We start from the raw sequence: 57,671 nt of genomic DNA, 5'->3' as shown, positions 1-57,671 counted from the left end.
TTAAATACAAAAAGTGAGAAACTTAATCAAATATGGAAATAACAGAAAAAATTATCCTTTTGTGCCTTATAGGATTTTTTGGTGCGATAACGCCCGGACCCGATATACTTCTTACCTTGAAAACAACTTTGCGATTTGGTATGGCTCAAGGATTAAAAGTGCTCCTTGGCATTGCAAGCGGCTGGTGTTTGTATTTAGGGCTTATATACGCAGGTTTGAGCCATTGGTTAAACACTCCTATCTTACAACTTACTCTTAGTTTAATAGGTGGATTCTATCTTCTTTATTTGGGTTATTTAATATTGAGTGCGCCCTCTTTGACATATGATTTAAACATAGAAAAAAATAATATGCCTCAAGATGGATTTATGCAGGGATTACTCCTCAATCTCTCTAACCCCAAGGCAATCTTATTTTTCATATTTTTGGTAACACCTTTTATTGATGAGGGTATGGGAATAGGTTTAATTGCACTATGGTGTTCACTTTTTAGCGCTTTTATACTTGTGATTATTTGCGCAAGTGTAGCTAAACAATATATGAATACAAAAATTTTTAACATCATTGATATCATTTGTGGTGTGCTTTTTGTATGTTTTGGGTGGCTTTTATGTTTTGAATTTGGTGATCTAGTTGCAACTCTATTTATAAAAAAATAAAAAGAATCTTAACTATTTTGTATCATTTTGTATCATTTGAAAATATTTTCCTCATTAATAAAGTAAAATAGTAACACTTATATCCATATCTTATACTATTAAGTCCATTTTCAAGGCAAAATTTATTTTATTATCTGTTAGAATGCTCATTATTTTACTCAATAAGGAATCTCAATGGACATTTTACACAATATAATTGATAGCACAAATGGGTTTTTATATACTTATTGGCTCGTTTTTGCTTTGATTGCTTGTGGTTTATATCTTAGTATTCGCACACGTTTTATTCAACTTCGTTTTCTCAAAGATGCTTTTATGGTGCTTAATGAACGCAGTCATCAAAAACATATTTCACCTTTTGGCGCACTGATGATTTCCACTGCTTCACGCGTAGGCATTGGCAATATTGTAGGAGTGTCAATCGCTATTGTAAGCGGTGGTGTTGGTGCGTTGTTTTGGATGTGGGTAACTGCACTTGTAGGAGGGGCAAGCGCATTTATAGAATCTACTCTTGCTCAAGTGTATAAACGCAAAGATGGGGAGCATCGCTACAAAGGTGGTCCTGCTTATTACATTGAAACAGCTTTGCATTCTCGCGCACTTGGCATTATTTTTGCCATATCACTTATCTTGTGTTTTACTTATGGATTCAATGGTTTGCAATCCTACACGCTTACATCAGCCTTTGAGATTTTTGTAGGCAATGAAGTTTTTAACGAGGGGGGGGGCTTTACTGCTTTTGTTGGTCTTATCCTGGCTGCTCTTGTATCATTCTTTTTCTTTGGTGGTGGCAAAAGTTCTGCAACCATTTCATCAGTGCTTGTCCCTATTATGGCTTTTGGTTATCTTGTAGTGGCACTTATCGTTATTGGTATGAATCTAGAAAAAATACCTATGATTTTTAACAATATTTTGAAAGAAGCCTTTAATTTTCAAGCCATTTTTAGCGGTTTTGCAGGAAGTGCAATTGTTATTGGGATAAAACGTGGATTGTTCTCTAATGAAGCAGGTATGGGTTCTGCACCCAATGCCGCTGCAGCTGCTCACACAAGCCACCCGGCTAAACAAGGTATGGTACAAACACTCTCTGTTTTTATTGACACACTCATTATTTGTTCGGCAAGTGCCTTTATGGTATTATGCTCCGATTTAAGCAATACAAGCGAATTAAAAGGTATGATATTAATGCAAAATGTTATGCAAGGCTACTTTGGCACTTTTGGCTTATTCTTTGTGAGTATTGCTATTGTGCTGTTTGCCTTTACTTCGCTCATTGGAAATTACTTTTATGCAGAGGCAAATTTTAAATTTATCACAAACAATAAACTTGCCTTGCAAATTTTTAGATGTTCTGCAGTAGTAATGGTCTTTATTGGTGCACAGCTTAATCTGCAGCTTGCGTGGGATTTGGCTGATATTTTTATGGGCTTTATGGCAAGTGTTAATATCATTGCCATTTTACTTTTAAGTAATATCGCTATTAGAGTGCTCAAAGATTATGAAAAACAACGCAAAGAAGGAAAAAATCCAACATTTAAAGCTGCTGATGTAGGTATTTACAATACTGAATTTTGGAAGTAGATTCTATAAATTTAGAATCTATGCCTTAAATCCACGCTTTGAGATATGCTTTTAAATTTTGTGCTACATCGCTCCAATCGTTCATTTTGCTTTGTGTCATACATACCACATCTTCATACCACGGAGTAAAGATGCCATTGCCCCAACGCCAATCATAACGTTTATTTAAAAGCACTATGGTGTGTTTGCCCACACTTGCGCTCAAATGTGCTACGGCTGTATCAATACTAATCACCATATCCATATCTTTAATAATATGAAATGTATCAACAAAATCCTCCATAGGCAACTGATTAATACCATATTTGCCTAATCCATCTGTATCGTGTTGTGCTTTATTGAGTGAATAAATCTCTATATTATGATTTTTTTTATATCCTTCTAAAGCACTCATAAGCACCTCAAGTGGTATATTTTTATTTGCTGCTTCAGGAAACTCTGAATCTGTGCTAAAGCAAATTCCAATTTTTCTTACCTTTTTATTCTCACTTTCTAACTGATGTCTATCTTGACTTTGCATCATAAAAGGTGTAAAGTGCAAATCTTGTATGTTACTTACTCCAAGTGCAAGTGGCAAAGATAAAAGTGAAATCGCCACATCAAAATCCATCCCCTCATCTCTATGGGATACACTAGGAATCTCTAACATTTGAAAAAACTTTAAAAGTGGCTGCTGAACGATGACGCTTACATTTTGGGCATATTTTTGAAGCAAGGGTAAAAATCGTGCAAACATTATAGAATCTCCAAGTCCCTGCTCGTGATATACAAGCACCTTTTTACCCTCAAACTGCTGTGCCCCTTTGGATTCTAAGTTATATTGCCATATATTATTTATTCCTTGTGGTAACATCTGCGGTAACTTTTTACGCTCTTCATAGATTCTAAAACCTTGCTCAAAGTGCAAATGACGTAACAAAAAATGCGCATAATTAATGCAATATTCCACCTTTGCAGGATTAAGTGCTATGGCTTGCTGATAAAGCGTTTGGGTAAGCTGCATATCTGCGTTGGCATAATTAAGAGCATTAGCATAATTAAATAAAAAATCCGCATCATTTTTATAATATTGATAAATCGCCGCATAAACCTCAAGGGCTTTACTAAAAAGCCCAATTTGCACATAAGTATGTGCAAGATTCACACCTGCATCTAAGTAGCCTCTATTCAACGCACTCAAATACAATTCTATCGCTTCACCAAATTGTTTGATACTTACTTGTGCATTTGCAAGATTAAACATAGCACCCAAATCATTAGGGTCAAGTTTAATGGCAATCGCATAATGTTTTATTGAATTTTGAGAATCTTCTAAATCCGAATAAGCTTTGGCAAGATTAAAATGAAAAGTTGAATTATGCTCTAAAGTGCTCTCTTGCAACAAACTTGCTTCTAGCTCTTCAATACAATGTTTAGGATTCCCACTGCGGCGATAAGCTTCAGCAAGATTAAGCTTGTGATTAACCTGTTTAGGCTCGTATTTACTAGCTTGAGTAAAATATTCTATTGCTCTCTCATATATTTTGAGTTCAAGTGCAACAATACCTGCGAGATTCCATATATCTGCCCTTGTGCAGTCTATACTTAGAATCTGAATGCATATATCCGCACATTGATGATAAGACTTTGATTCATAAAGCTGATACGCCATTTGTATAGCAGAATCAATATTAAAATGCTGTTGAGACATATATTACCTTTGAAGATTTCCTCCAAATTTAAGCAAAAAAATGCCACCCTCTAGGATTTATTTAAGATTTCCCTAAAAGGTGGCACATTATAGAGTAGAAAAAATTAAAATACTACACCAAAAATTAAAGAAATACGTTGGTAGTCTTCTTTAAAATCTTTTGGCCTTACTGCATTTGCATTGATACTAGCACCGGGTGTGCGTGAAGAGCTTGTCATTTGTCCCATTACATAGCGCAACCCTACACTAAAGACATTTGATACCTTAACTCCCGCTCCAATACCATAGGTAAGCCCGTGATAAGTATGTTCTAAAGAAGTATCATTTTGCACATCACTCACAAAATAAGGCTCTTTTAAACTATGATAAGCATAACCTACCATACCTTGAATATAAAAATAACGCGCTTGCACACCTACAATTACAGGTACTTGCACACCCCAGCCATTAAAGCCTATATCTTGCATTACTTTTGAACCACCGGGCAAACCATTAGCAACACCATCTACAAATGCGTTTGAGTTTCCTGTGAATTTTAAATATATAGGTGCAGTAATCTCTGTCCCAATATAAGGACGCAAACCGCTTGCAGACTTAATAGCAGTAATATATACTGAATAACCAATATCTGCAGAATGTAAATTTAAATCACCAATGCTTGAATATGAATATCCCAAATGTCCTTCGTTGAATAGATACCAACGCGCTACATTTCCCGCTTTATTAGAACCACTGAGAATAGAGCCACTTGCAAAATTCCCTAAAAGTTGTTTTTTCGCATCACCAAGCGATTTTTGATTATTTGATGGTGCACCTAACACCACACTTCCAGCCAATACAAACATTAAAAACATTTTTTTTACCATTGTATAACTCCTTTTATGGTTTAAACTGCCTATGATACCATAATAAACTAATATCGGCTTAAAATCGGTTTTTTATATTTTCTCTTAAGTGATTTTCTACGGCATTCACCTAGAAGAAACAAAAGGTGTAATTATAGCAGCGGGAGAAAGGTTTGTTGCGTGGAAAATTACACTGCCATAGAGCCGAGCATAATACTTCATCAAATTTTTTTGTAATATAGGCTCAATGCTTGGCACAAACCACGCATTATTGCTTGTTACAATCACATATTGTGGATAATCCGCATAGAATCCACGATTACTTCCCTCATAACAAATAGCATTTTTAAATTTTATTTCTGCAATATCAAAATATCCAAAATCTTTCCCAGCACTAAATCCGCCAATGCCTTGAAAAAATGTATTTACAAGTGGCAGTAAAAAAGAGGGGAGAGTCTCACCAAAAGGCACAAGATGGACTTTATCGTAGAAAGAAACTTTGCCTTTATCAAATTTATAGGTGCTATTGAAATAAGACGCTCTTCCATCTGTGTGTATCTCTTCACGTAATGCCCCCACAATAATAACAATTTTATGGCTCATCTCTAAAAGCGAGTCAAAATATGGAAAATATTGAGAATCTAAAGGCACATAAAATGCACTCTCGGGTAGAATTATCACATCATATTCTTCATTAATTGCCTTTTGTATATCACTTATATGTTCGCTAAATATGCTTTTTGCTTCTCTCATACGATAATCAAAATCCTGACTCACAGCACTTTGAGCAAGTTTAATTTTAAGTGGGGGTAGATTCTGTATTTTTGAATCCTTAAGTCCAAAATCAAGTGCAAAAACAAGGCAAATCACTCCTCCTAACTTCCACCAAGTTTTATACTTAAATAAAATCCATAGAGCAAGAATTGAGAGTGCAAAGCTTAATTTATCCACACCAATATAGCTATATGCAAATACACTCTCTGGCACAATCCAATCAAAGCCAAAAGGTGTAAGATAACTTAAAAGTAATAAAAACGCAAATCGCACAATCAAACATTCACACCATAGACCAATATAAAATACAAAACCCATAAAAATGCCACAAGCTATTACAACTAAAGGAATAAGAAAGCTCATATCAAAATATCTAAGTCCTAAACTTATCCAATAAAACCATAGCATTCCAATAAAGAATCCAACGCCAAAGCGACGATTTTTAGGAACAAAAAGCACACTTGCAATACTGAATAAACCAAGTAATGAAACAAGTAATGGTGATATTGCTTTATCATAACTTTCCAAAACCCACTGCGCATAAAAAGGTAACACATATAAAAATGCAAATATAAAAGATATAAAATGCCATAGAATTGTTGGTTTGTAAGTCTGTGGTTTATAAAAAGAAAAATGCGTATAAGGTATAGAAATAAATCTGAGGCGTATTTGCCTCATTAATCGCATAAAATAAAGCTGTATTGAATGTAAATAAGACATTATTTAAATGTTGTGCCACCATCAATAACGATTGTCTGTCCTGTAAGCCACGCACTTTGCGTTTCATCACAAAGAAAAAATGCTGCTCCTGCTAAATCTTCAGGTGTTCCCATACGATTAAGAGGAGATTCTTCCTCCACCTTAGCCTTTACTTGTGCATAATCAGGAAATGCTTTGAGCGCATCGGTATCAATAGGTCCTCCACTCACTGCATTTACACGTATGCCCCACTCTCCAAGCTCTGTCGCTGCATATTTTACCATAGTTTCTACCGCATTTTTAGAATTTCCGTGTCCTGCATAATTTGGCATATACACAAGATTCCCTGTTGAACTTAAAGAAACAATAGCTCCACCACCAACTTCTTTCATACGTTTAGCTGCTTCTTGCGCACCTACAACAAAAGCGAGCACGGTTGCTGTATAAATGTTATTAAGCCCACGCGGTTTAAGTCGCATAAATGGTGCAAATCCACCCGCTACACTTTTGCCATAAATAATCGCATTAGATACAAAAAAATCTACGCGTGAAAAATCTTCATCAATTTTTTTAAATAATTCTATATATTGTTCTGGTTCAAGCACATTGAGTGGATAAAATCTCGCTTTAATGCCATATTTAGTTTCAACATCTTGAGCGATCTTTTGGGCTTCCTCTTCGTTTTTATTATAAGTAAAAGCGACATTTACACCATTTTGAGCAAATTTATATAAAATTGCCTTGCCAATACCTCGTGTCGCACCGCTAATAACAAGTGTTTTGCCTTTCATAAAATGTGTTGTAGAATCTTGAGCATTTTTCATTCTTTCACCTCGTATTTTTCTAAGATTTGTTGTATTTTAGCCATATTTTCCTTAGAAGGTGGCACTAATGGCAAACGATATTCCAAGTTTTTTAATAATCCTGCTAAAAACATTGCCGCTTTAATGGGCACAGGATTACTTTCACAAAAAAGTATCCTATTCATCTCATAAAGCCTTGTATTAATTTCATAGCTTTTTTCCATATTACCTTGTAAAGCATAATGCGTTAAATCAGCAATCTCTTGTGGGAAAAGATTACCGGTTACAGATATAACGCCTTTGCCATTATTTGCAAGTATGGGGTAATTGATTACATCTTCTCCACTTAAAAGTGCAAGATTAGGCACTTCTGCACCAAAAGCCACTACTCTTTCCATAAGTCCAGCTGCCTCCTTAATTGCATAAATATTTTTACAAGCATCACGCAGACGTTTAGCAGTTTCTATCTCTATACTTACTCCTGTGCGTGATGGAACATTATAAAGCATTACAGGAATCTCCACCGCATTAGCCACAGCCTTATAATGCTCAAACAAACCCTCTTGTGTAGGTTTATTATAATAAGGTGTAACACATAATAGCGCATCTGCACCGCATTTTTGGGCAAAAAGTGCAAGTTCTTTTGCCTCGCTTGTAGAATTACTCCCTGCACCTGCAAGCACTTTTACTTTACTACCCCTACATACCGCTACGGCAACTTCAATACATTCCATATGTTCTTTATGCGAAAGTGTAGCCGATTCTCCTGTCGTGCCTACTGGCACACAAGCGTCCATACCATAGGTAATTTGCCGCTTAATGAGTGTTTCATATGTTTCAAAATCAACCTTATGATTTATAAATGGTGTGATTAATGCACTCATTGCCCCAAAAACCATAATCACCTCCCCTTGTCCTTTAAAATCACCACACTTAGTGTATCTTCTACAAAATATTTATTTGCTACCTGCTGAATCTTATCTAAGTTAAGAGTATTTATATCTCTTTCATAAGAAAGTAATGGTTTAATATCTCCTCGCACAAGATAACTCCCAAAAAGCCCTGCAACCTCTGAAGAATTTTCAAGACTATAAATAAAATTTGCACGCGTATTGACCTTAACCTTATCAAGCTCTTCTTGGGAAATATGACCTTTTTTAATATTTTCTAATATCTTAATCACTTCTTCTTCAATTTTTTCAGCTCTGACACCCTGTTTTGCTGCAACAATGAGTAAAAATACACTCTCATCTTTCATATCCATATTATATGCGTATGCGCTAGTGGCAATTTGCTGTTTATCAATAAGTTCTCTCTGAAAAATACTTGATTTACCAGCGCTTAGAATCTCGCCTATTGCGCTTAATGCCACTTGGTCTTCGCTTAAATAATTAGGAATCTTATATCCCATAGCAAGAAACTCCACTTGAGAATCTTTTTTTACTATATTGCGCCTCATACCATCTTGTTTTGGCTCTTTTGCTCTAACTTGCGGAATATCCGAAGAAGTATTTTTAAGTTTTCCAAAATATTGAGTTGCACTTTGAAAAACAACATTTGGTTCAATATCGCCACTTACTAATACAATAGCATTCTGTGGTTGGTAATAAGTGCGATAAAATGAGCGAATATCATCAATATTCCAGCTTTGAATATCTTGCATAAAACCAATAGGTGTCCAATGATAAGGGTGATAGACAAAAGCAGTATTAAAGAAACGAAAATATAAATATCCCATAGGTGAATTATCTGTCCGCCACAATCGCTCCTCTGCTACTACATTGCGTTCGGGTTCAAACTCATCTTCTTTTAACAAAAGATTACTCATAAGTTCAGAAAAAAGCTCTAAAGATTTATCAAGATTCTCAACGCTTGATTTAATAAAATAACGTGTATAATCAAAGCTTGTTGAAGCATTATTCACACCTCCAAAGCCTTTTACAATCTCATCAAATTCTCCTGCTTTGAGCTTATCCGTGGATTTAAAGCTTAAATGCTCAAGCATATGTGCAATGCCACTTTTGCCCATTACTTCATTACGACTTCCAACCTTATAAAAAATATTTGTCTCAATTACACCACTCTTATTATTCAATGGCACGACCACAATTTGTAGTCCATTATCAAGATGTTTTGTATAATGTTTTGGCAAGGAACTTGGGACCAATGATGGGATGCTCACCATATTAGAAATACTCATTAATACTCCTAAAATCAAAAACTTCACAGCTTACTCTTTGGGAATCTCTGCCGTATTTTCCCTCACTTTAGATAATGAGGGCTGTGAGTTAGATAAGTTTTTCTTGGCAGAGTTTACATTCTTATGTGTCGTTGGCTTTGGAGATTCTGTAGAATCTAACTTTTGTTGTGCTTTTGCATTTTCCTTTGAGGCGGTTTTTTTTGTTGCAGATGCTCTATTTGCATTTGTGTTTCTTGTAGTAGCTGGTTTCTTTTGAGATTCTACTTTTTGAGCAGATTTTTTGGGCTTGCTTGTGAGAAGGCTTGTGGAAATCTCTGTATTTACCTCCATAGAATCCAATGCCTGTGCCGCTTTTGATTTTCTTCCACGTTTTGGCTTATGGGCTATATCCTGCCCTACTGCCTCATACAAATGTGTAAAACCATCTTCTTTTAAATATTGAAGTAGCCCCTCATTGATTTGTTGACACAATCTTGGACCTTCAAAAATTAATCCACTTAATACTTGCACAAGTGATGCACCAAGCTTGATACGCTCATAAGCTTCAAGTGCGCTATCAACGCCTCCCACAGAAATAAGGGCAGTTTTGCCAAAAAATGCTTCACTTAAGATTCTAAGCACTTCTTTTGACTTCTTTTTTAATGCCTCACCACTAATGCCTCCTGTCTCCCTTGCATTTGTAAGCACAGCATAATCAATAGTGGTATTTGTTGCAATCACACCATTTGCACCATATTTGATACTCATTTCAACTATTTTGAGCATTTCATCTTTATCCATATCGGGAGATATTTTTATAAAAAGCGGTTTTTGAGTATATGAGCGTGCCATAGTAAAAAGCTCTTGCACAAAATGCACATTCTGCAAATCACGTAAATTCGGTGTATTTGGAGAGGAGAGATTAAAAACAAAATAATCTCCCACAGACAAACAATCAAGTAAAACATTTTCATAATTTTTAAGCGAATCACTTTGTGCAATAATTTTATTTTTACCTACATTAATCCCAAGCGGAATACTATAAGGATAAATATTTTTAAGGCGTTGCACTATTTCAAGCGAACCTTGATTGTTAAACCCCATTTCATTTTGCAAACTTCTTTCCTCTACATAACGAAAAAGGCGAGGTTTTGGATTTCCCTCTTGGGGAGATTGGGTAATTGTACCAATCTCTAAAAAGCCAAATCCCAATGCCGAAAGTCCTCGCACCATCGTTGCATTTTTATCAAATCCTGCAGCCAAACCTACTGGATTGTAGAATCTCAGACCAGCAACTTCCATATTTAAGTGCTCATCAACAACACAATATTTTCCAGCTACATAATCTTGCACTAAAGGCAAAGGCACTATATGCTTAAGTGCCAATTCTGCCATACAATGAGCCTTTTCAGCATCAAGCTTAAAAAGATAAGGGGAAAGCATTTTATACAATGACATAAGACACCTCAATGAAGTTATGAGTTAAAGAAATAAACTTAAGGTGCTATTGTAGCAAAAAAAATAAACTCACGCATAACAATATTTTAAGCATTAAAATAGATTGAAGAAACTTGCATAGAAAACAATGGTGGAGTGTAGGGGGTTCGAACCCCTGACCTCAACGCTGCCAGCGTTGCGCTCTCCCAACTGAGCTAACACCCCAAAATCTTAAGGCTAGGATTCTGCCTTGTTATTACTTAAAGGCTTCTGATTGAGCTCATAATAATGTTTCAAATACACATCGTGCATATTCTTTTGGAGTTTTTCGTACCATTGCTCATCATCAAAATCTGGTATAAAAGCCTCCATAAGAACCACTCGCGCTTTATCTGACTCTATTGACATAGATGAACTATTATATAGCTTACGCATATTAATAAGAACTGCGGGCTGGATTCTAAGTTTAAGCTTTGATGCGAGAATCTTTGCTCCCGATTTAAAAGGTAAAAATTCTTCCCCTCCATCGCTCCTTGTGCCTTCAGGAAAAATGGCAATAAGACGATTTTGAGCAAGCTGCCTTTTTGCTTCTTTAAGCAAAAAGACGATACTTTTTTTATCTTCCCTATCAATGAGTATCATATCTGGAGCTTTGAGTGCGTGCCCATATAAAGGTATTTCCCCAAGCTGTTTTTTAGCCACCCAACACAAATTTGCAGGGTGAAATCCCTCAAAATAAATAATATCTGTTACGCTCTGATGATTGACAACAAAAAGTTGTGCATCTTTATCATATTCACCTATACGCTCTACATTCAATCTATTAAATCCAAAAAACCAACGACATTGCTTTCTTGCCCATCTACCATTACGCCAACTACGCGTAAGATAGATTTGGGCAATAATGACGGGAAGATAAATGGCGATGGAGAGAGTGGCAAGAAATGCTCTAATTTTTGCTAACATATTCTTTCCTTATCCAACCTACACGATTTTCTATCATTACTTTATAATAATCTCCATATTCGCCAATAATTGCTACTTCTATGGGTGTTTTGACTACTTCCGTAATTGTAGAATTATGCGTAGGAATAATACTAATATTTGCTCCAGCTTGTGCTATACCTGAAACTGCACTAAAAAATATATTATATAGTAATACGAGCACAAGTAAAACAAGAATACTTAGTGTTATTTTGCGTCCTTTTTTAAATACAACCCAAATAATTCCAACAAAAATAATCAATCCACCCACTAAGAGATTCTTAAATATCAAAAACGTATTGCGTGGCTTAATATCTCCGCTCTCATCAATAATATTGCGTGTAAGATTAATCGGCAATGTGATATTTACAAACTGTTTTTGTGTAAGATTAAAATAATCAAATGAAAGACTGCGAATAGATTTATCAAGCACTACATAATAAATGCCATAAGTTACACCATCAACAACCTTACTACTCTCCAAGCCTTGTTTTTGATATTGAGTAAATCTCATCGTATTTAGATTTGCCCCTTTGCTTTCAATCTGGAATATAATAATGTTGTTAGCTTCATCATATTCTTTTACACGATAATCAACTACTTCCATTGCATCAGCAATGACATTTACATAAGAAGCATTATGAGAAAGCTCAATAGCTTGTAATTTTGCTCCATTAGCAATGATTTCCTCTTCATAGCTCTTATCATTTGAAATCGCCTTAATACGCAAAGGTGGGAGTGTAACATCTTTACCCATAATTTTATATATGTATGTATTAACTAATACACCATCTATGCCTTGCTGCCAACTTGCACCTTTATTTCTCAACTCTACATTATTCTTTGCAGAAAGGTCTATAAACTCAGCAGAAGCAAGCTTTGCACCAGAAAGTAAAGTAAGGCTATATTTTACTTCTATATCTTGCCCAACATACAAGCCTGTATCTGCACTTGGAAAACTCACATTTATATAAGCAATCTTGGGTTTAGTCGTATCTGCTAGCGCATTCAAACATAAACCCATCAATAAAATATAACAAATAATTTTCCACATTTTCATTATTCTCACCTCTTATTTCATCTCTGCAATATGCAAAAGATTATCAAGCATTGCTTTGCCATCACAGCTGCCAAGCATATCTTCAATAGCTCTTTCGGGGTGGGGCATTAAGCCAAAAACATTTTTTTTCTCATTACATATTCCAGCAATAGAATCTACCGAACCATTAGGATTGTCCGTATATTCAAGTAAAATTTGCTCATTTGCCCTAAGCTCTAATAACTCTCTCTCATCAATAAAATAATTTCCATCAGCGTGGGCAATAGGCAATCTTATTTCTTGATTTGGAGCGTAGGAGCGTAAAAAAGCATTATTTTTGCTTACGATTCTAAGTGATTGCATCTGTGAAATAAAATGTAAATTAATATTGCGCTTTAAAGCACCGGGCAATAATCCTGCCTCGCATAGAATCTGAAAACCATTACAAATACCAAGCACATAGCCACCTTGTAAAGCAAAATCCTTAATCACTCTCATAATAGGTGAAAACTGCGCAATAGCTCCACAACGTAAATAATCCCCATAGCTAAAGCCTCCTGGAATCACAACAAGATGGCAATCTGTTGGCAAACTCTTATCTTGATGCCACACAATATAAGTAACTCCCCCGAATAAAGAAAAGGCATATTGCGTGTCAAACTCACAATTTGTGCCCGGAAATCTAACAATAGCTACACTCATTTAAGAATCTCAATAGAATAATCTTCAATTACTACATTGGCAAGCAAATTCTCACACATACTTTGTGCTAAATTATATGCTTTATCTGCATTATTCTCTTGTATATCTAAAATAATTTCTTTAGAAAGCTTCACACTTTGCAAACTTTCAAATCCGTGAGCACACAATGCGTGAGCAATAGCCTTTGCTTGAGGGTCAAGCACCCCCTCTTTAAGTGAAACAAGAACTTTTACCTTCATTTTTATCCTCTATACTAAAATCCGCCGTAATACTTCTTCATAGGCAACTTTTACGCTGCCTAGATTCTCCCTAAATCTATCTTTATCAAGTTTTTGATTTGTTTGTTTATCCCATAAACGGCAACTATCAGGACTAATTTCATCAGCAAGTATAATATTTCCAGCGCTATCTTGTCCAAATTCAAGCTTAAAATCAACGAGTCGCAAACCTTTTTCATCAAAAAATGCTTTCAAAATTTCATTTATTTGACGCGCTTGGCTCTTAAGTATCTCTAACTGACTTTGCTCCTTTATAATGCCCAAAATCTTACAATGCTCATCATTAATTAATGGGTCGCCAAGTGCATCATCTTTATAATAAAATTCAACAAGCGTCTGGGAAAGAATACTTCCATCACTTATGCCTAAACGCTTTGTCAGCGAACCTGTAGCAATATTACGCACAACCACTTCAATAGGAATAATAGTTACTTTTTTACACAACATATCACTCATATTAAGACGCTTGATATAATGTGTAGCTATATTATGCCGTGCTAAAAGCTCAAAAAGAACTGAACTAATTTGACAATTTAGCTCACCTTTGCCCGATTCCTTACCTTTTTTTTCTGCGTTAAAAGCCGTTAAATCATCTTTAAACTCTGCAATTACAATATGTTCATCATCCGTGGCAAAAAGCTTTTTACCCTTCCCTTCATATAGCATTTCTCGTTTTTCCATTGATTTAACTCCTTATTACTTGTTTGGATTTAAAGCACCAATCACACCCCACGCTTTAAGCACATCAATAGCACTTTTAAGTTGAATATCTTGATATATCATTGCTTGGGTAATATTTTTTTTATCATCACTCGCTGTTTCTGTCTTTGTATTTTGTTCATTAACCTTCTCAAGCTCGCCTTGAAGATGTCTTTTTAAATCAGATTCCTTAATGCTAAAACTATTCTCATTCTCTGGTGCTACACCGGGATACACGATAATATCAGGTGTTACACCCACTGCTTGAATCGTCCTTCCACTTGGTAAATAATATTTAGCAGTAGTGAGTTTTAAGCCTTCATTTTGGTCAAGTTGCATAAATGTCTGCACACTTCCTTTACCAAATGTTTGTTCCCCAATAAGAACAGCACGTTTATGGTCTTGTAATGCACCTGCGACAATCTCACTTGCACTTGCACTTCCACCATTAACAAGCACAACAATAGGCACAGAAGCATAAGGAGCATTTGTTGCTCTATATTCAACGTTGTCATTTTTATTGCGTCCTTTTTGGGTAACAATCACACCATTTTTGATGAATAATCTACTCAAATCAACTGCTTGGTCAAGTGCTCCACCCGGATTATTGCGTAAATCAAGCACAATACCTTTTACTTTACCCATTTGTTTGAGTGAGCTTAATACATTCCGCGTTACATTTTTATCAAACGATGCTACACGCACATATGCAAAATCAGTATCTTGAATCTTGCGCACCTTTACAAAATCCATCTTGATAATATCTCTTACAATACTAAAATTTAGAGGTTTTGCTTCACCCTTACGCACAATAGTAAGCTCCACCTTTGTGCGAGGTGTGCCACGCATAAGATTTACTGCATCATCAATACTCATATCAATCGTGCTTTTGTCATTTACCTTCACAATAACATCGCCACTTTTTAACCCTGCCTTGTCTCCAGGTGTGCCATCAACAGGTGCAATAATTGTCAAAGCACCATCTTTTAAGCCCACCGTGATACCAATGCCACCAAACTCACCATCAATATTGGCACGCAAATCATCAAATTTCTTTTTGTTAAGATAATTTGAATGCGCATCAAGATTGCTTAATAATCCATCTATTGCCTTATTGACAATCTCATCAAGACTTAATTCATCAACATAAGACTCTTCTACTATCGCCATAATGCGACGAAGCTTTTTGAAAGATTCTAGCTTATTGACTTCCTGCACTTTTGGTTTAGCTTTGTGGGATTCATCAGCTGATAACCCCACAAATAAAGCCGAACTCGCAAGCAAAGAAACAATAATACCTGCTACAACCACGCGCGATTTATTCATCATTGACACTGCCTTTGTGATATAAAATTCTGTAGACATATTTCTTTTAGGTCGCATTTACAAAATGTGCATTCTACCTATAAAAGATATATATTTCTCCAACAAAACAAAAATAAGCAAAATCTGCTCCATTATAGAATATTAAAAAATACACAATGATGTGGATTCGATTAAAAACTTATACTATCTGCCCTATCTGTAAAAAAGCGTTGTCTATTCACACCAAGCCTTTGACACGATTGATTCACAAAATTATCATTAATCATTTCCTTATCCCGCACATCACAGAGAAAATTCTGTATTACATTGCGATTAACAAATACAGGTAAATATCCTATGCCTACTCTACTCATAATGCCCAAAAATACGCCTTTCTCATCATAAAATGCTCTTCCATAAGTAAATTCCTCATAAGCATCTCGCTCTATTTCAAAACCATATATTCGTTTTTTTCTTTTATCAAAATCATAATATGTTGCAATTTTTTCAAGCATCAAACTTTGAGGAGTAAAAACATACATACTATCAAGATAGGGATAATATGCTTTGGTATGCGGTGTAATTGCACGATATGAAGCAAATATATCCACACCAAATCGCTTATAGATTCTATCGTGATAATAACTTTTATCACGTGCTTGACAATAACTATCTACAGGTTGAGAGACCTTTAAAAGAGCAAGTCCTAAATCTAAATCAAGTGCCTTAATACTCAGCTGCGAAACACACATCATATTAGCGCTTATATCATCTTGCATTTTGACATATATTTTTTTAGGCATAATTTTGCCATTATAAATAATTTCTGATGAAGTAAGGTACAAACCATTTTTAAGTAATGTTCCCAATCCACGTTTAAAAGAACCATCTGTAAATGAAGTTTCTACAATTCCTGTGCTATAAATCCATTGAGGAAGCAATGGCAATTTTATATCCTGTGGTCGCATTTTATTAGTATTCTTGGATTTTTGCTGCGAATGTGCAGATTGTGATTTTTTTTTATTATCAATATTTTGAGTTTTATCAAGATTCATAAACAACTTTTGAGGACTTTCATACCCATCCATTACTTCCTCCATAGAATCCTCTGAAGCATTAAGTGCGCTCACATAACCTATACATACAATGCCCCATAGAGCGATAAAAATCACACCCTGTTTTAACACCTAGCTTACCTTTTTATTGAAAAATTATTAAACTAATATCGGTAGAATAGCTAGACTTTTTTATGCCAAATACTTTCTTATTGTTTTGCTTTATTTAATGTATGGGGCAATTACTAATTTAAACCTTAAGGAGTTAATGTATGTTTCGCGAAGAACTTAAAGTATACGAGATTAAAGAAGAAGAGTTGGCAAAGCTTAATTACGCCCTCATAAAGGTTGCTACACCAAATGGGGAATCTATTGGCACAATAAAACTTAAGCTTTTTGGTAATGCTGCCCCACAGAGTGTTACTAATTTTGCTACCTTAGCCCAAAGTGGATTCTATAATGGGCTTACTTTTCATCGCGTTATCCCGAATTTTGTAGCCCAAGGAGGCTGCCCTGTGGGAAATGGTGTAGGAGGACCAGGCTATCGTATTAAATGTGAATTAAGTAACAATAAACATAAACACATTAAGGGAGCGCTCTCTATGGCTCACGCTGGACGAGATACAGGAGGTAGCCAGTTTTTTATCTGTTTTGCACCACAACCTCATCTTGATGGAGAGCATACAATTTTTGGTGGCATTGAGGCACAAGATTCACAAAGTTTCTCTGTGCTAGATAAAATTAAAGAAGGCTCTCTTATAGAATCTATCACTATTTGCGAATCTCTTCAAGATATTACAGACTAAACCAAAAAGAGTAACGATGATAAAGCAGATTTTTCCTCTTGCACTTATTTCAAGTTTGCGTTTTTTTGGACTTTTTATTGTGTTACCCATTATTGGGCTTTACACTGATGAATTTCACACGAGTGCATTTCTTGCTGGAATGGCAGCTGGTGGATATGCACTTACACAAATCATCTTTCAAACACCCTTTGGTGTATGGAGCGATAAATACAATCGCAAACACGTTGTCGGCATTGGCTTAATCATTTTTTTGCTTGGCTCTCTTGTATGTGCATTTTCTAACGATATTACTATGCTTATCATTGGGCGATTTTTACAAGGTGTTGGGGCAATTGGAGGTGTAGTAAGCGCACAAATTGCTGATTTAGTCAAAGAAGAGGAACGCAATAAGGCTATGGCTGTTATGGGAGGAGGTATTTTTATTAGCTTTGTTCTTGCTATGCTTTTAAGCCCTATTATTGCAAGCCATTATGGACTAAACACTCTTTTTTTTATCACAAGTGGGCTTTGTGTGATTTCTCTTATTATCCTTTATTGGAAAGTGCCTGATACACCAAGTGTGAAATACCACTTTCAAGACAATACATTTAATGCCCTGCTCAAAGATAAAAATCTCCTTATTATGAATCTAAGCGCATTTTTGCAAAAGTTTTTAATGATTTTTGCCTTTGTATGCATCAGTCTTGCCCTTACTCACCAGTTTGATATGGCTGAAGAAAAACTATGGTATATTTATGCTCCTGCTGCACTTGTAGGTGTTTTTGCTATGGGACCATCATCAGTTTTTGCACAAAAAAGGGGGCAATTCAAAGCCGTGATGCTTTTTGGTATCTTTGCCTTTGTGTTGTCATATTTTTTAATGGCTTTTTCTATTCCACAAGAAAGCATTGTGCTTTTTGCAATTGGTGTATTTATATTTTTCATAGGATTTGCTATCCACGAGCCTATTATGCAATCCCTAGCAAGTCGTTATCCAAAAGCACATCAAAAAGGTGCAGCACTTGGTATTTTTACAACACTTGGCTATGTGGGTTCTGCTCTTGGTGGTATGTGTGGGGGTTGGCTCTATGAAGAAATAGGACTTTTCAAACTTTCGCTTATTATCGCAGTAGTATGTATAATATGGGCAGTATTGCTCATAGTATTTTTGAGTAATCCACGCAATCACAAAAACATTTATCTTCCTCTTGATAACCAGCAATATTCGCTAGAAGCACTTAGCACACTTGATACACTTGAGGGTGTTATTGAATGGTATATCAATCAAAATGAGCATATTGCTATTATCAAATACGATGATACACTCATAAAAAAAGAGCAAATCTTATCTACATTAAACAAAGGCTAAATTATGGAACTCTATGAGAAAATCATCATTGCCTCTGCAATGGGGCTATACTTATGCTTTTTAATCTATCAAAATAGAGATTACTTCAAAAAACATACTTCAAAAAAAAGTATTATTTTAAAAAATGATAAAAATATAATTGCTAAAAAGGGCACAATGCCTAATAATATAGAATCGGACAAACAAAAAGATAATATTGATGAAGAAAACCCCGATAATGTCATAAGGATAGAAACACTAGATAAAAGTGGGGATTTCATAGAAATCATATTCCCAGAAGAAGATAAAGCTAAAAATAAAAATGACAAATAACCATATCCAAACTAAAAAAGAGAATCTTTCACAAAAACCTACAATAAGCAAAAAGATTCTTGGTATTGTTGGGAAAACAAACGCACAATACCAACTCATTAAGGAGGGGGATAAAGTATTATTGGGCTTAAGCGGAGGCAAAGATTCTATTCTGCTTGCTACATTATTATCTTATATGCAAAAACACGCCCCTTTTAAATTTGATTTTAAAGCTATTACAATTGATTATGGCAGAGGTGGCGAATATGAATATATTTTTGAATATTGCGAGAAATTAGGGATTACTTACGAACTCTACCGCACAGATATTTATAAGATATTAGAAGAAAATAAAAGAGAAGGCACAATTTATTGCAGCTTTTGCTCTCGTATGAGACGCGGTGCTTTATATAGTAAGGCATTAGAGGGAGGATTCAATAAGCTTGCCCTTGCACATCATCTTGATGATGCGGCGGAAAGCTTTTTTATGAATCTTACTTATAATGGAGCGATGCGTTCTATGCCACCGACATATCGTGCGCAAAATGGTTTGGAGGTTATCCGTCCTTTAATCTTTGTGCGTGAGCGACAGATTATTGATTTCATTGCAAGTAATCACATTTATATTGCACCTGATTGTAATTGTCCCATTAATTGGTTAGATTCTGATAAAAAGCCTCATAGTAGAGAATCAACAAAACAATTTCTCAAAAATATAGAATCCCAAAACCCAGATTTTTTCAAATCTCTTAAAAATGCTTTTAGCAATATCCACGCAGGAAGCTTTTGCGATAAACGCTATCTTGACACTTGAAAATAACAAACTTTTTAAAGTATTTACAAACAAAATCATTATAGAATCTAATCTCATTACTTAAGGAGTTGAATCTATGGAAAGCATTAAATCAGTTGCTCTTGCAAGAATCTATGAGATACAAGGGCTCAAAGAAGATGCGCTTAAAATTTATCGTGAAATTCTTTTAGCACACCCTGAAAATAAAGAGGCGCAAACGGCAATCAAACGTTTAATGCTTGTTCAAAAACATTTTCCTCCGACAAATCAAATTCAAAAAGAGCTTTTTGTTAATCCTCAATCTCAAGAGGATTCAATTCAATTTCAAAGGTGGCTACTCCAATGGAACTCAAAGATTTAATACTTGAAACCCTCAATGAATTTTCGACAAATGATACACCACAAGAGCACAATCTCACACAGCTTCAGATTATAAATCCAAGTGAAAGCAAAATTGCACCCATTACACCTTCACAGCTCTCTACAATTCAACGACTTCATCAAAGTAACGAATCTCTACGCGAAGAATGTGAATTTTTAGAGTTACTTCAAGAGCGACTTTTAGTGCTTTTTGAAGGCTTGAATGCCCCACAAAATAAAGACATACAATCTCGCCTAAACATCACAATAAATTTCCTTGAATATCAACTTAGCGTTATACAAGAACGGCTAAATGACCTTAAAAAATAACATTTTTCTAGAATCTACCAAAAAATTTGCATTGCTATTAAATTTTCATTTAATATTCTCCCTTACAATGCTTCTTAGCCTTTTGACCCGAATGAGATAGGGCGAGGTGATGGATTAACCCATATGTAAATGCCATCTCAAAAGGAGGTTATCCCCCTCCAACTTCCTCCTTGTTTCCTCAAGGCATTTACCGATAACCAAACCTTTATTGATACCGCTAAAGTCCCCCACTTTAGCGGCGTCTCCTCCATACTAACTTTAAGTAAGTTACAATATTTCCTTTTTAAAGTATCTTTTTATATATAGAATCTTGCCTAGATAAAAGCTCTTAAGCTATCTAACAAGTTTTTTATTATACAATCCTCATTTTTAATACCTTAATAGACTACATTACATAAAGGTTTGGACTATGTTAGAAGTTTTAATGATTGAAGATGATGTGGAATTAGCAGAAATTATAACAAGTTATCTCGGGCAATATGATATGAATGTTACCAACTATGATGAACCTTATACGGGTATGAGCGCAGTCAATGCCAAACACTTTGATATTCTCCTTCTTGATTTGACTCTACCTAATCTTGATGGCTTAGAAGTATGCAAGCGTGTAGCAAAGCAAAATAGTATCCCTATTATCGTTTCTTCTGCGCGAAGTGATGTTGATGATAAAGTTGAGGCACTCAAATCTGGAGCTGATGATTATATTTCAAAGCCTTATGACCCAAAAGAGCTTGTTGTGAGAATCCAAACTCTACTTAGACGTTGTAATAAAAAAAGCGTTAAAGAGCAAGATAAAGAAAAAGATAGCGTGTTTAGAATTGATAAGTATAGCCGCCAAGTCTTTTTTAAAGAGAAAAAACTTGAACTTACGCGTGCGGAATATGAGATTCTTACATTACTTATTAGTAAAAAGGGGCACGTATTTTCACGCGAAGCCATTGCAATAGAATCTGAATCCATTAACCCTGAAAGCTCCAATAAAAGTATTGATGTCATCATTGGACGCTTACGCTCTAAAATTGAAGAAAATCCAAAAAACCCACAATACATTATCTCTGTGCGTGGTGTGGGCTATAAACTTGAAACATAAAATAGCGAGATTCTATGTTTCAATTTCGGCATTCAATTTTTTTTAAAATTGTCATTTTATTTCTCTGTGCCTTGTTTAGCTTTTTTGCAATTTCTTATTATTTTATTCAAGACCATATTGAAAATGAGAATCTCCTCTCTGAATTTCGTTACAAACAATTTACAGCCACAATTAATGAAATTATGCAATATGGTGGAAATCTCAATATTATCAAGCAATATCTTCAAAGTATGCAATTTGTCCCCGCAGAAGAAGAAAAAATCAAAGAAGTTCTTCAAGAAGTAGGTAAACTTCCAGATAACTTTAGTGGAGTATTCGCAAAGGCAATTAATACACAAAATGGTATTTATATTCTTCTTGAAAGCCATAATGAAACTATCCTTTATAAGGATAATTCACGAAAGCTTTATGAAGATTTTTATGTAATTACTCTCATTGGCATTATATTGCTTACTTTTGTATTTTTTATCGTGCTTAAAAGCCTTATGCCCCTTAAGATTCTTAAAGGTCAAGTCAAACTATTTGCAGAAGGTAATTTCAATACTCAATATGAGCAAAACACCAAAGATGAAATTGGGGAACTTTATCACGAATTTTACAAAGCCTCAAACAAAATTAAATCCCTTAATGAATCCCGCAGTCTCCTTTTGCGCTCAATTATGCACGAACTTAAAACTCCCATTACCAAAGGACGCATTGTTGCAGAAATGGTGCAAGATTCTACACACAAACAACAGCTTTGTTCGGCATTTACACGCCTTAATGAGCTTATAAATGAATTTGCAAAGCTTGAACAAATTACTTCTAAAAACTATCATCTTAACAAACAAGAATTTCTGCTCCAAGATCTCATCAGTCATACAGAAGATATGCTCCTTATTGATGAATCTAGCCCTATCACACTGAGTTCGCCTCACGCCCTTATTAAAGCGGATTTTGATTTATTTGTTATTGCGCTTAAAAACCTCCTTGATAATGCTATTAAATACAGCAATGATGGTAAAGTATCAGTATATACAAAGAATGATAGACTTTACACGAGCTCTAAAGGTGAGCCGCTCCAATATGAGCTTAAAGCCTATTTTAAGCCTTATTTTAAAAATCATAAAAACCCTTCATCACAAGGCTTTGGACTTGGTATGTATATCATTAAAAATACCCTTGATAATCAAGGTTTTAACCTAAGTTATAAACACGAAAATGGTTATAATATTTTTATTATTCATCATTGCGTAGTTGAAAACTATTGTCTTGTTGATAAAAAACCAAAATAGAGGAGAATCTATGTTTAGACGATTAAAACGCACACGATTAAAAGCGCCTATGAGGACATTAGTAAGAGAAACGCGACTTGATAAAGAAGATTTTATCTATCCACTTTTTGTTATTGAAGGTCAAGGAATCAAAAATGAAATTACCTCTATGCCTCAAGTTTATCAATTCAGCATTGATAAACTCCTCAAAGAATGCGAAGAACTACTCAAATTAGGTATTTATCACATTATACTCTTTGGGTTGCCAAACCATAAAGATTCTTGTGGAAGCGAAGCTCTAAGTGATAAAAGTATTATTGCACAAGCAACAAAAGCTATTAAAAAACAATTTCCACAGATGATAGTTACGCTTGATTTATGTTTTTGTGAATATACAGACCACGGACATTGTGGTATTTTAGACCAAAATCTTGGCAGCGTAAATAATGATGCAACACTTGAGATTCTCGGACAACAAGGCGTAGTGCTTGCTACTTGTGGAGCAGATATGATAGCACCAAGCGCAATGATGGATGGTATGGTAGAAACCATCCGCATATATTTAGACAAAAGTGGTTTTAATCATATACCCATTATGAGTTATTCAACAAAATTTGCAAGTGGCTATTATGGACCTTTCCGTGATGCTGCAAATTCTGCACCAAGTTTTGGTGATAGAAATTCTTATCAAGAAGATCCAGCAAATCGCAGAGAAGCAATTTTAGAAAGTCTAACAGATGAGGCAGAGGGAGCGGATATTCTTATGGTAAAACCTGCACTTGCGTATTTAGACATTGTGCGTGATATTCGTGACCGCACACTGCTCCCCTTAGCTGTATATAATGTCAGTGGTGAATACGCTATGCTAAAATGTGCGCAAAAAGCAGGGCTTATTGATTATGAAAGAGTATTGTTTGAGACACTCACAGGATTTAAACGCGCAGGTGCAGATATTATCATCAGCTATCATACTAAAGAAATAGCGCAAATATTGCATAAGTTTCAATAAAGAAATTTGATACTTTAGTATACCAAATCTATTCCCTACTGCTTTGAACAAAACATTGCATATAAAGCTGTGCTTTGGCTATAATACATATTTTAGATTCTAAAATAAAGGATTTTCCATATGGGACGAGCATTTGAATATCGCCGAGCAGCCAAAGAAAAACGATGGGATAAAATGAGCAAAGTTTTCCCCAAACTTGCAAAGGCTATCACAGTTGCAGCAAAAGAAGGTGGAGGAGACCCAGCAATGAATGCCAAACTGCGTACAGCTATTGCTAATGCTAAAGCACAAAATATGCCAAAAGATAATATTGACGCAGCCATTAAGCGTGCTAGTGGTAAAGATGGAATCTTTAGCGAAATTACTTATGAGGGTAAGGCTGCTTATGGTGTGCTTATTTTTATTGAATGCACAACAGATAATCCTACCCGAACTATTGCAAATATTAAAAGCTATTTTAACAAAACCCCCAATGCAAGTATCCTTACAAATGGTTCTATTGAGTTTATGTTTGCGCGCAAAAGTGCATTTGAATTTCGCACAGACAAAAATATAGAAGAATTAGAATTGGCACTTATTGACTATGGACTTGAGGAATTAGAAAGCAGAGAGAGTGAGGAGGGAATCTATCATATTGCCTATGGAGACTATAAAGATTTTGGACGCTTGAGTGAAGGGTTTGAGCATTTGAATATTCCTATTTCTAAGGCTGCCCTACAGAGAATCCCAACTTCACCCATTAGCCTAAGTGAAACACAAATGCAAGATATTGAAAAACTCCTTGATAAAATTGAAGATGATGATGATGTCCAAGCAGTTTATACAAACATTGAATAAGTCAATTAAGGGTAAAAAAGTAACCTGATTTATATATTTGTAAAATATTTTTTTACCAAAAGTATTTTTTTTAGAATCTAGCATTATAATTTGGTTATTTAAAGCTTTACAACAAAAGGGAATTAAAATGAGCCATTCTACATTTGAACACCCATACTTCGGTGTATTTGTATTGTTTGTGCTAACCTGTGTTGCCTTTACTCTTACCCTCCGTCTGCAACGCATTATTTCAAGAAAACTCGCTAAAAAAGATAGAGAAAAACTCAAACTTTCTACTTATGAGTGTGGTCCCACCCCCACTAAACAACAAAATAGAATCTCTACACACTTTTTTATTTTCGCCCTTTTGTTTGTCCTCTTTGATATTGAAGTCATTTTTATGGTGCCTTGGGCAATTGATTTTAAACTTTTTACACATATCGGACTTGGAAATTTTGTATTTTTTGAAATGCTAAGTTTCATCGGCTTTTTGCTTGTAGGGTTCATTTATGCGTGGAAAAAAGGAGCATTTTCATGGCAGAGCATCAAGTAAATTATACTCAAAACAATGGCTTACCAATTGTTTTGAGCAGTGTTGATAAACTTCTTAATTGGAGCAGAAGCAATTCGCTTTGGGGAGTAACTTACGGCTTAGCGTGTTGTGCTATTGAAATGATGGCAACTGGTGGTAGTCGCTTTGACCTTGATAGATTTGGTTCAATTTTTCGTGCTTCACCTCGTCAATCTGATTTAATGATTATATCAGGCACTGTTACTAAAAAACACGCTGAATTTGTTCGCCGTCTTTATGACCAAATGCCAGAACCTAAATGGGTTATTTCTATGGGCAGCTGTGCAAATACGGGTGGAATGTTTAATACCTATGCCACTGTGCAAGGTGTAGATAGAATCATACCCGTGGATATTTATTTACCCGGTTGTGCACCACGCCCAGAGACATTGCAATATGCTATAATGGTGCTTCAACAAAAGATTCGTAGGCAAAAAGCCCTACCTCATCTTAAACCAAAACGACTTATATGACAAAAGGTAAAGTATGATACGGCAGAATCCTCCTAAAACAAACGCTCAAAAAAGTGTTTATTATACTCATCGTTTTGATGTTGCACCCACTTCTCCAAAACTTGCGCTTACAGGCTTTGAATCTGAAATAAATACTATTACTACTCCAATTAGCGAGAGCTATATACAAAATGATTTAGCCACGCTTTGGGTAGAATCTACTTATATTTTTGCACTTATTAAAGAACTTCATTCTTTAGGCTATGAAATTCTTACTGAAATGAGTGCTATTGATAAATTAGAAGAATGTAACGAGTTTGAACTTTTTTATCTCCTTCTTAAGCTTGAGGATACAAGCTCTAAACGTCTTAAGATTAAAACTAAAATTAAAAAAGGACAGCAAATTTCTTCGCTCACACCGCTTTTTAAAAGTGCAAATTGGAGCGAAAGAGAATGCTATGATATGTTTGGCATCATTTTCAATGGACATCCCTACCTCCAAAGACTAATTATGCCAAAAGATTGGGTAGGACACCCATTACTTAAATCATATCCTTTACAAGGCGATGAATATGCTGCTTGGTATGAAGTGGATAAAATTTTTGGTAAATCTTATCGCGACATCATTGGAGCAGAGCAAAGAGATAGTGCAAGAATTGACAAAGATGATGATAAAAATTTCTCTCCCATAAATTTTGAATCTCGCTATCAAGAAGAAACAGCTCCTATACTGATTAAATCTTTTAAAACTACCAAAAAGCTTGAGAAACGCAGATGAAACAAAATTACACAAAACTCAAACCTAATTTTGAAAATATATTTTTTGAGCAAGAAAATGATAAGATGATTCTAAATTTTGGACCACAACACCCTTCAGCGCACGGGCAATTAAGACTTATACTTGAACTAGAAAATGAAAAAATTATTAAGGCTACACCAGATATCGGCTACCTTCATCGTGGTATAGAAAAAATGGCTGAAAATATGATTTATAATGAATTTATGCCAACAACTGATAGGCTTGATTATATTGCTGCAACAAGCAATAATTATGCTTTTGCACTTGGAGTAGAAAAACTTATAGGCGTTGATATTCCTCTACGTGCGCAAGTCATACGGACTATGCTCTTAGAAATCAATCGTATTATTTCTCATATCTTTCTTCTTGGCGTGCAGGGTATGGATGTGGGTGCACTATCTATCTTTTTATATTGTTTTATTGAACGTGAATATGGTTTGGATTTAATGGAAGACTATTGTGGAGCTAGACTTACGCATAATGCTATTCGTATTGGGGGTGTTCCACTTGATTTACCACATAACTTCCTTGAAAGCGTAGAAAAATTTACACATAGTGTGCCTAAAACGCTTGATTTAGTGCGTGGATTACTAGATAAAAATAGAATTTGGCGTATTCGCCTTGAAAATGTTGGATATATTTCACAAGATTTTGCTAAACAATGGAGTTTAAGCGGGATTATGGCAAGAGGAAGTGGTATTAAATGGGATATACGCAAGCACAATCCTTACGAACTCTATTCAGAGCTTGATTTTGAAGTCCCTATTGCCACTGAAGGTGATTGTTATGCACGTTATCAACTCTATATTGAAGAAATTTATGAATCCCTTAAAATCATTAAGCAACTTATTGCTATGTACCCTAGCACACCTAAGGAAATTATGGCAAAAGATGCGCGCTATATCTCTGCTCCCAAAGAAGATATTATGACACAAAACTATTCTCTTATGCAACATTTCGTGCTTGTAACACAAGGTATGCGCCCTCCTGTAGGTGAAGTTTATGTCCCAACAGAATCTCCCAAAGGCGAGCTTGGATTCTTTATTAATTCGCAAGGTGCTCCCTCTCCACATCGTCTTAAAATCCGAACACCAAGCTTTTATCATATAGGCGTGTTGCAGGAACTTTTAATTGGGCATTATTTTGCCGATATTCCTGCAATTTTGGCTTCAACAAATGTCGTTTTTGGTGAAATCGATAGATAAAGGAATGCTATGAGACGATATGACTTACGCCATCTTGCTGATAATTTTGAACAAAGAATGAATGAGTTATGTGAAGATCTCCCTTATGGAGAGGTAGCAATTTTTCTCTTTGAAGTGCGGGATTTTAGTAATGTTCAAAAAGCTATTGATTGTATTTTAAATCGCGGATATGATCTTCTTAATAGTTTGCGCTTTAATGAAGTAGATTGGAGTATTGTAGTAAAAAGGAACAAACAATGAATACTTTTGCTCAACTCATTGCAAATATTTCTCAAAAGCCTATTAAAACAGATGTGTCAAATTACACATTACTGCTTAGTTTTGGCTATTTATGGCAAGAGCCGCTTAAAAATCCAAATACACCACTTTTTATTTTACACCCACTTTTTGCGCCTTTTAACCCATCATCACAATCTCGCACATTGCGTTATGAGATTGGCACAGAATTTGGTGTGGTATGGCTTTTAGCATACACGCTTGCTCCCGTGCTTGATATAAAAAATAATCAAATAACTGAACTTGAAAATATTGATATAGGTTTTCTCTCTTCAGAAACTAATCTTTCAGAAGAAGAATTAGAAGAAATAAAAGATCTTATGCACACGTGCTCTCAACCTCTTGGTATTGTCTTAGGAGCAGAATTAGCTATGCACCCACGCGCACAAGATATTGCCCTAGTTCTAGGCACACTTGGGAAAACAAATAAAATAGATTTTATTATACCTCAACTTGCAAACTCCATTATGCCCTATAATTCACATATGGAACATACATCACTAAGTCTATGTGAAGAGCTGCCAGAATCAAATGGACATTTTATTTATATTCTTCCCTCCGATACATCAACGCCCATTCTCAAGACTCCACCGCTTTTTGCGCCTACACTCAAACTTAACAACCAGCAAAAAGTTGTGCTTAAATTTGAATCTCAACAGATTCCTACAAGCTGTGAATATGATAGCACTTTAAAAGGAACAATCGCACTTTTATATATGCCAAAAACTCAAGATATGGGCTATCCTTACAAAAAAGTAGAGGTAATATTATGAGCAAAATTACTATCACAATCAATCATCAAAGTGTCTCTTGTGTTGAGGGTGAAAGCATCTTGCAAATAGCACGTAGAGAAGGGATTGAAATCCCTGCAATTTGCTACCTTTCAGGCTGTTCTCCAACAATGGCTTGCAAACTTTGTATGGTAGATATTGATGGCAAACGTAATTATTCTTGTAATACCAAAGCCAAAGAAGGTATGAATATCCTTACACATACACCTGAAATCAATGAAGAACGCAACGCTATTATGCAAAGCTATGATGTCAATCACCCGCTTCAATGCGGTGTATGCGATAAAAGCGGAGAATGTGAATTGCAAAATTATACGCTTAAAATGAACGTTACAAACCAACATTACAGCATAAAAGAAAGCAATAAACCACATAAATCGTGGGCAAAAGCTGTATATGACCCTAATTTGTGTATTATGTGTGAGCGTTGTGCAACAACTTGTAAAGATAATTTAGGCGAAGCAAATCTTAAAGCGCAAAAGGCAGATTTAGAACCATTAGATACCGCATTATGGAAAGAAAAAATGCCAAAAGATGCTCTAAGCGTATGGTCAAGAAAACAAAAAGCGCTTATTGAGTTTGTAGGCGATACGCCTTGTTTTGATTGTGGAGAATGTATCAGTGTATGCCCTGTTGGTGCTTTAAGCACAAATGATTTCAAATACAAAGCAAATGCGTGGGAGCTTGAAAAGGTAGAATCTACTTGTATCCACTGCGCTATGGGATGTAAAATTACCTACGAAATTCGCCATAATGATACACTTGGGACACCTCACATCTACCGAGTAAAAAATGATTTTTATTTTAATCCTATTTGTGGGGCTGGACGATATGCTTATGATATTACTTCTAGCACTAATCCTACACAGAATCTAGAATCTGCTATTGAAGCATTTAAAAAAGCTCAAGCTATTAATGTCGGCAACCAAACAACCAATGAAGAAGCATTTGTGCTTAATCATCTTGCAAAATCGTTGCAACTTCGTCTTCACAATCAAGAAGCCTTATATTTTAAAAATTTCATTAATACCTTTCTCACATATGCCCAAAAAACCACACTAAATCACCTTGATAATTTTAAACAATCTCAATCTGTAATTGTATTAGGAAGTGCTATCAATTATCAAGTGCCAACATTACGATATATGCTTAATAATAAATTAAAGCTTGTTAAAGGCTCACAGGCAGTTTATATGCATTCGCTTAATGATAGCCTCATTCAATCTTTAAGCAAAAACCTAACAACTATTACCTATCACCCTGATGCACTAGGAATAGCTGTTGGAAGCATTGCTCTTGCGGCACTAGAGGAGCAAAGAATACAAGCAGAAAATACAGAACTCATTGATATTTTAAAACCCCTTTTGCAAAGTAAGCATACAATTAAAAAAACCATCAATAAAGAAGTAAAAAAGACTATCACAACAACGAATGAAACAGGCGAGGAAGTGAGTCAAGAAATTACAGAAACCATTGAGGATATACAAGAAGAAAGTGTATATCAAGCCCTTCTTGATGCGCATATAAATACAGAACATTTCATTGCTTTAAAAGACATTCTTAAAACACCACCCCTCCTCATACTTGGCTCTGATATATACCAACATACAGAATCTAGGATTCTTGCACAAATACTTGGCATCTTGGAGCATAACAACGTAATTAAAGTGCTTCTTATCCCGCCATTCGCTAATGCACTAGGTTTGGCAATGATTTGTGATTTAAGCCCTGTGCAAAATGCAGATTTTACTATCGGCTTCCGTGATAAGGGAGATTTTGTCTGTGAATCTAATTTTATTACAGATGATGAACTTCATAAAACACCTGTGTCAGATAACATACCCCATTTTATCCTTCCTGCACTTAACCAAATGGAGGGCACTTATACAAACATTGATTGTAGAATCTTACCTCTTAAACCTGCTCTTCCTTTTGTGGGCTATGACTTAAGTGATATTGCCAAAGCCTTTAATATGAAAGGTGATTACCTTATTGACTATACAAGTCTTATTTGTGGGTGTGAATTTGATGATTTTGAAAATAAATTTTTAAATGATGGCACGAATATGCGTGGCTACCGCTTTAAAAATCTTGCCCTCACACCTCTTGCACCTGAAGATTCTCACACGCTCACACTTCCTACATACAAAACTTATAATGCCTATATGTTGCACTCTCCCTCACAATTTAATACTTATACGGCTATGAGCAGACATCTCCAAAACAAAGTAGGTATTTACGTGAGCCCCGCTTTCTTTCAAGAACTTGGACTAAATGAAGGAGAACATATAACGCTTTCAGATTCCCAATACAATATAAGTGGAGCTGTATTTATTGATTATCACCTCAATGAGCCCTATTTCCTTATAAACCCTATGCTTCGTGGTGCAGATAAGATTTTTTCTTCAAATCAATGGGCTAATGTGCATATTTTACATAAGGAGCAAGTATGAGCGAATTAACAGGGGGCATTATTGAATGCATATTAAAAATTATTGTTGTCTTGCTCATATTCTCTGCACTTGCAGGTTTTGGGACTTATTTAGAACGCAAGGTGCTTGGATTCTTTCAAAGACGCATCGGACCAAACTATGTAGGACCTTATGGTTTATTGCAAGTGGTTGCCGATGGAATCAAACTCTTTGCCAAAGAAGATATTATCCCTCAAAATGCCATTAAACCTATTTTTATTCTTGCACCATCAATTGCTGCTATCACTGCATTTATTGCTATGGCACCTATACCTTTCTTTCCTGAATTTGAAATTTTTGGCTATGTTGTCCGCCCAATCATCGCTGATATTAATGTAGGGATTCTCTTTGTGCTTGCGGTAAGTTCTTGTGGTATTTATGCTCCGCTTCTTGCTGGCTTAAGCTCAGGGAATAAATGGTCTCTCATTGGTGGAGCTAGAGCTGCTATACAATTTTTAAGCTTTGAAGTTATCACTATACTCTCACTCCTTGCACCCCTTATGATTATAGAATCTCTCTCACTCATAGATATTAACAATTATCAACAAGGAAGTATGCTTGATTGGCTTATTTTCAAACAACCTCTTGCCTTTGGCTTATTCATTATTGCAGCCTATGTAGAGCTTAACCGCACACCTTTTGACCTGCTTGAACACGAAGCCGAACTTACTGCAGGATTTGCGACAGAGTATAGTGGTTTAAAATGGGGTATGTTCTTTATTGGAGAATATGCTAATATGTTTGCCACCGCCTTTATCTTAAGCCTTGTTTTCTGCGGCGGCTTCAATGATTGGGGCTTTATCCCCGGTGGAATTGCTATTTTGCTTAAAGTATGCTTCTTTATTTTCTTATTTATGTGGGTAAGAGCTACTTTTCCTCATGTCCGACCAGACCAACTTATGCGTATGTGCTGGAAAATTATGCTGCCTCTTGCATTGCTTAATGTGCTTATCACAGGCTGTATTTTACTATTCTAGGAGAACAAATGAAATTGCATAATGATTATCGTCTTTTAACTCCGCGCATTAATCGCGACAAACAATCTTTCCTTGCACGTGTAATCATTACACTCAAAACAAGTTTTAGTCTTGATTTATTTAGTGGGTTAAAAACTGCACTTGGAGCATTTTTTTCGCCAAAAGTTACTATACATTATCCTCTCGAAAGTGCTCCTCTAAGCCCAAGATATAGGGCTATTCATAAACTTCAACGCCTTTTGGAATCCGAAAATGAACGTTGCATTGGTTGTGGATTATGCGAAAAAATCTGCACAAGCAATTGCATTCGCATTATTACTGATAAGGGAGAAGATGGGCGCAAAAAGATTCTCAATTATAGTATTAATTTTGGACGCTGTATTTATTGTGGGCTTTGTGCTGAAGTTTGTCCTGAACTTGCTATTGTGCACGGAGATTTGGTTGAAAATGCAAGCACACAAAGAGCTTTTTTTGGCTTTAAACCCCAACTCCTAGAGCATAAATCTTCACTCCTTGAATTTGGTGGATTTGGCTCTATCTCTGTTAATGCTGATGAGCGCGTGAAAACAACACCTTTGAGTTATTGCACGCAAGATTCTCAAAATATGCTTTCAGAATCTGCGCCACAGGAGAACACAAATGTTTGAAACAATTGCATTTTATCTTTTTAGCACATTATGTATTGTAAGTTTTCTTATTGTAGTTACCTCAAAGCGCATTCTCTATGCAATGACAGCTCTTGCAAGTGGAATGATTTTCATTTCTGGAATATTCTTTGTGCTTGATGCAGAATTTTTGGGCGTGGTGCAAATTATTGTATATAGTGGCTCTGTTGTAGCACTTTATGCATTTGCAATGATGTTTTTTGACACTTCTAAAGACATTATAGAATCTTACAAAAATGAATGGGTAGTTTGCATATTATGCTTTGGCATAGCAGTAGTGCTTGTATGTATATTTGGTATGCCCTTACTTGGAAGCAATCTTGAAGCAGTAGCAGATTCTCAAAATCTACTTAATATTGCAGAAATGAATAATATCCAAATGATTGGCTATATCATCTTTACTAAATATCTCATTCCATTTGAAATTGCGGCATTTATGCTACTTGTAGCAATGGTTGTTGGGATTATATTAAGCATTAAAAGGAGTGAGCAATGATTAGTCTTAATCATTATTTATTGTTGTGTGTGATACTTTTTTGCATAGGACTTTTTGGCATTTTAAGACGAAGCAATATCCTAATGCTGTTTTTTTCAACCGAAATCTTACTCAATGCCATTAATATTGGTTTTGTTGCCATAGGTTCATATCTCAATGATTTAAATGGCGAGATTTTTGCGCTCTTTATTATTGCTATTGCAGCATCAGAAATTGCCGTGGGATTAGGGCTTGTTGTTATTTGGTATAAAAAGCATCGCACGCTTGATATTACCACACTTCAAAATCTTAAAGGATAAATATGAGATTCTCAAGTGAAATGCTTATTCAAATGGTATACATTGCGTTATTTGCACCCCTTATTGGAGCATTTTTTGCCGCTTTGTTTGGACATAAAAAAAAGTGTTTATTTGCGGGTCTTATCCCTACAATATTGCTTTTTTTCTCTCTATTAGCTTCTTGTGTTCTTTTTTTGGAAATATATAGCTCTAATGTGGTAATTCATATTGATTTTTTAGATTGGATTGAAGCAGGCAGTTTTTATAGCTCATTTGGCTTTATGATTGATACCATTAGCGTAAGTATGATGGTTGTTGTAAGTCTTGTATCCGCAATGGTGCATATTTATTCTATTGGCTATATGAAACACGATGCAGGATTTAACCGCTATTTTAGCTATCTAAGTGCCTTTGTATTTTCAATGATGCTCCTTGTGATGAGCGATAACTTTCTTGGACTTTTTGCTGGTTGGGAGGGGGTAGGATTATGTTCTTATTTGCTCGTAGGATTCTGGTATGAACGCCCTAAAGCAAATTTTGCCTCCATTGAAGCATTTGTAGCAAATAGAATTGCCGACCTTGCTTTGATTATTGGCATATTCCTTATTGCTTATCATTGCGAAAGTTTGAAATATGAAGAAGTGTTTTTATCCTTAGCATCAAATAACTTTGATATGAGCATATTGCTTTGGATCGGTGCATTACTTTTTGTAGGGGCTATGGGTAAATCTGCACAATTTCCCTTTCACACTTGGCTTGCTGATGCAATGGAAGGACCAACGCCTGTATCAGCTCTCATACACGCAGCAACTATGGTAACTGCTGGTGTATATTTAGTGGTGCGTGCTCACCCGCTTTATCAAATGATACCCGATGTAGGTTTCTTTATTGCCTCACTTGGAGCATTCGTAGCATTTTTTGGCGCAAGTATGGCACTTGTCAATAAGGATCTAAAGCGTATTATTGCCTATTCTACGCTCTCACAACTTGGATATATGTTCGTAGCTGCTGGACTTGGAGCATATTGGATAGCACTTTTTCACCTTATTACACACGCATTTTTCAAAGCCTTACTCTTCCTTGGAGCAGGAAATGTAATGCACGCTATGAATGACAAACTTGATATTAGCAAAATGGGTGCCTTACATAAACCTCTGCGCTGGACAATGCTTATGATGAGCATTGCTTCGGTAGCTCTTGCAGGAATCTATCCCTTTGCGGGCTTTTTCTCTAAAGATTTAATTTTAGAAGTCGCTTTTAGCAATCATCTTTTCATATGGACTACACTCTTTGTGAGTGCTTTATTCACGGCATTTTATAGTTTTAGGCTTCTTATGCTTGTATTTTTTGTTCCAAAAAGACATCACGATAATCCCCACGAAGCTTATCCTTATATGCTTCTCTCTATGCTTCCTTTAGCAGTTTTAGCCATTATTGGTGGAATGGGTGAAGTGCTTGAACATTTCTTAAGCAACTTTTTGCCTCCCGTAACGCTTTCTATTCCTCATCAAACACATATTCTTCTTATTGGCGGAACACTAGGATTTGTTTGCCTTGTAGCACTCTTTAGTATTGTTAAATACGCTAGAGGAGGATTCTCATCTTTTTGGGAGAGCACTTTTATATATAAAATTTTAAGTAATCACTATTATATCCCCAAACTCTATGAAATAATACTTATCAAACCTTATGAAAAATGCGCTCACTTCCTATGGCAAAAAATTGAGCTTGGTTGCATTGATGTATTTATAGATTCTTTAACACATTATACAAAAACACTAGGTGCTAAACTTTCATCATACCAAAATGGCTCACTTACACGTATGTTGCGTCTTATGGCTGCAGGACTTTGTATTTTGTTGCTTGTGTGTGGTGTTTATTTTATGTGGAGGCAGTTATGAATTATCTTTTAAATATTGTTATCTTTTTTCCAGCATTTGCCGCGCTGCTTTTATATGTGCTCAAAGGTGAAAATAGTCGCATTTTTGCCATCATTGCTTCTGCCCTTGAATTACTTTTTATCATTCTGCTTTGGAGCGAATTCAATGTTAATTACGGAGGGATTCAGTTTTTTACACGCTATGAACTTATTGCCTCTTATGGCATAAGTTATTATGTAGGTGTTGATGGTATTTCACTTTTTCTCCTTGCTCTTAATGCTCTTATTACACTTCTTGCACTTTACTTTTTTAAATACATTAAGACTTCTCTTGTTATCTCAGTATTATTCCTTGAAAGCATTGTAATGGGAGTATTTAGCGCACTTGATGTAATACTATTTTATATTTTTTGGGAACTTTCACTTTTACCCGTGCTTTATATACTCGGTGTTTGGGGCGGTGAAAACAAAATCTATGCCTCAATCAAATATTTTCTCTACACCTTTGGGGCTTCACTCATTATGCTTGTGGGAATCTTATATTATGCCTATCAATATTCACTTATTATGGGTGTATGGAGTTTTAGCCTTATTGATTGGTATCAACTTTCGCTTGATACAGATATACAAAAATGGCTTTTTGTTGCCTTTTTCATCGGCACCGCAGTAAAGATTCCACTCTTTCCACTTCATTCGTGGCAACCATACGCTTATACTCAAGCACCCATTATTGGCTCTGCCCTGCTTTCTGGTGTATTAAGCAAAATGGGGACTTACGCGCTCTTGCGTTTTGTATTACCTCTTTTTCCCGATACAAGTAATAATATTAGCATTTTTATAAGTATACTATGCATATTTATGGTTATTTATGGCGCAATGCTTGCTTACGCACAAAAAGATATAAAAACTCTCCTTGCTTATGGCTCTATTTCACATATGGGAATTATTGTGCTTGGCATTTTTTCACTCAACACAGAAGGATTAAGTGGAGCAGTATTTTTTATGGTATCTCACGGCGTAGTTGTAGCTGCACTCTTTTTGCTCATAGGCGTATTTTATGAACGTGTGCAAACAAGACAAATAGAACAGGTGCAAGGCTTAGCTCATTCAATGCCACAATTTAGCACTATTTTTGGCATCGTAATGATGTGTTCTTTAGGGTTACCTCTTACAATGGGTTTTGTAGGTGAAGTGCTTTGTCTCTATGGTTTTTTCCAAGTCAATCCCATTATGGCTTTCCTGGCAGGAAGTAGTTTTTTTGTCGGTGCTATTTATATGTTAGTGTGCTTTAAAAAAGTTTTTTTTGGTGCTGCTCTACCCAAATTTATAAATTTAAAAGATTTAAATTCAAGAGAAAAAGTTGTTTTTATACCCGTGGTAATCCTTATTGTATGGCTTGGTGTGTATCCAAAACCCTTGCTTAATCCCATTAGCACAAGTGCAGAAATGCTTTCTCAAACTATTGGGCTTAAAATTTCAGAATCCAGCCCTAATACCCCTGTCAATACCCCAGAGGATTTTGCCTATCCACCTCTCGAACTACCTCAAGATTTTGATGATGAAGGGGTGCTTATTATCCCAAAAATAGGAGATTAATATGCCAGAATCTATGAGCTTTTCATTAAACCAACTTAATTTGCAACTCCTTATACCTATGTGTATTTCGCTTTTTGGTGGAATTATTTTACTTGGTGTTGGCGTGTTTAACAAAACAAAATCACGCGACCTCTATATCACCATCAGTATGCTTTTTGTTGTTTTAAACCTTGGTTTTTTATTCCTTGAGGGTAACCCCATACGTCAATTTGGCTTTTTTAACCTCTTACTTGTTGATGGTATCTCGCTTTTAACGCAGATTATTATGCTTCTTGCAACATTTGTGCTCTTACTCTTTTTTATGAATCAAAATAACTTGCCCGAAACACAAGGGGCTGAATTTTATGCCCTTCTTTTATTTAGTATTGCAGGATTTGCCTTTATGGCATCAAGTCAGAATCTGATTCTTATCCTCTTAGGGCTAGAAACTGCCTCTTTATGTCTATATGCACTTATTGCACTTCATAATCAAAAAAGTGCATTTGAAGCTTCAATTAAATATTTTATAATGGGTGCTTTAGCCACTACATTTTATGCCTTTGGAGCAATGCTTCTTTATGCTGCCACCGGAAGTGTAGATATAATAAGTATTGCAACTTTTCTCCACCAACAATCTTATCAGCCCTCAATTCTTGTATTTGCAGGTTTTGTTTTTCTCCTTTGTGCATTGGGCTTTAAGGTTACTCTTGTGCCTTTTCACTCGTGGGGACCAGATGTATATGAAGGTTCAAACGCGCTTCTTGCAGCATTTATTGCCATTGTGCCAAAAATCGTCACTTTTGCAGTAATAATACGAATCTTTAGTGTATTTATAGATTCTCATAGTGCCTTTGTTGAATATACTCTTTATGTAATCGTAGTGCTCACAATGACTATACCCAACCTCATAGCCCTTACCCAAAAAGATGTGAAGCGTATGCTTGCATATAGCTCAATTTCTCATTCTGGCTTTGTGCTTGCTGCTGTTTTGATTAACACTCCACAATCTCATAGTGTTATATTTTTCTATTGGTTTTTATTTCTTTTTGCCAATATTGGGGCATTTGGGATTCTATGGTTGAGTGTAGATTGCAAAAAAAATTATCAGACACAAATAAGCCACCCTTTTGAAAAATTTAGCGGTATGATAAAAACTAATCCTACACTCGCTATTTTACTTACTTTATTTATGTTTGCTCTTGCTGGTATTCCTCCTTTTTGCGTTTTTTGGGGAAAAATGTATCTTATGCAAAGTGCCATTAGCGCTAATTACACTATTCTCGCACTTATTATGGCAATAAATAGCATCATTGCAGGATTTTATTATCTCAAACTTGTTATTTATATCTTTGCCAAAGAGCCTTATGAGATAAAAGATTCCCAATCATCTCTTGAACTTTCAAGCAAATTTGCTCTCAGTATCACTGCTTTTGTCAGTGTAGCTTGTTTATTTATGGTCCAAAATTTGCTTGAGATTATCGAAAAATATATTTTGAAATAGTGGTTTAGCCCCTCGCTTTAAGCCACTTTAGGAGTGTGTGTGCGAAGGTTTATGGTGGCTTTAGCATTTTTTCTGCCCTTTTATGCTGCTGGGCTTGATGTTACCATTAATTATGGAAAAGAAGCAAAAGAGCATTTCTCTGTGCTTAATATTATCCATAAAGAACCCCTTAGCTGTTCTGAAAATAAAAATACACAAGATGAGGTTACTTATATCGTTTGCACATTAGAGCGCACACCTGTTGCAAGCTTCTCTCCCACAGAAACACTTTTTTTTCGTTTTTGGAGTCGCGTTATTGATGGCAGATTCTATCTCTATGTTGAGCCAAAACATAAAATCAAGCTTTTTGCGACACCAAGCGATTTAAAAAAACACAATCTCATTACAAAAGAGCAGCCAAGCAAAAGTTTATCGTGGCAAATTATTGGTTATAAAAATGAAATACCTTTTCTTAATGATTATACTAATCAAGATAAGCCGCGAGGGCTGAATTTCCCTATTAAAATCATCAAAAATAAAGAGTTATTTTTTAATGATATTGATATTAATAGAGGTCCTTTATATTATGATGAGGGTGAAGATTTTGTAACTTATAGCCAAATTAAAACGCTGATGAACAATCAAAATTATATTGAAGCTGTAAAACTTATTGACGAAACGCTCATTGGGTATCCAAAAACTATTTTTGCAAAAGATTTACTGCTCTTTAGACTAAGAGCTTTAGAATCATTTGATTCTGTAGAAAATAGTGATATGATTGTGGATATGGGAACAAAATGGATTAAGAAATATCCCACAGATGCTAATGTCCCTGAAGTGCTTTATTATCTTGGCAATGCCTATGCAGATATGCGTATCCCTCAAGAAGCAAAATATTATTTTGATAGAACCATTAGTGAATATCCAAATTCGCGTTATATGCCCCTTGCTAAAATGGCACTCGCTAAAAATTTTAATACAGGAGCTGATGCAAATATTGCTTCTAAACTTTTTGCTCAAGCCTATCAAGAAGCCAAAGACCTTGATAGTGCAAGTGCAGTAGCGATTGAGTGGAGTAAATTTCGCTTACATAATCACGACAAAGAACAAGCCAAAAAGCTTCTTGAAACAATGGTAAAAGTCAATCCAAGCTATATTATCAGGTATCCTATCAAAAACTACGAATTTTTAAAATTCCTAGCCGAAGAGCAGCTTTATCTCATAGCTGCCGAGCTTGGTGAATATCTCTATAATAATCTTTTAAATGATGATATATCTAAAGAAGATTTGCTTGATAATGTAAGTCTTTGGTATCAAGCTGCCAATGCAACCCAAGATGCCCATAGAATCAATAAAATTTTTCTTCAAGAGTTTGAACATCGCCCTAAAACAGAAGAAATCAAAGAAAGAGATGATAAGCTTCTTTTTGCCCTTGCAGAAGATGAAAGTGCAGATGCCAAAATTGAAAAATATGACTATATTATTGAAAATTATGCGAATACACCTGAGCAAGAAAAAGCACTTGAATTAAAAGCTCAAACACTCTTTGATGAGGGTAAATATCAAGAAGTTTTAGCACTCAAAGATATACTCAAAGACAATGCACTCATTGCACAAACTTATGCCGAGTTACTTCACAAAAGCCTCAAAGATAATGATTGCAAACAAGCCACAAGCTATTATCTCAAATATCCACAAGCCTCGTTGCAACCACAAGAAAAAATGCCACTCTTTGATTGTCTTTATTCTCTTGCACTCAATAAAGAGGCAGCTCAAGTATCTGCAAATATGGCACAAGAGAGTAATGAGCTTGCATTAAAGCTTGAATGGCTCTATCGCGATACACTTAATTTTGCTAAACTTGGAGATTCTAAAAGCACAGCACTTGCAGGAAGAGACGCTCTAGAACTTGCAAAAAATCTAAAAAATACAAAATATTATGATGTAGCATTTATACTTTTTGATGCGCTTACAAACCTTAATGACAAAGAGGGTGCGCTCAAAACTTATGCATTTTTAAAAGAGTATCAAAAAGACAGCCCGCAAATGTTTGCCGTGAATCTTAGTCTGCTTAAAAATGCAGAATCAGAAAAAGATGAGTTGGGTATTGAAATTTATGCTAAAGATATTTTACGTCTGCAAGGTCTCACTCAAAATACTGCCGATTCTCCTTATGTGGATTTTGCTCTAGCACAAAGCTATATACGCACACAACGCGCAGATGAAGCTATTTCCGTGCTTGATAATCTACTTAAAAAAGATATAAATAACGATAATAAACAAAAGGCTTTATACCTTAAAGGCTCACTTCTTAAAACCCTGCAAAAAGATGCACAAAGCACATTTGAACAATGCACTGCTATCCCCTATGAGGGCGCTTGGAAAAACCTTTGTGTTCAAGCACTTGATATTCTCAAAGGCAATCCTTAATGTATAATTTTACGCAAGAGCAGCTAAGGCGCTATGCACGGCATTTTAGTTTGAAAGAATGCGGATTCAAGGGACAAGAGAAAATTTTAAAATCTAAAGTGTTAATTGTTGGCGCAGGAGGGCTTGGCTCACCTGTGGCATTTTATCTCGCAGCAGCAGGAGTGGGAGAGATAGGCATTATTGATGGAGACAATGTAGATTTAAGTAATTTACAAAGGCAGATTCTTCACACTACTGCAGAAGTGAGCACACCAAAGATAGAATCTGCTATGGCTAAACTCTCCGCACTCAACCCGGAAATCACACTCACTCCCCATTTTACTATGCTTGAAGCGCATAATGCACTTGAGATTCTCTCCCTCTATGATGTTATTGTTGATGGCACTGATAATTTTGCTACAAAATTCCTTATTAACGATGCGTGCGTATTACTCAATAAACCTTATTCACACGGAGGTATTTTGCGCTTTAGTGGGCAAAGTATGAGCATAAAGCCAAAAGAGAGTGCTTGCTATGCCTGCATATTTGATAGCCCACCGCCGGAAGGGAGCGTGCCAAATTGTGCAAGTGCAGGAGTATTTGGAGCAATTGCGGGAATGCTTGGCACAATCCAAGCCGCCGAAGTGCTTAAAATCATCACAGGCATAGGACAACCTCTTTATAATCAGCTCCTAAGTTTTGATGCTACTACGATGAATTTTCGCAAAATCAAGCTCAAAAAAAATCCAAAATGTCGTGTATGTGGAAATGAGGGTATCACACAGCTTCAAGAATATGCAAATCCTACGTGCGAAATCAAACTCTTTAGATAAGGTATATTGAGATAATACAGCAAAATAAGATGAGATACTATAAAATGATGTATAACGGACAACATAATGATGTGAATACTTGGTGTTCTTGTGATTTAATGGATATGAAAGGAAACAATGAATATGCCCTTATGGAATCCAAACCTATTTTAAATTGGCAAATGCCGATATTTAAGATTGATGAGAATGATGGTAAGATACTAACTGATCTTGTGCATAATGATTGTAGTTGGCATATCGTTTCGCCGCGATTTATGGAAGTTATGGGAGATTTAATTCAAGATTGCGTGCAATATTTGGATGTTGAGATACAGAGTAAAACGGGGGATTACTCAGGGTGCAAGGTTATGCATGTCATTAAATCACTTGACGCTTTGGATTATGAACGTTCTGTTTATAGATATATGGGTGAGAATAATGACTATTTGAGCATTACCAAAGCCGCGCTTATACGCTCAAAGCTTGATGAAAGCCATATTTTTAGATTAAAAGACGATGAGCTTCCCGTCTTTGTATCGCAAAAGTTTAGAAAAAGAGTAAGGGAAAATAATCTTTTAGGCTTTAGCTTTATGGAGCTTGGCGTGTATTAAAGGAATACATAAGGATAAACAATGACAAGAGAACAAGCGGCATTTAAACGAAATCTAATGAAAAATACCTTTTTACAGGATAGATTTGCCAACTATCTCCCAAAGTGGATTAAAATAGTGTAGAATTTATTTTGGAGGGCAATACAATGAATCTCAAACACTACAAAATTTCAAATATATATCTTAAATCTATATTTGCAACGTTTATCGTATTTTTTACTTTAAGTATTATGTATGGCAATGAAACTACTTGGAAAAAATTTCCAAATTGTAAGGTATATTTTGAAAAATATGAACCTGAGCGATTATCACATTGGGAAGAAAATAGTAACCATTTAGAAGATATGGAACCATGTGGTGTTCCCTTAGAGACTATTATAGAAACAAGTGATATAATACAAGCCTACAATAAATATCTCTCTTTTAGCTATGAACCACCTACCCATAACGAACCTCATAAGAGCAGAATAGACAAAAGCATATTGCAATCGAATCTACCAAGCAAGAATACAAAATACAATCCAGACTCTCTAACTGATGTAGATTATATTATCAATAAAGATACAATCCAAATAAATATAGAAGAAGAATGCGTATCTTCAACCATTATTTTCAAAAGAATAAATAATAAAATTCATATTGTAGAAACTTCATCAAACTGCTAAGATTTAGAGTCAAGTGATTTATTATAAATTAAAAAAAGAAAATATGCTTTGAGCAATTTGCAGCACAAGCACACTTACAATCCCCGCTAAAATACCAGCAAGTGCATCATCACCCACCACACCTAAGCCACCTTTTACCTTTTTATCAAGTCTGCCGATAAATGAGGGCTTATAAATATCAAAGATTCTAAAAAAGACAAAAGCTAAAATAAGTTCCCAAAGCCCAAAGCCGACGATTGACATTGCTAACCACATACCCACCAATTCATCAATGACAATACTTTTGTCATCGTGGGTTTGAGTGTGTTCTTCATAAATATCAATATGCTTTATTGCTACGAGTGCAATAAAAATACTTGCCAAAAAAAGTGTTTCTTGGGAATAATACACAATAGGCATACCCAAGATTAAAGCTAAAGCACTCCCTGCTGTGCCCGGAGCTTTGGGAGAATATCCACTATAAAATAGACTTAAAAATAAGTCTTTGATGAGTTTTTGCTTTTTCATTGGGATTGTGGGGTGTTTTTATTTTTACGAATAATACCATACTTCTTACGCTTTTCCCACAAGCTCTTGCGACTCATACCAAGTTTTTTGGCAAGCTCAATATCAGGATAACGACTCTCAAATTTGGTAATAATGATTTTTTCATATTCTTTCACAGATAGAATCTCCCCGCTTAACTCTACACTATTGGTTTGGCGCGAAATATCAATCACTTGTGGAAAAGCAATTTTTTCACTTGAGACAACCGAAACAATAACACTATGCTTTAAAGCCATCTCTAAAAAGTCTTTTCTATCGCTTTTTTTAAGTTCCTCAAGATTAGTAATGCAATAAACCTCATTCTTCTTTGGCGGCACACGAAAGATACTTTTCCAAGTTTCTTCTTTAAGCGAATAGAATTGGAAATGAATATGTTTCTCGCGTGCATATCGCATTGCATAAATATCTGCACTCCGTTGAGTATTGGTTTTAATCACAAAAGGTGGATTATATAAGAATGGCTCGGGTGTGCTAAGCTCACGCTCTATAAAGCTAAAATAACTCCGATAAAATTTAATTTCCTCATTAATCTCACGATAAGCTTTATAATGTGTTATTTTACGTATAAGTTCATCAACAATAAAAGGCTTAACAATATAATCTGTTACGCCATTACGCAAAGGCTTAATAACAGTATCATCATTTATGTATGCAATCATAAGAATCATAATAGCTTGTGGATATGTTTTGCTAAGCTCCATATAGCCTTCACCAATCGTGCCAAAAGAAGCTAAAATAACATCATAGTGATCTTTTTGAACATCTTTGAGTGAATGAGCAATAACACATTCTAAATGAGAATCGCTTATTTTATTGGCAATACTTTGTGCTAGATAAATTTCATTTTCAATAATTAAAACTTTCATACAAACTCCCCTTTATAATGAATTTTATACATCGTGCAGCCTCCTTTTTAATGCAAATCTTTTATATATGTATGCCAATTTATAAATCCCATACTTACACACGCCTCCACACATACACCTTCTTCACGACCTACAAAGCCTAATCCCTCTGTTGTAGTTGCCTTAATATTAATGTGTGCATTTGGCACTCTCAAAATACGAGCTATACATTCACGCATTGCGCTCTTATAAGGAGCAATTTTGGGTGTTTGCGCTATGATACTTATATCTGCATTATAAAGCTCATAACCCACACTTTGGGCAAAAGTATAAATTTCGCTCAACATCATTTTAGAATCTGCATTTTTATATGTCTCGTCTGTATCAGGAAACCACTCCCCTATATCACCTCCACCAATAGCCCCCAAAATCGCATCGCTCAAAGCGTGTAACACCACATCACCATCACTATGAGCTTTAAAGCCAAATGGGGATTCTATCTCAACTCCGCCAAGCCACATTTGCTTATTTTTTTCAAATTGATGCACATCTATGCCATTACCGATAAAAACTCTTTTTGAAGGCGGAGATAAACGTGTGATATGTGCCTTCAAATCACTACTAAAGGTTAATTTATTCATTAACTCACTTCCTTGCACAAAAGCAATTTTTTTACCAAGTGCGTAAAGTGCGGAGCTTTCATCACTAAAATCCTTGCTTGTGTCCTTAAGAGCTTCTTGTAAATCCTCTACTCTGCTTAATTGCGGTGTTTGAATAAGTTTAATGCTCTCACGTTTAAGATATTCTCCTTCATAAAAACTTGTATCTGCCACACCTACAAAAGGCACAACACAGGCTACACTTTCATCAAGTGCTTTTAACATTGTTTTAATAATAGAATCTGAACTATCCCATCGTGCCACATCGCTTACAAGAACAAGGGGCGTATCAACATATTTAAGAGCATTCCTAAGAGATTGACAGCGTGTTTGCCCACCTTGCACGACTTTATAAGGACTTATATTTTGCATATAAACATAATCTTTACTTGAGGCAGTCAAAATCACTTGTTTGAAAGAAAAATGATGAGTAAGATTGCGTGTAGCCACAAGCCATAATGGCTCTTCCCCCACGCGTAACCATTGCTTTTTACACCTAAAAGTCTGTGCATTTGAAGCACAAAATCTTGTAGAATCTCCTGCTGCCATCATAATAAGTGAAACATTATCTAAAACCAAATTCTTGTCCTAAACTCTATTTTAAAATCAGTATTGTATCACTTCAAAACAAAAAATAAACTAAAAATTGTTACTTAAATACCCATATTATTTAACTTTTTTTTAAAGAATCTAAGGTATATTTTGGAAATTTAAATAGCATAAATGCAAGTTTAAAATCAAATCATATTTTGGAGGACTTTCAATGAGAACACAATGGGTGCAACAGCGTGCGGACGATAAAATTCGCACACAACTTCACTATGCAAAAAAAGGCATTATCACAAAAGAAATGGAATATGTAGCTAATATTGAAAATATAAGCGCTGAACTTATACGGCAAGAAATTGAACGTGGCAGACTGATTATTCCCGCAAATATCAATCATACCAATCTTAAACCTATGGGAATTGGCATAGCTACACGCACTAAAATTAATTCAAATATTGGTAGCTCCTCACTTGCAAGCTCCATTGATGAAGAAGTAGAAAAAGTTAAAGTATCTATTAAATATGGTGCGGATACGATTATGGATTTAAGCACAGGTGGGGATTTAGATGAAATACGCACTGCAGTTATTCAAGCCTCAAGTGTGCCTATTGGAACGGTGCCTATATATCAGATTCTCTATGATGTAAAAAATGATATATTGCAGCTTGATATTGACACTATGCTTTCGGTGCTCAAAAAACAAGCTAAACAAGGGGTAAGTTATTTCACTATTCATTGCGGATTTTTACTTTCACATATGCCATTTGTTGCTAAACGAAAAATGGGTATTGTCTCACGTGGTGGTAGCCTTATGGCAAGTTGGATGATGCACTACCACAAAGAAAATCCTTTTTATGAGTATTTTGATGAGATTCTCAAAATTTGCCAAGAATATGATGTATCTCTCTCGCTTGGAGATTCCTTGCGTCCGGGTTGCTTGGCTGATGCGAGTGATGAGGCACAATTTGCCGAACTCAAAGTATTAGGTGAACTTGCTAAAAGAGCTTGGAAGGCTGATGTGCAAGTAATGATAGAAGGACCCGGACACGTGCCGCTTAACCAAATTGAACGCAATGTTGAGCTTCAAAAACAATATTGTAACCACGCACCTTTTTATGTGCTAGGACCTTTGGTTACAGACATTGCGGCAGGATATGACCATATCGCAAGTGCTATCGGTGCGTGTGTTGCCGCTTGGAAAGGAGTAGCAATGCTTTGTTATGTAACGCCAAAAGAACATTTAGGGCTTCCTAATGCCAAAGATGTGCGTGAGGGTATTTTAGCTTACAAAATTGCTGCACACGCTGCAGATATTGCTCGTGGGCGTATAGGTGCGCGTGATAGAGATGATGCAATGAGTGATGCACGATATAGTTTTGATTGGAATAGACAATTTGAACTTGCCTTAGACCCAGATAGAGCGCGTGAATACCACGATGAAGCCTTACCCCAAGAAGTATTTAAAGATGCCGAATTTTGCTCAATGTGTGGTCCAAAATTCTGTAGCTATAAAATCTCACAAGATATTTTTAAAGCCCATAATGCTAAAGAATCTGAAGATACTCAACCTCTAGCATCAAATCAATGATAAGGAGAATTATATGGGAAATTTATTTGTCTGCCTCGTTAATTATACAAAACCACTTGAGGAAGTGCTCCAAAAGCTTGATGCTCATCGTGCTTATCTTAAAAAAGGTTATGACAAGGGGATTTTACTCGCCTCAGGCGCTAGAATCCCTAGAGATGGTGGCATTATTATTGGTAAATTTGCAAATAAAGATGAAGCTTTAAGCTTTTCTCAAGCCGACCCTTTTACGCAGCATAATCTCGCACGATATGAGATTTTTGAGTTTGAGCCTATACTTCACGCACAAATACTTACAGATTTTTTAAAACAATAATTTTAAAATCTCTAATATCTATAATAAGAAATGCCATAGCTGACAAAAATACGAATTTTAGTTTTGCTTGTGGGACGTGGATAGTCTTTATAGGCAATTTCTATTGTGCGCTCACTATTGCGGTCTAATAGCATATAATTTGAAGAAACAATTATTTTAAGCCCGCTAATATCGCCATTAGGGTGGAGATAAAATTCCACTGCACTTAAACCTTCCTGCCCCAAACGCAATGCACTCGGTGGATATTGCAAGTAACGTTGTGTAATGCGCCCAATATCTCGTAAATGATTGACTAAAAATTCTTGTTCAGCTAATCCATAATCACCAAATTCAGCTCCATAAAGTTCCTCAATGTCCCTTTGTGCAAAGTTATCCACATTTGGAAATTTCGCAAGAGCTTTAACACGACTTTTAGGCTTAAGAGTTTGTCTTGATTTACCTTTCCCTTCATAAAGACTTAAAGAGCCAAAATCAAAAGGCTGTGAGGCATTCAATGGAGAATGTGGTTTGGGAATGTATGTGGAAGAATATTGTTTAGAAAACGAGCTTGATGTCTGCTGTTGTGTATTTTGCATTGATTCTAGCTCTCCACCGCCCAAGATTTGGAATCCGGCTACTTTCATACGCGTATCGGTAGAAGTTCCTTTCTTAAACTGCATTTGTTTAAAATGTATAAGCAAGAAAGCAATAATTATTATATGAAACAAAAATGATATAGTGAACCACAACCAAAGGCGGGAGGGAAAATGTGTAGGAATTTTATATGTCATTATGACTTGTCATTATGGAGATACTTAGAAAGTCGTTCTTGCTTTTGTTCCAAAAGTTTGCTAAATTGGTCATCAAAACGTAATCTTTCCTGTGCGCTAATGTTTTGTGGAATAGGATAGCGGTCAATTAAAGTTGTATTTGCAGCTCCAATAAGTATCAAATACCGATAGCCATTAGATTCTATAGTAAGAATACGATGTTTAGAATCAAGGTTTTTTTGTGATACCACTTCTATTTTAGTAGGGTCAAATGCCTCTTTTTGAGAGCCAAAACGCCCAAGATAATGTCCAAATTGCTTTTTATTTACCACATATCGCTTTACAAACCATAGCACGAGCACGAGCATACCCATTACAGCCAAAACTGCTACATATCGCCACGTATCAATTCCTATATCATTCTTAAAAGGCAAAATACTCTCTTGTTTCTTATTGTGTGCCTCTAAGGGCTGGGGAGTTATATCAATAACTGGCACTTGTGCTTGATGGGACTTTTTTAAAAGTTTTTCAATCTCACTTTGTGGTGGTATGATTTTATTAAAAGTAATTTTAAGCGCACGAGATGCTCTGCTCACACTTACATCTATAAATTTCGTATCTCCTATACCTAATACATAAAGGTTATTTTGAATATTAAAAATTTGCATTTCATTCACAAAAAAATTTTTAAAGCTTTGATTACGAGATTTTGCTTGTAAATCAGGAAATATGACACCTTTATAACCATTTTGTTCTGTTAAACGTGGGGCTTTGCTATAAGCATCGCTTAATGTGAGAATCAACTCAAGCATATTGCCTTCTTGCTTTATCTCCATATTTTGCACTTGCACTTGAGCATAGAGTATATTTGCAGATAAAGCAAAAAACAAGAGAAATATATGAATTCTCATTTGTTTCTCTCGCTTGATTTATTTTTTCTCACGTGTGAGATAATATACAATCGCATTAGAATCTAAAATTTCATTAATACGAATAGCAAGATTGCGTTCATAAACCATTACTTCACCCTTTCCAATTACACGTCCGTTAATAAAAATCTCAACACTCTCTCCAGCAGGCTTGCCGAGGTCTATAATGGAGCCTTTTTCAAAACGCAAAATCTCACCAAGTGGAATTTTTGTGCTGCCAAGCTCGGCATTAAATAATGCCTCCATATCCAAGAGTCCCGTATAGTTTTTCATCATATCTTCAAGATATGTAGCAAGTTCTATCTCTTTGGCTGAATGGATACGTTGCTTATCTAAAATACTTTCGCCTGCCATTATAACTCCCTAAAAATTAATCTACACGCCTTATATATATGCTACATCGTCCATTATCAAGCCGAAAATGCAATCCGTGGTCATAATTTTTAATCAAACGATGTCCCAAAAAATCAGGCGTAGAAATATTAAAGCTTTTACCGAGTTCTTGTGTCATTACCTTTGCTCTTCCAACGGTAAGATTCGCTAACTCTTTTGCCATATCTTCTAGCGCTTGTTCATCTGGATTCTCTTCACCCAAAAACTCTACGCAAAAAATACGCAAAAATGCTTTATCAAAAAGCAAATACACATTATTATGTGTGCCAATCATACTAATCCTGCTTAAATACCCCTTTTTAAGCGGCATAATTGAATCATGGGGTGTTTTATTAATGCTGTTTTGCACAATATCAAAAAAACTACGATGAATAATATCCATACCAAACCACCTTTACCTTACAAGATAATATTATATAGCATTATACAATATACAATTAAAATATTGAAGTCTATATTTCAAGCAGGTTTAAAATTACATTTTTTTTGACAAAATTCACCTACAAAACAATTTTCACACATTGGTTTCAAAGCCTTGCAAGTATAGCGACCAAAAAGCACAAAGGCTTGATGAAGAGTAGAAAGTTGCGTTTTAAAAACTTGTGTAAGCTCTTTTTCCGTCTCAAGAGCGCTTTTAGCTCCACTCAATCCCAAGCGATGAGAAACGCGAAACACGTGTGTATCTACCGCCATATAATTTTGCTCAAAAAATTCTATAAGCACTACATTAGCAGTTTTTTGCCCTACACCTGCAAGAGTCTTTAACTCCGCTTGTGTAGTTGGTATCTCCCCATTAAAATCATTCATTACTTGATTCGCCATTGTGATAAGATGTTTAGCCTTATTGTTAAAAAATGAAACAGATTGAATCAAAATCTTAATATCTTCAAGATGTGCTTGACTTAAAGTCGCTACATTTGGATAAGCCTTAAATAATGCTGGCGTTACAAGATTCACACGCTTATCTGTGCATTGAGCTGAAAGCATTACGCATACGAGCAACTCATAAATATTATGATATACAAGTTCAGTTTTTGCATCACCATAATGTTCTAAAAATCGCGATTTGATAATCTCAATTTCTTTTTTATTGTGCTTTTTAAAATCCTTTGATTTGGATACAGATTTTTTTATAACTTTTTGTGTTGCCAAGATACTTTCACTTTATGGGTTCAACAATAATCAATTTTGCTTCAGAATCTCGCAAAGCTACCTGTGTGCCCTCAATTATTACTGCAACTGCCAAATGATTAATTGAATGACTCACTACACGACATACTTTATCTTTAACTATACCAAAAGATATGAATCTGTCTTTAAGTGCATTATCTTGCGTATCACAGCGCACTATTTTGCACTCTTCTCCAAGATTACAATCATAAAGCGTCATTTTAATCCTTTGCTCACTATCCTTGTTTGTGCTTTTAAAAAGCACAATTATAACTCAAATCAGATAACAAGATTACTCCTCATTTTTATTTGTTATTATTCTTGTTGTGGGATATTGAGGTTATCTTGAGGTAATTGGGTAGAATCAAGCATCTCTGGTGGCGCATCTATACTTTCATCAAGCGCATTTGAAATATTATTTAAAAGTTTTTCCACTGGCTTTAAGATTCTACCCACCATTTCAAAAGGGCTTAATAAAATATCTTCTACAACACTCACTTCACTCTTTGGATTATCAAGTGTGCCCTTTAGCATAATTCCCGTAGTTATTTTGCCATCATTCCCTAAAATAACATAATTAAGTAATGGGATAGTATTAATAATATCCGTTAAAGTCTTGAGAGTAGAGGCTTTTAACACTATATCCAGTTCCTTATTCTTTAACTCAACAAGTCCTCCACCCTCCACATCAATAGAACTTCCCTCCAAATTAATATTCTCAAGCACCAAATACTCATCATTAATAACAAGATTTATCTTTCCATTTTTAATCTCATAACCATTTGCACCAAGTCCGGGTTTGCGAAAAGTTAGCAACGCAGGAATTGTATCGATGAGTGCAAGAACATTTTGCACAATGGCTAAATCTTGATAAATCGTATTTTGCATACTAATTTCGCCTTTAAGTATGCCCTCATCATAAATGCCCTTAAAATTAAAAAGTCCTCCACGAAAAATATCACGTTGCCATACACGATTAAGAAACTTATCGCTAAAATTGCTCAAACGTAAAACTGCACGTGAATATGCCATATCTACATTTGCCACTCCATTGCCATAGGTAACATCAGCTCGTATTATCCCATCACGCAAAGTAATCGATGCTACGTCTGATGGAATCACATATTGGTTGAGATAAAAATCCATATTACGTGTCTCAAGATAAACAATATGTGGTGAGAGCTTATTTTCACGCTCATATCTTTGTTTTGCTCTAATAAATTCTTCTTGTTTTCTACGTTGCTCTAGAGTAAGAATCTCTTCTTTCTCATTTTCTTGTTTAATCTGTGCGAGTGCGGGAATCTTGCTTGAAAAAACTTCGTCAATGCGCAGATTATATCCATCAAGAATAATTTTAACAACATTACCCTCTTTTATAAATGTAAATTTTTTATTTTTTGAATCAATGAATATACCGCTCTTATTAATTACTCCCTCAAGGAAGAAATGACTTAAACGTTGAGCATCTTTATCGTAAAGTGGATAGGTTAGATTATCTACTTTAGCATTTAAGTGCATCGTTTCAAAATCCTTTGTCCAAAGCTTAATTGAACCATTTGGTATGCCAAAATACTGCAAAATAGGTGAATATGGATAAATTTTGGCAATATCACTCAATTCAAATACACTCTCTTCTCCTATGCGAATTTTCATACCAAAATCTGGCAAAGTAATAATTTTATCTTCTCCTAAATCTCCTATAATACTAATTTTTTTAAGATTACTTTTATCAATTTTCACAATCTCTTCACTAAAACCTTTTTGTGATTCTTCATAAATAGCTTGAATAATCCGCTTTGTTAATTCATCGCTTTCTTTTGGTATTTTCGGTAAAGACTTAGCTTGAGAGAGATTCTGTGAGCTAAGAGCAAACTTATCAATAAGCAAATCTCCTTGTAACTTAGAATCTTGTAGATTCCATAAGATATTAAGTATGCCCTGAATATTATTAGCATAATTAATTTTTGTATTAAGAAGCTGTATATAAGCTCTATTGGGCGCATTAACAAAAATAAGATTGAAATTATCTGCTATAAGCTTTTGCCCTCCTGCTTCTAATGTCGTATTTGGCGTAGTGATATTACCATTAACAAATGTATGAATCCGTTTATCTTTGCTCTGTATATCAATATTGAGATTTACCTCTAAATTAGAATCTACGCTGCGCAAAGGCACATTAATGTGATATGTATGAAGCAAATCACTCAACTCATTGTTAAGCATAGCATTATGAGAACGAATGGCAATTTGAACACCAAACGGCTGGGTAAAAATATTACTTATTGTAACTTCAGAACCATCAAGATTCATATTTGTAAAAAATGGCTCTTTGAGCAAAAAAGTAAGTTTTTCATCTCGCATATACAAAATCGCTCGTGTAGCCTCAATAGGCTTAAGATGAGGTGCAAGATAAACCTTTGGAGATTCGATAGCTAAATCAAGAGCAAGCGTTTTTTGGAGTTGAGCAAAAAAATGCTTATTAAGTGTGCTTTGAAATCTAAGAGAATGGAGTTTGAGAACATCATAATGCACATTTTTAAATAACCAATTATTAAGTGTTGGATTATTGAGCTTTAAAATATAAGGCTTAATGCTTTCAAGGTTATAAAGGTGAGAACTGGAAGCTTCCATATTGATTTTGTGAAAATCTGTAATACTATGCACAAAAAGCGTAGGTTGTTCCGGGTCATTAGTTGGTTCTTTAGGTGAAATTGCTATGTTCATTTCAAGTGTTTTTTTGAGTGGTTGGTAGGAAAATTTTCCTTGCACTTGCAAACCAAACTGCAAAAAATCAAGTTGATAAATAAAAAGATCTATAATTTTATTATTATCTTCTACACCCATTCGTGCAATAAATGTGGGCGAGTTAATAACATACTCTTTACCATCATAATGCACACTTCGCTGAAGTTTATCTGCAAAAACAAGATTCTTAATATCAAGTTTTTCAAAATAAGAAGTAACAAATAAAAACTTCTTAATCCAGCCCAATATCTCATCAGCACTCATAGATGTATCTTCTTTGTCCTGTAATTGGGAATTATCTTCAGTTTGCCACGCCGAGATGTCAAGTTTTTGTATTTCTAAAATCAACTTGTTATTTAATCTAAGATACAATCCCTCAATATGAGTCTTTCCAAAACTAATAGAAGGACTATAAATACCATTGGAAAGAACCTTATATCCTATAATTGAGAGCGAAAGTAAAATGAGTAAAAAAATAACTATACTTGCAATGCTTTTGGATTTTTTTATTATCATTGTTATAACCATATTGTTTTATTTGCTTCACCCTGTGCAAACTGAACGCATAATCAATCTGCCCAAAGGCTCACTGCCCAAAATTATAGCATACTTAAATGATAACGGGCAACACATTAATAAATTAGACACTCTTTTTATTCGTTTCTTAGGACAACCACAAAGTGGATATATTGATATGAAAGCTGAATTGTTACCTAAAGGTGCATTTTTTAAATCTCTTGTAAGCTCAAAAGCTGCAACTAAAGAAGTTACACTGATTCCAGGTGAAACTCTGTATTATTTCATTCGCATACTCTCCCAAAAATTTAATCTTTCTACAGAAGAACTCCAAAGCGCTTATGATAAGTATTTTCCTTATCCTGATGGCGTGATTTTTCCCGATACCTATAGCCTTCCTGTTGGTATTAAAGAAGATGAAATAATGAAGATTCTCTATGAAATCTCCATAAAACGACACGAACAAAATGCGATAAAGCTACTCGGCTCATACAATCAAGAACAATGGTTTAAAAATGTGAGTATTGCTTCTGTGGTGCAAAAAGAAGCAGCAAATAACGAAGAAATGCCCATTGTTGCAGCCGTAGTGTTTAATCGTATCAAAAAAAATATGCCTCTGCAAATGGACGGCTCACTTAATTATGGGCAATATTCACATTCTAAGATTACACCTGAACGTATCCGTAATGACAATAGCCCCTATAATACTTATAAAAATAAAGGTGTGCCACCATATCCTGCTGGAAGCGTAAGCCTACAAGCCATTGAAGCGGTGCTTAAGCCTGCTGATGTGGATTATCTCTATTTTGTACGAGATAGAGCCACAGGCACACATAAATTTAGTAAAACTTACGAAGAACATCGTAGCTATTTCTAAGTTTTATTTGCTTTTAAGTTAAATTGTTTCATAGTTAGCAAGTTAAATTTTTTGTTTAACTTTTAAGTATTGTGATGAATATCTTAAAAGCCATACAAAGATATTTTCAATCTCTAAAAAGGAAAAAAATGTTTGAGAAAATTGCTATCATAGGCGGCTCTGGCAATGTCGGTTCTCATATTGCATTCTTAGGTGCTATGCGACATATTGCAAAAGAGATTCTCCTTTTTAGCAATGATATTCCTCGTTGCAAAGGTGTAGGGCTTGATATTTCCCAAGCTGCAGCTATTTTTGATATTCCTATTCTTATTAAGGGTTGTAATAGCTATGAAGAAATAGCTGAAAGTGAAGTGGTTATTATCACCGCTGGATTTCCACGCACACCAAATATGACGCGTAATGATTTGCTTCTTAAAAATGCAAGTATTATACAAGAAATCAGCTCAAATGTCGCTAGAATCGCTCCTCAATCCTTACTAATTGTTGTTTCAAATCCACTTGATGCAATGTGTCTTGTAGCAAAGCAGTGGAGTAAGTTTGAAAAAGAACGTGTCATCGGTATGGCAGGGATTCTTGATAGTGCACGACTTACCTATGAAAGCAAAGTAATGCTTGGAGATTTTAACAAACATATACAATCGTATGTAATAGGCTCTCATAGCGATGATATGTTACCCTTGCTACGTCATTGCCTATGTGAGGGCAAAGTTTTTACTGATATTTTCACTCCTAAAATGCAAGAGGAGCTCATCAAGGAAACAAAGGGGGGTGGAGCTAAAATTGTAAATTATTATCAGAAAGGCTCAGCGTATTTTGCTCCTGCAAGCGGGGTGATAAAAATACTTGAAGCTATTAGCACTCTAAATGAGGAAATACTCGTATGTAGCGTATTTACAGAGGGTGAATATGGAATAAAAGATATTTATCTTGGACTTCCAATTAAACTTGGCAAAAAAGGAGTAGAACACATTGTAGAATTACCACTAAATCAGCAAGAGCAGGAAATGTTAAATATTTCCACACAAGGTATCAAAGAACAAGTTGAGATTCTTAAAGATAACAAGTTGTTGTATTAAAGAATCTTAAAGTAGATTTATTCTAAAACGAGAAAGGAAGGGAAATGGGAATCAAAAAAGCACCGCAAAATGTGCCGGTATGGGTCGATGAGACACGTTGTAAAGCGTGCGATGTATGTGTGTCGCTCTGTCCGAGTGGCGTTTTAGGTATGAGAAAAGACGAACATAAAGTTCTAGGGAAAATCATCTCTGTAGCTTATCCAGAAAGTTGCATTGGTTGTAGAGAATGCGAACTGCATTGTCCTGATTTTGCGATTTTTGTTGCTGATAAGGAAGAATTTAAGTTTGCTAAGGTCAGCAAAGAGGCACAAGAACGTGCTGCAAAAATCAAAGAAAATAAATTTATGGTGATATAAGGAGAGAAAATGCGTGAGTTAATTACAGGAGGAAATGAACTTGTCGCGTTAGCTGCGATAGAGTCAGGTTGTCGTTTTTTTGGTGGCTATCCCATTACGCCTTCAAGCGAAATTGCCCACGAGATGAGTGTTGAGTTACCAAAAATTGGAGGAAAGTTTATTCAAATGGAAGACGAAATTAGCGGTATCGCTGTGGCATTAGGAGCATCAATGAGTGGTGTCAAAGCGATGACTGCCACTTCTGGACCGGGTATATCTCTTAAATCTGAACAAATTGGTTATGGTTTTATGGCTGAGATTCCTCTTGTGGTAGTTGATGTAATGCGTGGAGGACCTTCCACAGGACTACCTACACGTGTATCGCAAGGTGATATTAATCAAACCAAATCTCCAAGTCATGGTGATTTTTGTTCAATCGCTCTTGCAGTAGGAAACCTTCAAGAGGCTTATACACAAACTATTCGTGCTTTTAATCTTGCTGAAAAGTATATGACACCTGTTTTCTTGCTTCTTGATGAAACAATAGGGCATATGCACGGCAAAACACTTATTCCTGATTTAAAAGACATTAAGCCTACAATTTACAATCGCGAAGAATTTAAAGGTGACCCAAAAGATTACCAACCTTATGGTGTTGCGCAAGACAAACCTGCTGTCCTTAATCCATTCTTTAAGGGTTATAAATACCATATTACAGGGCTTCATCACGGAGGAAGTGGATTCCCAACTGAAGATGAAAAGCTTTCGCAAAATCTCATTGACAGACTTTTTAACAAAATTGAATCCCACATTGATGATATTGTGGAATATGAAGAATATGAGCTTAATGATGCAGAGATTCTCATTATCGCTTATGGTTCTGTTTCGCTTTCTGTAAAAGAGGCTATTCATACTTTAAGAAAACAAGGTGTGAAAGTGGGGCTTTTCCGTCCTATCACAATGTGGCCTAGCCCTGCAAAACAGCTTAAAACATTGGGCAAAAAGTTTGAGAAAATTCTTATGATTGAACTCAATAAAGGACAATACAAGCAAGAAGTGGAACGTATTATGCAAAAAGATATTACTTTCCTAGGCAAGGCTAACGGACGCAGTATTTCGCCCACAGAGATTATCACAACAATCA

General features: G+C 35.4%; 60 protein-coding genes and 1 tRNA gene (1 of these 61 only partly in view). 36 read left to right on the top strand and 25 right to left on the bottom strand.

The window, feature by feature from the left end:
- Window positions 1-32: 32 nt before the first annotated feature.
- Together HH_RS07885 and HH_RS07880 are read left to right on the top strand one after the other, a co-directional pair.
- A complete protein-coding gene (locus tag HH_RS07885) occupies window positions 33-659 on the top strand; it encodes a LysE family translocator (RefSeq protein WP_011116472.1) in 627 nt (208 codons plus the stop codon).
- Window positions 660-833: 174 nt separating this feature from the next.
- Entirely contained in the window at window positions 834-2,240 is a 1,407-nt protein-coding gene (locus tag HH_RS07880; RefSeq protein ID WP_011116471.1) for an alanine/glycine:cation symporter family protein, read from the top strand.
- A gap of 25 nt (window positions 2,241-2,265) precedes the next feature.
- Here HH_RS07880 and HH_RS07875 read toward each other — a convergent pair whose 3' ends face one another.
- The 15 genes from HH_RS07875 to HH_RS07805 all read right to left on the bottom strand — a co-directional run bounded on the left by HH_RS07875 (window position 2,266) and on the right by HH_RS07805 (window position 16,861).
- On the bottom strand, window positions 2,266-3,930 hold the full coding sequence (locus HH_RS07875; protein ID WP_011116470.1) for a tetratricopeptide repeat protein: 1,665 nt from the start codon (window positions 3,928-3,930) through the stop codon (window positions 2,266-2,268).
- 104 nt (window positions 3,931-4,034) lie between these two features.
- Window positions 4,035-4,796, bottom strand: coding sequence for a hypothetical protein (locus tag HH_RS07870; RefSeq protein ID WP_011116469.1), 762 nt, complete (start codon window positions 4,794-4,796; stop codon window positions 4,035-4,037).
- 105 nt (window positions 4,797-4,901) lie between these two features.
- Complete coding sequence (locus HH_RS07865; RefSeq protein WP_041309406.1) at window positions 4,902-6,227, bottom strand: apolipoprotein N-acyltransferase; 1,326 nt, start codon at window positions 6,225-6,227, stop codon at window positions 4,902-4,904.
- A gap of 41 nt (window positions 6,228-6,268) precedes the next feature.
- Window positions 6,269-7,072, bottom strand: a complete 804-nt coding sequence (locus HH_RS07860) for an enoyl-ACP reductase (protein WP_011116467.1) — start codon at window positions 7,070-7,072, stop codon at window positions 6,269-6,271.
- On the bottom strand, window positions 7,069-7,950 hold the full coding sequence (dapA, locus tag HH_RS07855) for a 4-hydroxy-tetrahydrodipicolinate synthase (RefSeq protein WP_011116466.1): 882 nt from the start codon (window positions 7,948-7,950) through the stop codon (window positions 7,069-7,071). The genes HH_RS07860 and dapA overlap by 4 nt, the downstream gene beginning before the upstream one ends.
- A gap of 2 nt (window positions 7,951-7,952) precedes the next feature.
- Window positions 7,953-9,251, bottom strand: coding sequence for a M16 family metallopeptidase (locus tag HH_RS07850; RefSeq protein ID WP_011116465.1), 1,299 nt, complete (start codon window positions 9,249-9,251; stop codon window positions 7,953-7,955).
- A gap of 30 nt (window positions 9,252-9,281) precedes the next feature.
- Entirely contained in the window at window positions 9,282-10,688 is a 1,407-nt protein-coding gene (locus HH_RS07845; RefSeq protein WP_011116464.1) for a quinone-dependent dihydroorotate dehydrogenase, read from the bottom strand.
- Between the two features lie 128 nt (window positions 10,689-10,816).
- Window positions 10,817-10,892, bottom strand: a tRNA-Ala gene (locus HH_RS07840).
- 12 nt (window positions 10,893-10,904) lie between these two features.
- Window positions 10,905-11,633, bottom strand: coding sequence for a lysophospholipid acyltransferase family protein (locus HH_RS07835; protein ID WP_011116463.1), 729 nt, complete (start codon window positions 11,631-11,633; stop codon window positions 10,905-10,907).
- Window positions 11,617-12,711 (bottom strand): hypothetical protein, encoded by a 1,095-nt coding sequence (locus HH_RS07830; RefSeq protein WP_011116462.1) that lies wholly within the window; start codon window positions 12,709-12,711, stop codon window positions 11,617-11,619. The genes HH_RS07835 and HH_RS07830 overlap by 17 nt, the downstream gene beginning before the upstream one ends.
- A 12-nt stretch (window positions 12,712-12,723) precedes the next feature.
- Window positions 12,724-13,392, bottom strand: coding sequence for a phosphoribosylformylglycinamidine synthase subunit PurQ (gene purQ / locus HH_RS07825; protein WP_011116461.1), 669 nt, complete (start codon window positions 13,390-13,392; stop codon window positions 12,724-12,726).
- Window positions 13,389-13,631 carry a phosphoribosylformylglycinamidine synthase subunit PurS gene (gene purS, locus HH_RS07820; protein ID WP_011116460.1) on the bottom strand — a complete coding sequence of 81 codons (243 nt, stop codon included), beginning with the start codon at window positions 13,629-13,631 and terminating at the stop codon, window positions 13,389-13,391. Before purS ends, purQ begins: the two co-directional genes overlap by 4 nt.
- A gap of 9 nt (window positions 13,632-13,640) precedes the next feature.
- Entirely contained in the window at window positions 13,641-14,351 is a 711-nt protein-coding gene (purC, locus tag HH_RS07815; RefSeq protein WP_011116459.1) for a phosphoribosylaminoimidazolesuccinocarboxamide synthase, read from the bottom strand.
- 15 nt (window positions 14,352-14,366) lie between these two features.
- Window positions 14,367-15,698, bottom strand: a complete 1,332-nt coding sequence (locus HH_RS07810; protein ID WP_041309140.1) for a S41 family peptidase — start codon at window positions 15,696-15,698, stop codon at window positions 14,367-14,369.
- Window positions 15,699-15,865: 167 nt separating this feature from the next.
- Window positions 15,866-16,861 (bottom strand): hypothetical protein, encoded by a 996-nt coding sequence (locus HH_RS07805; RefSeq protein ID WP_226989487.1) that lies wholly within the window; start codon window positions 16,859-16,861, stop codon window positions 15,866-15,868.
- A 140-nt stretch (window positions 16,862-17,001) separates the two neighbouring features.
- On the opposite strand from HH_RS07805, the gene HH_RS07800 reads away from it, so the two are divergent.
- The 28 genes from HH_RS07800 to HH_RS07665 all read left to right on the top strand — a co-directional run bounded on the left by HH_RS07800 (window position 17,002) and on the right by HH_RS07665 (window position 43,237).
- On the top strand, window positions 17,002-17,535 hold the full coding sequence (locus tag HH_RS07800) for a peptidylprolyl isomerase (RefSeq protein ID WP_011116455.1): 534 nt from the start codon (window positions 17,002-17,004) through the stop codon (window positions 17,533-17,535).
- Between the two features lie 16 nt (window positions 17,536-17,551).
- Entirely contained in the window at window positions 17,552-18,883 is a 1,332-nt protein-coding gene (locus HH_RS07795; protein WP_011116454.1) for an MFS transporter, read from the top strand.
- A gap of 3 nt (window positions 18,884-18,886) precedes the next feature.
- Window positions 18,887-19,195, top strand: a complete 309-nt coding sequence (locus HH_RS07790; RefSeq protein ID WP_011116453.1) for a hypothetical protein — start codon at window positions 18,887-18,889, stop codon at window positions 19,193-19,195.
- Entirely contained in the window at window positions 19,185-19,988 is an 804-nt protein-coding gene (locus HH_RS07785; protein ID WP_011116452.1) for a tRNA 2-thiocytidine(32) synthetase TtcA, read from the top strand. Before HH_RS07790 ends, HH_RS07785 begins: the two co-directional genes overlap by 11 nt.
- Before the next feature lie 76 nt (window positions 19,989-20,064).
- The gene (locus tag HH_RS07780; protein ID WP_011116451.1) at window positions 20,065-20,328 is read left to right on the top strand and encodes a tetratricopeptide repeat protein; all 264 of its coding nucleotides are present in this window, start codon (window positions 20,065-20,067) and stop codon (window positions 20,326-20,328) included.
- Window positions 20,310-20,657 carry a CiaD-like domain-containing protein gene (locus tag HH_RS07775; protein WP_034364777.1) on the top strand — a complete coding sequence of 116 codons (348 nt, stop codon included), beginning with the start codon at window positions 20,310-20,312 and terminating at the stop codon, window positions 20,655-20,657. The genes HH_RS07780 and HH_RS07775 overlap by 19 nt, the downstream gene beginning before the upstream one ends.
- Window positions 20,658-21,066: 409 nt before the next feature.
- Window positions 21,067-21,747 carry a response regulator transcription factor gene (locus HH_RS07770; protein ID WP_041309139.1) on the top strand — a complete coding sequence of 227 codons (681 nt, stop codon included), beginning with the start codon at window positions 21,067-21,069 and terminating at the stop codon, window positions 21,745-21,747.
- Between the two features lie 14 nt (window positions 21,748-21,761).
- Entirely contained in the window at window positions 21,762-23,021 is a 1,260-nt protein-coding gene (locus HH_RS07765; protein WP_011116447.1) for an ArsS family sensor histidine kinase, read from the top strand.
- A 10-nt stretch (window positions 23,022-23,031) separates the two neighbouring features.
- Window positions 23,032-24,009, top strand: coding sequence for a porphobilinogen synthase (gene hemB, locus HH_RS07760; RefSeq protein WP_011116446.1), 978 nt, complete (start codon window positions 23,032-23,034; stop codon window positions 24,007-24,009).
- 120 nt (window positions 24,010-24,129) lie between these two features.
- The gene (locus HH_RS07755; RefSeq protein WP_011116444.1) at window positions 24,130-24,846 is read left to right on the top strand and encodes a YebC/PmpR family DNA-binding transcriptional regulator; all 717 of its coding nucleotides are present in this window, start codon (window positions 24,130-24,132) and stop codon (window positions 24,844-24,846) included.
- Window positions 24,847-24,973: 127 nt separating this feature from the next.
- Window positions 24,974-25,378 carry an NAD(P)H-quinone oxidoreductase subunit 3 gene (locus HH_RS07750; RefSeq protein ID WP_011116443.1) on the top strand — a complete coding sequence of 135 codons (405 nt, stop codon included), beginning with the start codon at window positions 24,974-24,976 and terminating at the stop codon, window positions 25,376-25,378.
- Window positions 25,360-25,869, top strand: coding sequence for a NuoB/complex I 20 kDa subunit family protein (locus HH_RS07745; RefSeq protein ID WP_011116442.1), 510 nt, complete (start codon window positions 25,360-25,362; stop codon window positions 25,867-25,869). Before HH_RS07750 ends, HH_RS07745 begins: the two co-directional genes overlap by 19 nt.
- A gap of 13 nt (window positions 25,870-25,882) precedes the next feature.
- Window positions 25,883-26,626, top strand: coding sequence for an NADH-quinone oxidoreductase subunit C (locus HH_RS07740; RefSeq protein ID WP_011116441.1), 744 nt, complete (start codon window positions 25,883-25,885; stop codon window positions 26,624-26,626).
- On the top strand, window positions 26,623-27,852 hold the full coding sequence (nuoD, locus tag HH_RS07735; RefSeq protein WP_011116440.1) for an NADH dehydrogenase (quinone) subunit D: 1,230 nt from the start codon (window positions 26,623-26,625) through the stop codon (window positions 27,850-27,852). Before HH_RS07740 ends, nuoD begins: the two co-directional genes overlap by 4 nt.
- 9 nt (window positions 27,853-27,861) lie before the next feature.
- The gene (locus HH_RS07730; RefSeq protein WP_011116439.1) at window positions 27,862-28,092 is read left to right on the top strand and encodes an NADH-ubiquinone oxidoreductase subunit E family protein; all 231 of its coding nucleotides are present in this window, start codon (window positions 27,862-27,864) and stop codon (window positions 28,090-28,092) included.
- Window positions 28,089-28,901, top strand: coding sequence for a hypothetical protein (locus tag HH_RS07725; RefSeq protein WP_011116438.1), 813 nt, complete (start codon window positions 28,089-28,091; stop codon window positions 28,899-28,901). Before HH_RS07730 ends, HH_RS07725 begins: the two co-directional genes overlap by 4 nt.
- A complete protein-coding gene (locus HH_RS07720; RefSeq protein WP_011116437.1) occupies window positions 28,898-31,372 on the top strand; it encodes an NADH-quinone oxidoreductase subunit G in 2,475 nt (824 codons plus the stop codon). The genes HH_RS07725 and HH_RS07720 overlap by 4 nt, the downstream gene beginning before the upstream one ends.
- On the top strand, window positions 31,369-32,367 hold the full coding sequence (gene nuoH / locus HH_RS07715; RefSeq protein WP_011116436.1) for an NADH-quinone oxidoreductase subunit NuoH: 999 nt from the start codon (window positions 31,369-31,371) through the stop codon (window positions 32,365-32,367). The genes HH_RS07720 and nuoH overlap by 4 nt, the downstream gene beginning before the upstream one ends.
- A gap of 8 nt (window positions 32,368-32,375) precedes the next feature.
- Entirely contained in the window at window positions 32,376-33,014 is a 639-nt protein-coding gene (gene nuoI / locus HH_RS07710) for an NADH-quinone oxidoreductase subunit NuoI (protein WP_011116435.1), read from the top strand.
- The gene (locus tag HH_RS07705; protein ID WP_011116434.1) at window positions 33,007-33,528 is read left to right on the top strand and encodes an NADH-quinone oxidoreductase subunit J; all 522 of its coding nucleotides are present in this window, start codon (window positions 33,007-33,009) and stop codon (window positions 33,526-33,528) included. Before nuoI ends, HH_RS07705 begins: the two co-directional genes overlap by 8 nt.
- Window positions 33,525-33,827 carry an NADH-quinone oxidoreductase subunit NuoK gene (gene nuoK, locus HH_RS07700; RefSeq protein ID WP_011116433.1) on the top strand — a complete coding sequence of 101 codons (303 nt, stop codon included), beginning with the start codon at window positions 33,525-33,527 and terminating at the stop codon, window positions 33,825-33,827. Before HH_RS07705 ends, nuoK begins: the two co-directional genes overlap by 4 nt.
- Before the next feature lie 2 nt (window positions 33,828-33,829).
- Window positions 33,830-35,707, top strand: a complete 1,878-nt coding sequence (gene nuoL, locus HH_RS07695; RefSeq protein ID WP_011116432.1) for an NADH-quinone oxidoreductase subunit L — start codon at window positions 33,830-33,832, stop codon at window positions 35,705-35,707.
- A complete protein-coding gene (locus tag HH_RS07690) occupies window positions 35,704-37,281 on the top strand; it encodes an NADH-quinone oxidoreductase subunit M (RefSeq protein ID WP_011116431.1) in 1,578 nt (525 codons plus the stop codon). Before nuoL ends, HH_RS07690 begins: the two co-directional genes overlap by 4 nt.
- 1 nt (window position 37,282) lies before the next feature.
- Window positions 37,283-38,761, top strand: a complete 1,479-nt coding sequence (gene nuoN, locus HH_RS07685) for an NADH-quinone oxidoreductase subunit NuoN (RefSeq protein WP_011116430.1) — start codon at window positions 37,283-37,285, stop codon at window positions 38,759-38,761.
- Window positions 38,762-38,800: 39 nt separating this feature from the next.
- Complete coding sequence (locus tag HH_RS07680; protein ID WP_011116429.1) at window positions 38,801-41,170, top strand: tetratricopeptide repeat protein; 2,370 nt, start codon at window positions 38,801-38,803, stop codon at window positions 41,168-41,170.
- Window positions 41,170-41,982, top strand: a complete 813-nt coding sequence (locus HH_RS07675; RefSeq protein ID WP_011116428.1) for a HesA/MoeB/ThiF family protein — start codon at window positions 41,170-41,172, stop codon at window positions 41,980-41,982. Before HH_RS07680 ends, HH_RS07675 begins: the two co-directional genes overlap by 1 nt.
- Before the next feature lie 29 nt (window positions 41,983-42,011).
- Window positions 42,012-42,572 (top strand): imm11 family protein, encoded by a 561-nt coding sequence (locus HH_RS07670; RefSeq protein WP_041309135.1) that lies wholly within the window; start codon window positions 42,012-42,014, stop codon window positions 42,570-42,572.
- A 146-nt stretch (window positions 42,573-42,718) separates the two neighbouring features.
- A complete protein-coding gene (locus tag HH_RS07665; RefSeq protein ID WP_011116425.1) occupies window positions 42,719-43,237 on the top strand; it encodes a hypothetical protein in 519 nt (172 codons plus the stop codon).
- Between the two features lie 21 nt (window positions 43,238-43,258).
- Here HH_RS07665 and HH_RS07660 read toward each other — a convergent pair whose 3' ends face one another.
- From HH_RS07660 to HH_RS07650, 3 genes are read right to left on the bottom strand one after another with little or no spacing between them, the layout of a single operon-like run.
- Window positions 43,259-43,744, bottom strand: a complete 486-nt coding sequence (locus HH_RS07660; RefSeq protein WP_011116424.1) for a phosphatidylglycerophosphatase A family protein — start codon at window positions 43,742-43,744, stop codon at window positions 43,259-43,261.
- Entirely contained in the window at window positions 43,741-44,649 is a 909-nt protein-coding gene (locus tag HH_RS07655) for a response regulator (protein WP_011116423.1), read from the bottom strand. The genes HH_RS07660 and HH_RS07655 overlap by 4 nt, the downstream gene beginning before the upstream one ends.
- A 47-nt stretch (window positions 44,650-44,696) precedes the next feature.
- Window positions 44,697-45,866, bottom strand: coding sequence for a bifunctional 2-C-methyl-D-erythritol 4-phosphate cytidylyltransferase/2-C-methyl-D-erythritol 2,4-cyclodiphosphate synthase (locus HH_RS07650; RefSeq protein WP_011116422.1), 1,170 nt, complete (start codon window positions 45,864-45,866; stop codon window positions 44,697-44,699).
- 184 nt (window positions 45,867-46,050) lie between these two features.
- Here HH_RS07650 and thiC point away from each other — a divergent pair, with 184 nt between their 5' ends.
- Both thiC and HH_RS07640 read left to right on the top strand, forming a co-directional pair.
- Window positions 46,051-47,424, top strand: coding sequence for a phosphomethylpyrimidine synthase ThiC (thiC, locus tag HH_RS07645; RefSeq protein WP_011116421.1), 1,374 nt, complete (start codon window positions 46,051-46,053; stop codon window positions 47,422-47,424).
- Window positions 47,425-47,437: 13 nt separating this feature from the next.
- Window positions 47,438-47,737: a YciI family protein gene (locus HH_RS07640; RefSeq protein ID WP_011116420.1), complete on the top strand. Its 300-nt coding sequence runs from the start codon at window positions 47,438-47,440 to the stop codon at window positions 47,735-47,737.
- Between the two features lie 11 nt (window positions 47,738-47,748).
- Here HH_RS07640 and HH_RS07635 read toward each other — a convergent pair whose 3' ends face one another.
- The 7 genes from HH_RS07635 to HH_RS07605 all read right to left on the bottom strand — a co-directional run bounded on the left by HH_RS07635 (window position 47,749) and on the right by HH_RS07605 (window position 54,239).
- A complete protein-coding gene (locus HH_RS07635) occupies window positions 47,749-48,507 on the bottom strand; it encodes an energy transducer TonB (protein ID WP_011116419.1) in 759 nt (252 codons plus the stop codon).
- A complete protein-coding gene (locus HH_RS07630; RefSeq protein ID WP_041309133.1) occupies window positions 48,507-49,397 on the bottom strand; it encodes a flagellar biosynthetic protein FliO in 891 nt (296 codons plus the stop codon). Before HH_RS07630 ends, HH_RS07635 begins: the two co-directional genes overlap by 1 nt.
- Window positions 49,398-49,415: 18 nt before the next feature.
- Entirely contained in the window at window positions 49,416-49,769 is a 354-nt protein-coding gene (gene fliN / locus HH_RS07625) for a flagellar motor switch protein FliN (RefSeq protein WP_011116417.1), read from the bottom strand.
- 16 nt (window positions 49,770-49,785) lie between these two features.
- Complete coding sequence (locus tag HH_RS07620; protein ID WP_011116416.1) at window positions 49,786-50,190, bottom strand: chemotaxis protein CheX; 405 nt, start codon at window positions 50,188-50,190, stop codon at window positions 49,786-49,788.
- A 77-nt stretch (window positions 50,191-50,267) separates the two neighbouring features.
- The gene (gene nth, locus HH_RS07615) at window positions 50,268-50,942 is read right to left on the bottom strand and encodes an endonuclease III (protein WP_041309402.1); all 675 of its coding nucleotides are present in this window, start codon (window positions 50,940-50,942) and stop codon (window positions 50,268-50,270) included.
- Window positions 50,943-50,967: 25 nt separating this feature from the next.
- Complete coding sequence (locus tag HH_RS07610) at window positions 50,968-51,198, bottom strand: FeoA family protein (protein WP_034364948.1); 231 nt, start codon at window positions 51,196-51,198, stop codon at window positions 50,968-50,970.
- Window positions 51,199-51,293: 95 nt separating this feature from the next.
- Complete coding sequence (locus tag HH_RS07605; protein ID WP_226989486.1) at window positions 51,294-54,239, bottom strand: YhdP family protein; 2,946 nt, start codon at window positions 54,237-54,239, stop codon at window positions 51,294-51,296.
- On the opposite strand from HH_RS07605, the gene mltG reads away from it, so the two are divergent.
- The 4 genes from mltG to HH_RS07585 form a co-directional block, all read left to right on the top strand.
- Window positions 54,187-55,116 (top strand): endolytic transglycosylase MltG, encoded by a 930-nt coding sequence (mltG, locus tag HH_RS07600; RefSeq protein ID WP_034364856.1) that lies wholly within the window; start codon window positions 54,187-54,189, stop codon window positions 55,114-55,116. The two genes, HH_RS07605 and mltG, sit on opposite strands and share 53 nt — an antisense overlap.
- A 128-nt stretch (window positions 55,117-55,244) precedes the next feature.
- The gene (locus HH_RS07595; protein WP_011116411.1) at window positions 55,245-56,192 is read left to right on the top strand and encodes a malate dehydrogenase; all 948 of its coding nucleotides are present in this window, start codon (window positions 55,245-55,247) and stop codon (window positions 56,190-56,192) included.
- A gap of 44 nt (window positions 56,193-56,236) precedes the next feature.
- Window positions 56,237-56,548, top strand: a complete 312-nt coding sequence (locus tag HH_RS07590; protein ID WP_011116410.1) for a 4Fe-4S dicluster domain-containing protein — start codon at window positions 56,237-56,239, stop codon at window positions 56,546-56,548.
- Window positions 56,549-56,557: 9 nt separating this feature from the next.
- Window positions 56,558-57,671 carry the 5' portion of a 2-oxoglutarate synthase subunit alpha gene (locus HH_RS07585; RefSeq protein WP_011116409.1) on the top strand. 11 nt of this gene lie beyond the right edge of the window, so 1,114 of the gene's 1,125 nt are visible here — the first part of the coding sequence; it begins with the start codon at window positions 56,558-56,560; its stop codon lies beyond the right edge, outside the window.

The sequence above is a fragment of the Helicobacter hepaticus ATCC 51449 genome, from assembly GCF_000007905.1.
Lineage (GTDB): Bacteria > Campylobacterota > Campylobacteria > Campylobacterales > Helicobacteraceae > Helicobacter_C > Helicobacter_C hepaticus.
This window is presented reverse-complemented; position numbering and strand designations above follow the sequence as displayed.

Bases quoted from the DNA above. Each gene is read 5' to 3' on its own strand.
- nuoK (WP_011116433.1), top strand. From the start codon at position 33,525: ATGATTAGTCTTAATCATTATTTATTGTTGTGTGTGATACTTTTTTGC.
- HH_RS07730 (WP_011116439.1), top strand. From the start codon at position 27,862: ATGAGACGATATGACTTACGCCATCTTGCTGATAATTTTGAACAAAGA.
- HH_RS07740 (WP_011116441.1), top strand. From the start codon at position 25,883: ATGATACGGCAGAATCCTCCTAAAACAAACGCTCAAAAAAGTGTTTAT.
- HH_RS07620 (WP_011116416.1), bottom strand. From the start codon at position 50,190: ATGGATATTATTCATCGTAGTTTTTTTGATATTGTGCAAAACAGCATT.
- HH_RS07635 (WP_011116419.1), bottom strand. From the start codon at position 48,507: ATGACATATAAAATTCCTACACATTTTCCCTCCCGCCTTTGGTTGTGG.
- HH_RS07595 (WP_011116411.1), top strand. From the start codon at position 55,245: ATGTTTGAGAAAATTGCTATCATAGGCGGCTCTGGCAATGTCGGTTCT.
- HH_RS07865 (WP_041309406.1), bottom strand. From the start codon at position 6,227: ATGAGGCAAATACGCCTCAGATTTATTTCTATACCTTATACGCATTTT.
- HH_RS07675 (WP_011116428.1), top strand. From the start codon at position 41,170: ATGTATAATTTTACGCAAGAGCAGCTAAGGCGCTATGCACGGCATTTT.
- HH_RS07770 (WP_041309139.1), top strand. From the start codon at position 21,067: ATGTTAGAAGTTTTAATGATTGAAGATGATGTGGAATTAGCAGAAATT.
- HH_RS07845 (WP_011116464.1), bottom strand. From the start codon at position 10,688: ATGTCATTGTATAAAATGCTTTCCCCTTATCTTTTTAAGCTTGATGCT.
- HH_RS07800 (WP_011116455.1), top strand. From the start codon at position 17,002: ATGTTTCGCGAAGAACTTAAAGTATACGAGATTAAAGAAGAAGAGTTG.
- HH_RS07850 (WP_011116465.1), bottom strand. From the start codon at position 9,251: ATGAGTATTTCTAATATGGTGAGCATCCCATCATTGGTCCCAAGTTCC.
- nuoH (WP_011116436.1), top strand. From the start codon at position 31,369: ATGAGCGAATTAACAGGGGGCATTATTGAATGCATATTAAAAATTATT.
- thiC (WP_011116421.1), top strand. From the start codon at position 46,051: ATGAGAACACAATGGGTGCAACAGCGTGCGGACGATAAAATTCGCACA.
- nuoD (WP_011116440.1), top strand. From the start codon at position 26,623: ATGAAACAAAATTACACAAAACTCAAACCTAATTTTGAAAATATATTT.
- HH_RS07720 (WP_011116437.1), top strand. From the start codon at position 28,898: ATGAGCAAAATTACTATCACAATCAATCATCAAAGTGTCTCTTGTGTT.
- HH_RS07785 (WP_011116452.1), top strand. From the start codon at position 19,185: ATGACAAATAACCATATCCAAACTAAAAAAGAGAATCTTTCACAAAAA.
- dapA (WP_011116466.1), bottom strand. From the start codon at position 7,950: ATGGTTTTTGGGGCAATGAGTGCATTAATCACACCATTTATAAATCAT.
- HH_RS07630 (WP_041309133.1), bottom strand. From the start codon at position 49,397: ATGAGAATTCATATATTTCTCTTGTTTTTTGCTTTATCTGCAAATATA.
- HH_RS07705 (WP_011116434.1), top strand. From the start codon at position 33,007: ATGTTTGAAACAATTGCATTTTATCTTTTTAGCACATTATGTATTGTA.
- HH_RS07795 (WP_011116454.1), top strand. From the start codon at position 17,552: ATGATAAAGCAGATTTTTCCTCTTGCACTTATTTCAAGTTTGCGTTTT.
- HH_RS07690 (WP_011116431.1), top strand. From the start codon at position 35,704: ATGAATTATCTTTTAAATATTGTTATCTTTTTTCCAGCATTTGCCGCG.
- HH_RS07605 (WP_226989486.1), bottom strand. From the start codon at position 54,239: ATGATAATAAAAAAATCCAAAAGCATTGCAAGTATAGTTATTTTTTTA.
- HH_RS07755 (WP_011116444.1), top strand. From the start codon at position 24,130: ATGGGACGAGCATTTGAATATCGCCGAGCAGCCAAAGAAAAACGATGG.
- HH_RS07745 (WP_011116442.1), top strand. From the start codon at position 25,360: ATGGCAGAGCATCAAGTAAATTATACTCAAAACAATGGCTTACCAATT.
- fliN (WP_011116417.1), bottom strand. From the start codon at position 49,769: ATGGCAGGCGAAAGTATTTTAGATAAGCAACGTATCCATTCAGCCAAA.
- HH_RS07860 (WP_011116467.1), bottom strand. From the start codon at position 7,072: ATGAAAAATGCTCAAGATTCTACAACACATTTTATGAAAGGCAAAACA.
- nuoN (WP_011116430.1), top strand. From the start codon at position 37,283: ATGCCAGAATCTATGAGCTTTTCATTAAACCAACTTAATTTGCAACTC.
- HH_RS07660 (WP_011116424.1), bottom strand. From the start codon at position 43,744: ATGAAAAAGCAAAAACTCATCAAAGACTTATTTTTAAGTCTATTTTAT.
- HH_RS07590 (WP_011116410.1), top strand. From the start codon at position 56,237: ATGGGAATCAAAAAAGCACCGCAAAATGTGCCGGTATGGGTCGATGAG.
- HH_RS07835 (WP_011116463.1), bottom strand. From the start codon at position 11,633: ATGTTAGCAAAAATTAGAGCATTTCTTGCCACTCTCTCCATCGCCATT.
- HH_RS07765 (WP_011116447.1), top strand. From the start codon at position 21,762: ATGTTTCAATTTCGGCATTCAATTTTTTTTAAAATTGTCATTTTATTT.
- HH_RS07810 (WP_041309140.1), bottom strand. From the start codon at position 15,698: ATGATGAATAAATCGCGCGTGGTTGTAGCAGGTATTATTGTTTCTTTG.
- purC (WP_011116459.1), bottom strand. From the start codon at position 14,351: ATGGAAAAACGAGAAATGCTATATGAAGGGAAGGGTAAAAAGCTTTTT.
- mltG (WP_034364856.1), top strand. From the start codon at position 54,187: ATGAGTAAAAAAATAACTATACTTGCAATGCTTTTGGATTTTTTTATT.
- purQ (WP_011116461.1), bottom strand. From the start codon at position 13,392: ATGAGTGTAGCTATTGTTAGATTTCCGGGCACAAATTGTGAGTTTGAC.
- HH_RS07670 (WP_041309135.1), top strand. From the start codon at position 42,012: ATGAGATACTATAAAATGATGTATAACGGACAACATAATGATGTGAAT.
- HH_RS07780 (WP_011116451.1), top strand. From the start codon at position 20,065: ATGGAAAGCATTAAATCAGTTGCTCTTGCAAGAATCTATGAGATACAA.
- HH_RS07750 (WP_011116443.1), top strand. From the start codon at position 24,974: ATGAGCCATTCTACATTTGAACACCCATACTTCGGTGTATTTGTATTG.
- HH_RS07610 (WP_034364948.1), bottom strand. From the start codon at position 51,198: ATGACGCTTTATGATTGTAATCTTGGAGAAGAGTGCAAAATAGTGCGC.
- HH_RS07880 (WP_011116471.1), top strand. From the start codon at position 834: ATGGACATTTTACACAATATAATTGATAGCACAAATGGGTTTTTATAT.
- nuoI (WP_011116435.1), top strand. From the start codon at position 32,376: ATGAAATTGCATAATGATTATCGTCTTTTAACTCCGCGCATTAATCGC.
- HH_RS07870 (WP_011116469.1), bottom strand. From the start codon at position 4,796: ATGGTAAAAAAAATGTTTTTAATGTTTGTATTGGCTGGAAGTGTGGTG.
- HH_RS07655 (WP_011116423.1), bottom strand. From the start codon at position 44,649: ATGAAAGTTTTAATTATTGAAAATGAAATTTATCTAGCACAAAGTATT.
- HH_RS07725 (WP_011116438.1), top strand. From the start codon at position 28,089: ATGAATACTTTTGCTCAACTCATTGCAAATATTTCTCAAAAGCCTATT.
- HH_RS07830 (WP_011116462.1), bottom strand. From the start codon at position 12,711: ATGAAAATGTGGAAAATTATTTGTTATATTTTATTGATGGGTTTATGT.
- HH_RS07790 (WP_011116453.1), top strand. From the start codon at position 18,887: ATGGAACTCTATGAGAAAATCATCATTGCCTCTGCAATGGGGCTATAC.
- HH_RS07775 (WP_034364777.1), top strand. From the start codon at position 20,310: ATGGAACTCAAAGATTTAATACTTGAAACCCTCAATGAATTTTCGACA.
- HH_RS07875 (WP_011116470.1), bottom strand. From the start codon at position 3,930: ATGTCTCAACAGCATTTTAATATTGATTCTGCTATACAAATGGCGTAT.
- hemB (WP_011116446.1), top strand. From the start codon at position 23,032: ATGTTTAGACGATTAAAACGCACACGATTAAAAGCGCCTATGAGGACA.
- nuoL (WP_011116432.1), top strand. From the start codon at position 33,830: ATGAGATTCTCAAGTGAAATGCTTATTCAAATGGTATACATTGCGTTA.
- HH_RS07885 (WP_011116472.1), top strand. From the start codon at position 33: ATGGAAATAACAGAAAAAATTATCCTTTTGTGCCTTATAGGATTTTTT.
- purS (WP_011116460.1), bottom strand. From the start codon at position 13,631: ATGAAGGTAAAAGTTCTTGTTTCACTTAAAGAGGGGGTGCTTGACCCT.
- HH_RS07665 (WP_011116425.1), top strand. From the start codon at position 42,719: ATGAATCTCAAACACTACAAAATTTCAAATATATATCTTAAATCTATA.
- HH_RS07640 (WP_011116420.1), top strand. From the start codon at position 47,438: ATGGGAAATTTATTTGTCTGCCTCGTTAATTATACAAAACCACTTGAG.